The organism is Peribacillus sp. 05N428, assembly GCF_056397085.1.
The window spans coordinates 1-57,671 of sequence record NZ_JBFTMS010000005.1 but is presented as its reverse complement, the minus strand read 5'-3'; the positions used below and the strand labels follow the sequence as shown (position 1 = coordinate 57,671).

The window sequence follows — 57,671 nt, the reverse complement described above, 5'->3', positions numbered from 1 at the left end:
TTGAAATCCCGGCAAACAGGATTCCAATAACCACTATCGCTTCAAATCCATATTTAATGAATGGATTTGCAAAGTAGTCGTGCATGAAAGGTTCAGCTACGATCATTTTAGCAGCTGTCCAGCCTAGTATTCCCGCACCAATTATTATGATGAATGGGAAGCGTTCGATCAGTTTCAGGATCAAAGTGCTTCCATACATCACTACTGGAATTGATACAAGTAAACCGATTACCACTAAAGTGAAGTTACCATGAGAAGCACCTGCAACAGCTAGGACATTGTCCAATCCCATCAATGCATCTGCAATAATGATGGTTTTTATAGCAGCCCACATCGAGTCCGCAGGCTTCACATCATGTTCTTCTTCATCGATAAGGAGCTTATAAGCAATCCATACAAGAAGTAATCCCCCTATTAAATGCAGTCCTGGCACCTCTAATAGCCAAACAACCAACAGCGTTGCGATGATCCTTATCACTATTGCCCCGACCGCTCCCCAAATTATCACCTTTTTTTGCTGTTCTTTCGGAAGCTTTCTTGCAGCCAATCCAATAAGGATTGCATTATCACCGGCTAGAACCAAATCTATCATAATGATCGCTAAAAGTCCTGAAATGAATTCACCTGTTAAAAAATCCAACACAATTTCCTCCTTTTTCACAAAAATAAAGAGACCTCTGCCAAATATGGCAAAGGTCTCGCTAAGCACTAAATGAATTAGGCCAATAAAGCCGGTGGGGTTCCCACGTAATGACGACTTTATTTCAGGTTATCCCTGACGCTACTCCCCTTCACGGGAATATAAGAATATGTAATTCTTTTAATATCTTTTCATTAGGAAACTAACAAGAAAAAATATCACTAATCCAGTATACCAAAAATACAAATAAAATAAAGAAAAAAATAAGAGATAGGGAGAATATTCATGAAATTAATTTTACTAAAATCCTTTCAAAGGCTAATTTCAGTCGATCATCCCTTCTAGATATTGGCATAATTCGTTTCCTAGGTTCGGGATACCGCTCAAATCCTTCCCCCATAGATATTGATTACTTAATGTCGCCTCTATCAATTGTCTAAGCGGGATTTGCCCCCTCTCATAATTAAGCCATTGTTCACTGAAAAATTCAATTGTCTTTATATCGTCTCTAACGACATAATCTTTACCCGCAAAGCTTTTACCAAGATAAGTCCCCTTCATTTCATTAACCCTATAAAATCGGATCAGGCCCGAAAAACCTCTTACGATACAGTCGGGCAGCGTGCCTTTCGACCTTTGATATTCCTCTAAGGTAGGCAGAAGACGAACTTTGAACTTAGAAATGCTATTCAGCGAAATATCGGTCAGGAGGTGATGTACAAAAGGATTCTTAAATCGCTCAAGAACACTTTCCCCATATAGCTTCATCTCATATTGATCAAAGGGTAATGAAGGAATTATTTCCTTTTCGATGGCATTGCTCAGAAATTGGTTGAATTCCGGATGATCGATTGCCTGTTTCACTTCTTCCAATCCAGATAAAATCCCTAAAGGAGCCAACAAGGTATGTGAACCATTAAGTATCCGTACCTTCCTCATTTGATAAGGCGTTAAATCTTTTACCCAACGCACATTCAATCCGGATTTTCGTAAAGGAAGACGTTGATCAATACTAGGGTCACCTTCAATAGCCCATAAATGGTAGGGTTCTGCCGTATTTAGCAGAGTATCCTTATATCCCCATGCCGCAAATAGTTTTTCTGACTCATTGGCCGGGAACCCTGTAACGATTCGGTCTACAAGCGAGTTTAGGAAGAGATTGTCCCGGTCCACCCAATCAATGAATGACTTGGGTAAATCCCAATCCCTGCCATGCTTAAGAACACATTGCTTCAATGAATCACCATTTCTCTCTAAAAGCTCACATGGAAGCATGATCAATCCTTTTTTCGCATCTCCATTGAAATGCAGATAACGGTGATACAAAAAAGCAGTCAGTTTTCCTGGAAAAGATTCCATCGGCTTTCCTTCTTCCAAAGGTATCGGCTGATATTTGATTCCTGCTTCAGTCGTGTTGGAAACTACAAATTCCAATTCAGGATTTTCTGATAGTGCTAAAAATTCGATCCATTCTTCATATGGATCAATTGCCTTCGAAAAAACGGAAATGATCTCTGTACTTTCCACTTTCTCCCCTTGGTGAAAACCACGTAACATTAATGTATACAGTCCATCTTGCCGCTTCACTTCTTCTATTTTCCCTTTCCCGGCACGGCGGGGTTGGGTCACTGCAATGCTTCCCTTGAAATGACCTTGTTTATTACACTCATGAATCATCCAATTAAAGAAGCCCCGAAGAAAATTCCCCTCACCAATCTGCAATACTTTTATGGGGAAATCCATCTTAAGTGAGGATTGGACAGCTTTTGTATCTTTACTCAAAGGCTTTAGTTGACTTTTATTTATGTTCAATGATAAAAGAACTCCTTTCTTATTGAAATATCCAATTCAGAGTGCGAACTAACAGCATACCTAATGCTTATATTTCGACAATCGCCTTGATCACTTTAGCTTCAGGAGTTAACCACCCTTCAAATTGATTGATCATTTCATCCATATGTGTGCGGTGTGTAATATACTGGCTCATATCCAACAAATCATTTTTCAGCGTATTCACGACATAATCAAAGTCATCCCTTGTTGCATTGCGGCTTCCCATTAATGTAAGCTCTTTACTGTGGAATTCAGGATCATTGAAGGTAATATCCGCTTTAACTAAACCTACATAAATCAATCTTCCCCCGTGAGCAGGATATTTAAATGACTCCATCATTGACTTAGCATTACCTGTAGCATCAAATACCACGCTTGGCATATCTCCATTCGTCAATTGGGCCAATTTCTCCATTGGATTCTCCATAACGTTCAAAGTATAATCGGCATTTGCCCATTTGCCAGCAAACGCAAGGCGTTCATCATTTACATCCATTGCGATCACCTTCGCACCCTGTTCTTTAGCGAATGCCATGACTCCCAAACCAATGGGACCAGCACCAATTACTAGTGCAAATTCCCCTTTATGAATAGCGGCGCGCCTGACTGCGTGAGCCCCGATACTTAAAGGCTCTATCATTGCGGATTGATCAAGTGTGAGACCTTCTGTTTTCACCAAATGATTATAAGGAACCGTAATCCACTCACTCATGCCTCCTTCAGCATGTACACCCAACACTTTCATATCCGTACAGCAGTTCGTTTTTCCAGTTCTGCAAGCCAGGCATTCTCCACATTCCATATAGGGGATGATCGATACTTGATCCCCGACATTAAGCCCAGATTCATTTTCCGGTATGGACTCAATATAACCGGATAATTCATGGCCAAGTATTCGGGGATAGCTAAAAAAGGGTTGATTGCCTCCATAGGCATGGATATCCGTACCGCATATACCTATACGTCGCACACGAATCAAAGCTTCCCCTGAGTTTGGAATAGGTTTTTCCGATTCGATCATCTTAAATTCAAAAGGTTGTTCACAAACGATACTTTTCACTGAATAACACTCCTTTTTTTATAGCTTAATAGAAACCGTGTACTATTAGAGAATGACACCTTCTTTAAAGATGCTTATCTCCCTATATCCGAATTTTTCATTATTCGTTTTCTTTTTACCGGATGAAAGCTCAAGAATGTAATGGAATAAATCGTCCTTTAATTCATCGATCTTTTGACCTTCTATCAACCGTCCGGCATTATAATCAATCCAGTGCTTTTTACGATCGGCTAAATCCGAATTCGTGGCTATTTTTACAGTTGGTACCGGTCCGCCGAATGGTGTTCCTCTTCCCGTAGTGAATAGAACGATATGTGCGCCGGCTGCTGCCAAAGCCGTCACCGAAATCAGGTCATTTCCAGGAGAATTGATTAAATTCAAACCATGCTTCTCTACTCGTTGTCCATATGGGCTTACATCCACTACAGTGGCATGGCCCCCTTTTTGTGTACATCCAAGTGATTTTTCCTCCAGTGTACTTATGCCGCCTTCCTTGTTTCCAGGTGAAGGGTTTTCATAAATTTCTTGATCATGGCGAATGAAATACTGTTTGAAATCATTTATAAGGCTAACGATTTTCTTAAAGGTTTCTTCATCCCTCGCCCTGTTCATCAATATCGTTTCCGCTCCAAACATCTCAGGAACCTCTGTCAATATCGTGGTCCCGCCATTTTCCACAATTAAGTCGGAAACCGCACCAACCAATGGATTAGCGGTAATGCCTGAAAAACCATCTGACCCCCCGCACTTCAAGCCTATTTTCAACTTTGAAACTGGTACGGTCTGGCGTATGAACCCTTCCGCATATTCCACTAGTTCACCCAATAAGCGTAAGCCGCTCTCCAATTCATCTTGAACCTCCTGGGCTTTTAAAAATTTAACCCGACTTGGAGGAAATTCGCCTATGACTTCTTTAAATGCTTCGATTTGATTGTTCTCACATCCTAATCCAACTACTAAAACCCCTGCTGCATTTGGATGTTGAACCAAGGCTGCCAATAGTTTCTGTGTATGGGTCAAATCGTCTCCCAATTGAGAACAACCGTAGGGGTGGGAAAAGTGATGAACCCCATCAATTTGTCGATCTTTAAACTGCTCATTTCCCATTTTAGCGAGAAGTTCACATGTTTTATTGATGCAACCAACTGTGTTGATGATCCAGATTTCATTCCGGATACCCACTTCCCCATTTTCACGGATATATCCTTGGAAGGTATGATTTTGACTGGGTTCTTTTGTATTTTGTCTGCTAGGTTGATAGGAATAATCTAATATGCCATGTAAACCGGATGTCAGATTGTGAGTGTGAATCCAATCTCCAATGGAGAGATCTTCTTTAGCTTTTCCAATCGAATAGCCAAATTTGATTACGTCCTCCCCTCGCTTAACCGGATTCACTAACATTTTATGCCCTTTAGGAATGTCATCACGTGCCTTGATATGGATCATTCCCCTATCTTTTGTTTGAATCTGGAGGCTCTGTCCTTTCTGAATCCCCTCCAAGGAAATAACAACATCATCGTTTGAATGCAATTGAACAAATTTATTCATTTTGTTCCCTCCTTATCATGAGTGAAGAAGTTCTAAAGGTAACGTCAATCCATTCCGAAAGCCCTTTCATTTTTCCCTTGAATTTTTTTAATTTTCAAATCTTCTATTAATTTTAACATCAATTTTTGAAATATTAATTGCGTATTTTGCTATAAATATACTCATTTTTGTTGTATTATACTTTCAGGAGATGAACAAATGAAAAAAATCCATAATGCATTAAATCATGATTTACTCTTCCCATTTTCTTTTGTCTATCAAGATACGAAAAGTCCCCAGAATGAATTGTCCGATCATATGCATGACCATTATGAAATTGTTTATGTTTATAACGGTAAAGGGACCTTTTTTATCGGTGATGTGTTTTATGATATGCAGAAAGGGGATGTATTCCTGATCCCGAATAATACCATTCATAGGGCATTACCGAATAAGGACGACCCTGTCACCTCCACCATTATCTTTTTCAGTCCCACATTAATATATAAAGATGTGGTTGATGATTCTTTTTCATATTTACATTTGTTTGATCTGACAAAAAAGAGTAAGAATTATAAAATATCATTGCCGCAAAAGAAACAAGTAAAGATGGAAGAACAGCTAGAACTCATCCTGCAAGAAACGAATAGCCGATCGATGGGCTCGAGGCATGCTTGTTTGCTGATCGTTCATCAAATCATACTTGATTTATACCGTATCCGGATAAATGGCAAACAAGAATTATCCGAGGGCAAGAGCTATAGTTCAGAATGGATGAAAGATATTTTAATCTATATTAATGAACATATGGATGAACCATTGACGCTGACGATACTTGCACAAAAAGCATTGGTCAGTCCCGCTCATTTTAGCAGGGTTTTTAAGGAAACGACTGGAATTGGGTTAGTCGTGTATCTAAACACGAAAAGGATCATCAAGGCAAAGGAACTTTTACTGGAAACGAATCACACCATTGCCCATATTGCCGAAATGTGTGGTTTTGAAAGCATGCCGCAATTTTATCGTACCTTTAAAAAGTACAATGAAAAGACACCAGCTACATTTCGAAAAGAAAATAGGATCCGCTAGGCATGCCTAATAAACAAGAAAAATTATAATTCATTAAAAATGGAAGTGCCCCCCCTTGATATTTCTTTGGGAGACACTTCCATTCTAACAATCTATTACGCAGGCTTTACTATCGGTCGTACAAAACGGATGACCGCTAGCGATGCAACAACTGCCAATCCACCTGCTAGCAAGAATGCAACTGTGTATGTGCCTGAGGTATCGACAATGTATCCTGTTAACGTCGGTCCGATGATTCCTGCTGTATTTGCCAAGAAATGCATAAAACCTCCAACAGAACCAACATTACCAGGGTCGACGACATCGTTGACGATTGCCCAGTAAATGGCACCAGTCAAATATAGGAAGAAGACGGAAAGTGCGACAAGCGTTACTGCACTGACCGTTGTGGATACAAGTCCAGCAAAACCGATACATACCGCCGATAAGAACAAACAAGTTACTAGCACGAGCTTACGTGAGAATAAAACACCTTTTTGTGCGAATTTTTTATAGAAGAAATCCGACACGAATCCACCCAAAGCTAGTCCGATGAATCCAAAAATCCAAGGAATCACTGTAATGATACTCATATTTTCTACACTTAGCCCGCGTGCATCCACCAAATAGCTTGGGAACCAAGTTAAGAAAAAGAAGAGAATGTAGTTGTAAGAAAAAAAGGCTAGAGCTGTAAATAAAACCGTTTTTTGTTTTAAATAGAAGGTGAATTTCAATTTCCCTTCCGATGTTGCCGCTACATAAGATTTTCCTGTATGCTTCTGTTCTTTTGACTCTTCTGGTTTTTCTTTAACGAACTTCCACCAGCAAATCGCCCATATAAGACCAATTACCATTATGGCAATGAAAGATACTCTCCATCCATAAGAGATGGCAATGAATCCAACTATCGGACCTGCAATGGCGCCACCAAGCGGCGTCCCGCTATTCGTCAAACCAACGACAGATGCCCGTTGATTTGCCGGGAACCAGTTATTCACCATTTTATTGATGGTTGCAGAAAGAGGGCCTTCGCCCATACCAAACAGGATGCGGATGACGATCATACTGGCAAAACCGACAGCAAGTACAAGCGCACCACTGAATAAAGACCAAACGATCATCGCCACGAAAAGCGTAAGCTTAGCTCCCCATTTATCGGACGCCATGCCTCCAAGGAAGTTAAATACGGCATAACCAACGGAAAAGCTACTAAAGATAATTCCCATCTGTGTGGCTGTTAAAGATAAATCATCTTGGATGAACGGAGCTGCAATGGACAGTGCAGATCGGTCCAGATAATTTATTACGCCTGCCAAGAACAAGAATACGATAACCATTCCTCTACCATTTGAAAACATAAAGTACCCCCCTATACATTTCTGTAAATGCAGCAGCATTTTTGGAAACGTTTCCATTTAATAACCAAGAGTAAAACCTAAAGATCTTTAACTAAATCGGTTTAGAATTCCTGTAAAAAAGCGCTTTCTTTTTCACAGGAATCTTACATCCGTTTCTAGCAAGAATTCCTTGAAAGCAAAGTCGGTTTCAAGCGATGCACGCTTGTATCCTCTTTTCCTGTTTTATTGATTTGACTAAGCAGTAACTCCGCTGCCAAGTTGGCCATTTCAATGGCAGGCTGATTAACCGTTGTGATGGTCGGTGTATAGAAACTGGCATATGGTACATCATCGATGCCTATGACAGCTATGTCATCAGGTATATGGATTTCATGCTGTTTCATATAACGCAATACTTCATTAAGTACGATATCATTTCCAGCCAATATGGCTTGAGGCGGCTTTTCCAATTCGAAAAATTCTGAAAGTGCAAGCGGAATTTCGTCTGCATTCACGGTTTTTATATAATCAGAATTGACTGGTATCCCATGTGACGCGAGTGAATCCTTATACCCTTGGATCCGTTCGATTCGAGGGCTGATATCACGTATTATTGAAGTGGTTATGATAGCAATGTTTTCAAAACCCTTTTCAATGAACCGATCTACCGCTAACTTGGAAGCAAGGTGATTATCGAGCATGACTGTAGCAATATTCAATTCTTCGATCGTCCTATCCATGAAAACTATCGGGAATTGATCACTCTTCATACGTTGATATAAATCAAGATTGTCCCCTGTGGGGAAAATGATGATCCCATCCACTTGTTTAGCTCTTAGCATTTCAATATAATTCTTTTCCTTTTCAGGATTGTCATCCGCATTGCAAACGATAATATGGAACCCTTGTTCATAAAAGTAGTTTTCTATCGCTCTAATAACTTGCGTTGAAAACGTATGAAGGATATTGGCAACCACTACCCCAACGGTAAAAGTGGACTTTTGTTTTAAACTTCGCGCTATTATATTAGGCTGATAGTTTAACTCTTCGATTGTTTCTTCAATTTTTTTCCTGGTTTTTTCACTCATATATTCATAGCGTTTGTTCAGGTATTGGGAAACTGTGCTTTTTGATACTTTCGCGTGATTGGCGACATCAGTAATTGTAATGGTTTTCATTTCATTCATCCCTGTCGTGTGATTTCAATATATAAGGAATATTCTATTATAATAAGTAAAGCTTTACAATCACCTTCCGATGCAGTAAAAAAGTCAATTTCCCATACCATGGAACTAATTTAATCACGTTAACTTGTTTGCCTTTTTATAGGAGCTGAATTCAGACACCGGAGTATGCCATGAAACCACCATCGACCGGTACCGTAATTCCTGTGACAAAGCCCGAGTAGGATTCATCAACGAGCCAAAGCAACGTTCCAAGTAAGTCTTCAGGCTGCCCAAAACGCTTCATGGGTGTTGAAGAAATGATTTTATTAGACCTTGCTGTCAGACTGCCATCTTCATTAAGCAGAAGATCCCGATTTTGCTTCGTCAAAAAGAATCCTGGAGCAATGGCATTCACCCGTAAACCTGCTTCGGCAAAATGTACAGCCATCCACATCGTAAAATTATTTATCGAAGCTTTGGCCGCACTGTATGCTGGCACTTTAGTCATCGGAGCGTAGGCACTCATGGATGATACATTTACGATAATTGGTGCTTCCACTTGCAATAACTCTTTCCCAAAAACCTGACTGGCCAAAAATGTACCGGTGAAATTACTGGCAAAAACCTGGGAGAAACCATTTTCATCTAAATCAAAAAAGGATTTCCCTTCCGCTTCTTCCCCATATTTCTCTGGTGCTGTAATGGCATCAGGATGATTGCCTCCCGCTCCATTTATTAATAGATCCACTCTTCCGAACGATTCTATTATTTTTCCTCTTGCATTCTCCAATGAGGCTCTATCCAATACGTCTGCTGCTATGGATATCGCAGTGCCCCCTGTTTGTTCAATGAGTTCGACCACTTCTTGCCCTTTTTCGGCCGTTCTGTTCAATATAGCTATCCTGACACCATGACGGGCCAATTCCACAGCCATTTTCGAACATAAAACACCGCTGCCCCCAGTGATCACTGCCACCCTGTTCGATAAGTTTTCATGGATGGGAATCATGATTTCCCACCTGATTTACCAGCTTCATATGCATCCCATAATCCGAGCAAATACATGATGCCCAATGCTCGGTCATATAAACCGTAACCTGGGCGACAATCTTCACCCCAAATATGGCGGCCATGATCTGGTCTGACATAACCAGTATAATTCTGCTTATTCAATTCTTCCACGACGCCCTGTATATTGATGGATCCATCCTGGGTATGATGGGATGTTTCCACAAAGTCACCATTTTCATAAATCTTCACATTTCGAATATGGGAGAAAGGCGAACGATTTGCATACTTTTTAGCCACTTGGACCATATCATTTTCAGGGTTTGCCCCCATCGATCCAGTACACATGGTAAATGCATTCGACGGTGAGTCCGAAATCGAGATCAGTTTTTCATAGCTCGATTCTCCGGTGATGATTCTTGGCAAGCCAAAAATGGACCATGGCGGATCATCCGGATGAATAGCCATTTTAATGCCGCAAGCCTCGGCAACAGGTAATATTTCTTTAAGGAATATTTCAAGATTGGCCCATAGTTGCTCTTCGTCGACAGTTTTGTAAGCTTCGAATAATTCAGAAATCCGATCCATCTTTTCTGGTTCCCAACCTGGTAAAGTTAAATCGGAAGCTTCCGTCACCGTACGAATCAAATCTTGCGGTTCTAACGTATCCACTTTCGCCTTTTCATAAAATAGGGCAGTTGAGCCATCTTCCAAAGGATGGAACATTTCCGTACGAGTCCAATCAAAAATCGGCATGAAGTTATAACAAATGACTTTCACTCCAGCTTCCGAGAGATTTCGGATCGTCTCTTTGTATTTCTCAATATATATCATGCGGTCTTCGTTACCCAATTTAATCGATTCATGGACATTTACACTTTCTACAACATCCGTGTGAAAACCAAATGATTGGATATATTCGATTTCTTCTTTAATTTCTTCCTTTTCCCATACCTCACCAACAGGTTTTTGGTGTAGTGCCCATACAATCCCTTTCACACCAGGAATCTGTTTAATGTGCTCCAATGTAACGGTATCATTGTCTTTCCCATACCATCTAAATGTAATGTTCATCATGCACCTCCGTCATTCCGCAATCTTTTGCATATATTTTCCGCTTAATTCCACTGCTGCTTCATAGCCGCCATTTTGATAGGCTTTGTTCAAGTCACTGCCGATCCCGATTGCTACCGCACCTGCATTCAGCCAGTCCTTCATGTTATCCAAATTAATTCCGCCGGTTGGCATGATTCTTACATTAGGCAGTGGACCATTAACCGACTTGATGAAAGAAGGTTCAAAATGGTTTGCCGGAAATAACTTCAAAACATCACAACCTGCTTCCATTGCCTTAGCCATTTCTTTGATTGTCATGCAACCAGGCATATAGGGAATGCCGTATCGATTACAAAGTTCGGCTACTCCATTGACAAAATAGGGACTGACGATAAAATTGGCACCAGCTAAAATCGCATGTCGAGCCGTTTCAGAATCAAGTACCGATCCTGCTCCTAAGAGTGCATCCGTATTCTGCAGTTCTTTGAAAGCCTCTTCAATTCCCGGTGTTGTATAAGTCAATTCTATTGCCCGAACACCGCCTTCCACAGCTGCTTTAGACAGTTGTGCCGCTTCCTTTGCATCCTGTCCCCGGATAACAGCTACAACTTTCGTTTCCTTTATTCGATGAATGATTGAATGTTTGTCCATACTCCTGCCCCCCTTTAATTAAAAACGATGATCGCTTTTCGAACTTGTTCGGGATGATTTTCCACAAAATTAAATGCTTCCTGGATATCATCCAGCGAAAAGGTATGGGTTATTAAACCTTCTTGTCTGAGTTTTCCTTCATTTAAAAGTTTAACTACTTTTGGGAACTGATTGGTTTGCAACCTAGATCCTTTAACCGATACTTCCTTTTTGGTGATTGGCAGTTGGGAAACCGATGCAGGCCGTTCATCAAAACCGAGTACGACAATCCGGCCCGCCGTTGATACGACATCAAAGGACAATTCAAATGTCATCGGCAAGCATACTGCATCAATGACGACGTTGGCACCTTCTCCATTCGTCCATTCTTCCACTCGTTTTTGAACATCTTCTTTTCCCGCATGGACGGTGATATCGGCGCCGCTTTCTTTAGCGAATTCCAAACGCTCCTCACTTAAATCCGTGATCATCACTGATGCTCCTTGAAGCTTTGCCATCTTTAATATGCAAATCCCAATAGGCCCAGCTCCCTGGATAAGCACTGTTTCCCCTTCCTCCACTTCGCCTCTCCAAACGGCCTGTGCGCCGATTGTATATGGCTCAGCCAATACTATTTCTTCCCAAGCTAACGCGGAATCCACAACATGTAATTGTTTCTCGGGAAGGACGAACCATTCTCTCATACCACCATCTTCATGTACGCCAAAAACGGACAGTTTTTCACAAACATTTTGGCGGCCTTTGCGGCAGGCGTAACACTTCCCGCAGTAACTGATGGGCTCAATAACAACATGGTCCCCAACTTTTATGCCCACGACGCCTTGTCCAATCTCCACAACTTCTCCCGCTACTTCATGCCCGACGACTCGCGGCAGCGTAGCAAGAGGATTCGTACCATGGTAAATATGCATATCCGATCCACAAATCCCGACTCTTTTTACTTTTACAAGGACATCCGTCGAGTTCGAAATCAGTGGTTTTTCCACTTCTTGTATGATAAGTTCATGAGCTTTCCGTACTTGAACCGCTTTCATTTCTCCCACCTACTTTGTAAGAAATTCATAAACACTTGATGCTATCGTAATACCTTGTTTCAGGTTTTTTTCTTCATTGATTTGTTCAATCTCACCCGGTACATATACGCGATCGAACCCTGGAGCAGGTTCAACCTGTTGCAGCTCTTCAATCATTTGATCCATTTGCTCTAAAAATATATCAGTATCTGTAAAGAATGAAGGATTAATTACACAAAAATAATGCCCCAGCTTTCGTTTCTTATCAAGATCGTCATACATTTTCCCAATGTGCGGGCCAAATGCCGCACCGGCCAATAATCCAGAAAACACATCTACAATTACTGATAGACCATAGCCTTTCGGGCCTCCGAAAGTGGAAAGGGAAACGACTTTATTCGGATCCGTGACCGCAGCTCCATTTTCATCGACACCCCATCCTTCAGGGATTTCCTTTCCTTCTTCGCGTGCCTGGAGAATTTTCCCCCATGCAACATTGGATGTTGCCATATCAAGAATATAGGGTTTCTTCGTTTTGGCAGGAACTCCGTAAGCGATTGGGTTGGTACCAAGAAATGATGTTTTTCCCCCGAACGGGACCACAATTTTATCGGTATGTGACATCGCGATGCCAATCAACTTTGCATCAGCGGCTTTTTGAACGAAATAGCTTAGTGCTCCGCAATGGCTGCTATTAAAAACAGTCACCATGCCCACGCCATTTTCTCTCGCCATATCGATTGCATGGTCCATAGCCACGTCGCTGATCACATGCCCAAATCCATCATCTCCATCAACTACACCGGTAACGGGCCCTGTCTTTTGGAAGGAAATCTGGGCTTCGGGATTTATACCCCCTGCCTGTAAACGGTTCACATAATGCTCTGTTCGCAAAACACCATGGGAATTGACATTTCTGAGATCAGCATGAACCAATACTTCCGCAATTTTCCCGGCAGTTTCTTCATTCAAACCCACTTTGGTCAGCTGCTGTATAACTAATCGTTTTGCTTCCTCGGCTTGTATCGTTACTGTTGCCATTTTCTCTCCCCATTTCTTTCAGCCTACTATCTTTCTATTACAATCTCATTCTGTATGAATGGCATTACTTCATCCAAATATGGTAATCCTTCATTGTCCCCTGCAACAGTGGTGACAAGAGCTCCTACAGCATTTGCGAATGCCAAGCTTTCATCAATTGATAAACCATTAAGGTATCCGTAAATATAACCGGCATCATAACCATCTCCCGCACCAACTGTATCTACAGGTATTACAGGGAAAGCTTCTTTTTCATGCCATTCACTTTTGGTATATAGTTTTGAACCTTGTTTCCCGTCCTTAATGACAAGCTGATCAATAGCATTCACCTTCGCGAATTCAGCCAAAGATTCTTTTGAGTCAGTACCGATGATCAATCTTATTTCATCTAAACCTGTAAGCAAAATATCAACATATGGAAAAATATCATAGTAAACTGATCTTGCTTCCTCGATGGACCATAACTTTAAGCGGATATTCGGATCAAAAGAAACAGGTATATTTTTTTGTTTTGCAATTTCCATTACCCTCTTGGCAATGTTGACATTTTTCGGATCTATAGCCAAAAATACTCCAGTAAGGTGGACTATATCAATCCCTTCAAACATCTTCTCTGTTATATCTCCAGGCTTTAAAGTTAAAATGGGAGATTGATAGCGGTAATAAAATGTCTTTCCGGAACCATCTTCCCGAATTTCTTTAAAGTTAAGAGATGTTGGATATCCATTTACATAGGCCACATCACTCATGTCCACGCCTTCCCCACGAGCGAAATTATAAATAACTTTACCGAACTCATCCTTGCCTAAACGGCTTATCCATTTTGACCGCAAGCCTAGCCTTGCACAGCCAATCGCAAAATTCAGTTCAGCGCCTCCTACTTTTCGTTCAAAACGGTTAACGAATCTTAAAGGTCCTGTCTCTTCCGGATTTAGCGTGATCATGGCGTCGCCCAGCGTTAAAACACCATATTTTGATGACAATACAGTACCTCCTTCTTTCAAACATTCACAAATGGAAACAAAAACATTTGATCATATCACTTTCATTATGCTTATTAGCTAAATCGATTTAGTTTTTTACTAAACCGGTTTGGTAAATCATAAGGAAATTGTAAATGAAAACCCTATCAAAAACAATAGAAAAATTTGATAATTTGTAATTTTATTTTTATTGGATACTATTTCATGTGATATTTCTGCTAAATTTACGATAAAAAATCATATTTCGGAAAACGGACATGAACTGTTTCCTCCCTCTTTTTTAATGATTGACAGTTTCAGATTTTTTTCAATCAAATTTACTCTTTGCTATTAATTTGGAGAAAGTTGTATAATATATCAATTGTTAAATAAGTTTGAAAGGTTGTTTGGAATGAGTTTTTTTAAAATATACATCTTACTTACCGGAATAATGATTACATGGGGGTTAAATGTCTCAGTTATTAAAATTTTAGTTGCGCATACGCAGCCCGTAACGATAACTTCTATGAGAATTTTCACTGCTTCGCTTATCGTCATTATTATCCTTTTCTTCTTTGGACTAATACGCCTTCCTAAAAAAAGTGAACTTTTTTACGTTTTTGGAGGAGCACTTTTAAGTGTCGTTTTTCATCATTATTTTTTAGCTGAGGGATTGACGAAGACTTCCGCCTCGAATGCTGGATTGATTTTGGGCATGGGGCCAATATTGACTGTCATTTTGACCATGATTTTCTTTCGAAAAAAACCCACTTTAATCAAGCTGCTTGGCTTTATATGCGGTTCCCTGGGTGTGAGTTTTACCGTTATGGCAGGAAGCGGAGGACTTCATTCTATTAATCTTGGGGATGTGGATATTTTGCTTTCCATTCTTTCACAGGCATTGAGTTTCATCCTCATTAATAAAGCCTCAAAAACAATGGATCCACGATTACTAACCGGCTACATGATGCTGATCGGGTCTTTTATTCTTTTTGCCATCAGCTTATGGAAGGAACCAGAGGGCTTATCTTCCCTGGCAACCGCACCACCATCCATCTGGGGAGCTTTCTTTTTCTCCGCTATTTTTGCCACCGCCCTCGGGCACATGAGCTATAATTATGCCATTGGTAAGGTAGGCGCAGCCGAATCATCCATATTTCTTAACTTAAACACCTTATTCTCTTTGTTAGGTGCAGCATTTTTCCTTAATGAAGCCCTTGTGCCTGCACATTTCATTGGACTTATCTTCATTGTTTCAGGAGTATTGCTTGGCTCCGGTGCAATTGAAATATGGATTCTCCAAAGGAAAAATAAACGTTTATCTGCCTAACGGCCGGAGCAGAACCTAGATTTCTTGACTTGTAACATATTAACAGATCCTACGACACTGCCATTCTTATAAAAATGGCAGTGTCATGGGGTCTTATTTTTATTGTCGATCCCTTCTTCCAACTACAAATTTTTGCAGAATAATAATTGGAGATTCATTTCCGTTACAATATACCCAGGAATTTGCTTGGACATGTCCATTGAAGTGTTCCCATTAAGCCAAGCCTTTTTGTCAGTTGTGGCCCTTTTCTTTCTGAGAAACCTCCTAAAAGACATAATGTCTACTTAGATGAATTAATAAAAATGAAAGAGACTGTCCATGGGTTACAGACAGCCTGAGATTACAGTCATGCTTATAAAGTAAATCAATTAGTCCAGAGCGCAAACAAACCTTCTGTTACACCCAATTTGTATATATAATAAAGTCCGAATGAAAAACTTATAGCTCCCGCCAGCTTGATGAAGATTCGGTTTAAAACGATGTCCTTTCCATTCAAAGCAAACGGTATGCCTAGTAAAGTTGTAAAGCACAGCATGCCAATAATTGTCCCTGTGCCAAATATAATGATATAGATAGATCCCTCGCCTATACCGGTTACGGTCGACATCGTTAGAATGACCATTGCGGCACTGCCCGCGAGACCATGGACGAAACCAATTAAAGCAGACACCAAATAAGGGTGAAATCTATCCTTGTCGTTCGTAATATCAGGGCGCGCTTTAAATAAACTTCTCGCCCCTAGCATAACAAGCATAATACCTACGCCGAATTCCAGCGTCATGCTTAACGACTCTGGAATCTCCCCTTTCATCCAAATGAACATCATACCTATAAGAAATAGCGTACATGTATGACCTATACCCCAATACACCCCCGTTAGAGTGGAACGCGATAATTTTTTCGTATTTCCTGCCGTGGTTGCTACGGCAATAACATGATCCGGCTCTAACGAATGCTTTATCCCCAATAGGAATCCTAATGTAAGAATCGACACCAAACTCATTTCTCTACCACCTCCCCGAGACACTTCCAAACTTCTTCATAGACCCTTGATAGAAGATTTTGCAGGGTTGACAAGGGAAACGGCAGTGGCTTCAAAGCAAGTGGCACAATCAACCGATCAACAAGCGAAATCCATGGAGGACATTTCCTTCTCCACCTCCTCAATGGTAAAGCTCGCTAATGACCTGGAAACATCTGTTGAACGGTTTAACGCTTAAACATCTCTAACCACCACTCTATTACTATATCAAGAAAGGGATTTTGCTATTCATGCAAAATCCCTTTCTTACTATTTTACTTAGTTGATTTTAGTTTCAAATCACCTTCATAAGGTATATGTTCCACTGTTATCGTTATATCTTTTCCCTCTTTATCTTTACCGATTCGTTTATAAGTGAATTTATTTTCATTAAGCTCTGTAAGTTCAAGAACTGCGCCATATTTATTTTCCCCTAGTGAAACATGTGCTCTTATCTTATTTCCGTGAACAACATCGTAATAGCCGTAATCACCATGGCTCTCACCGGTTTTAGCATCAAAAAATTCATACTTATTTGTTTTATCATCATATTTTGCAAGACCTAAATAATTCGAGTTATAGCTTGATACATCATTTCCCTTTTCATCCAATGCCACTGTTCCTTGCCATGGGGTGCTTGATAAAATTTTATCTCCATCAACATCTGTTTCTACGTCCCCTGTGTAAGTTTCCAAATTTTTGTCTGGATCTGTAAAGGAAAGTTCTGTTTCCGTATAAGGAATATGTTCAACAAACACTTCTACGTCATTTCCATTAGCATCTTTACCCATTCTTTTATAAGTAAACATATCCTTATTCAGTTCTGTTATTTCAACAACGGCCTGGTAACCCATCGATTCTGAAATTAACACTCGCATCTTCCCATTGGTAATAAAGAAAGTTCCCTTATCACCACGACTTTCTTTTGTATTTTTATCAAAAAATTCATATCTGGATGTTTCATCGTCATATTTTGCGAGACCAATAAAGTTAGCATTCTCCTTTGTTAAGTCATTATTATTCTTATCATAAACTTTTGTACCTTGCCAATTCGTGCCGCTAAGAATTTTAGTCAATTCCTGGCCTGCTGTTAACTTATTTTCTTGTTTACTTTCTTTGGCAGTTTGTTCCTGCCCCAGTGCACTATGACTGTCTTGTGCGTTTGTGTTACATCCTGTTAGGGCCAATGTTAATCCAAGTAGTAAAGATGATGAAATTTTTGCTTTTTTGTTCATTTTTTCGTCTCCTCATATCTTAATTGTGATTTTAATTTATTAGCGGTGCGATTGACATTACAAATTGAAAGTATCGCAATCTGGTTATTTTGCTCCTGCTGTTAATAAAATTTGTTCAATCTCTTTAAATCCTTTTTCGCGGGCATGTTGTAAAGGGGTAATATTATTATTATCAGGAATGTTGACACCTGCACCATGATCTATTAACAATTGCACTGTTCGCTGCTGTTTTCCATCACCATCATTCAAAATGATAGCTTCTAGCAAAGCTGTCCAACCAAGATCATTTACATGATTCACATTAATATCAGTTTTAGTTAGGAGTTCTTTAATAACCTCTACATATCCATGTTCCGAAGCAGGGATTAAAGCCGTTCCTCCATAACGGTTGGTTATGGACGGGTCGGCACCTGCTTCAATCGCAAGTTTAAGTATTTCTAGATAACCTTCAGCACCGGCATACAAGAAGGGGCTATTTTTCATGTCATCTTGAATGTTGACGTCTGCACCCGCTTCAATAAGGATTTTTGCTGACTCTGCATCGTTGTTATAAGTCGCAATCATAGTGGCGGTTCGCCCTGCCGAGTCCTGTGTATTAATATCTGCACCTTCCTCAATCAAACTCCTTAATCTCTCCGTTTCTTTTCGTTCTACTGCTTGAATCAGTAATTCATTCATTCCCTTTCCTGACTCCTTATGTTGTTTATTTGGCTCTCTTTCGCTATCTAAGGCACACCCTTGAAGGATGAATAGGCATCCGATGACAATCGTTAGCCGTCTCCACATGAAACACACCATCCTTTCATCTGCCCAAATGGATTTTCCGTCATCTTGATGCACCAAAAATGACTTGTGCTATAAATGTGTTTGAGGTAGCATGAGTATTTTTCTCCCTTATATTTTTTAGTTACCGATCCGTCTCCATTATATTAGTGCTTAATCTTAAACTCCCTCTAAAAAATTTCTTAAAAATTGATTAACTTATTCATAAAGTTTCTTAAGGTTTTATAAAAAAATCCCGTCACCTTCGTGACGGGTCATAAAATATACTATTTAAACATTAAAGCGATACCCCGCTCCCCAAACAGTTTCCAAAAATTTTGGATGTGCAGGATTTCTTTCAATTTTTTCACGTAGTTTCCTGATATGGACAGTGACAGTCGAAACATCCGCAGCCGATTCCAATCCCCAAATATTTTCATAGAGCTGCTCTTTACTTAATACTTGATTAGGATGCATGACAAAAAACACTAAAGTATCGAATTCCTTTGTTGTAAACGGGACCACCTCCCCGTTTATGTGAACCCTGCGTGCTGACTTATCTATTGAAATTCCATGGACATAGATTGAATTAGATTTGGGGTGACTTCCTGATAAACGTTCATAACGCGCTAAGTGCGCTTTCACTCTTGCAACTAGTTCACTTGGACTAAAGGGCTTTGTAATATAATCATCCGCTCCTAGTCCAAGCCCCCGAATTTTATCAATATCTTCCTTTTTCGCAGATACAAGCAAAATCGGAATATTTTTGACAGCACGTATTTGTTTGCATATCTCAAAGCCATTTAACCCCGGAAGCATGATGTCCAAAATGATTAAATGATAATTTCCTTGAAGGGCCTGTTGGAGACCTGCATCACCAGTGTGTTGAATATCGACACTAAAATCACTAATTTCCAAATAGTCTCTTTGTAATTCAGCAATACTGACTTCGTCTTCAATAAGTAATATCTTTTTCACATTTCCTCACCTTTCTTTATGGAAAAGAATACACTTGTACCTTTTCCTATCTCACTGGTAGCCCAGATATCTCCTCCATGCTCGTCGATAATTTTTTTTGCGATTGCAAGTCCTAAACCACTTCCACCTGTCAGGGAATTCCTAGATTGCTCAGCCCGATAAAAGCGGTTAAAAATATAAGGCAAAGCGGAAGATTCTATTCCATAGCCATTATCTGTTACTTGTACTACTACATCATATAGTCCTTCATGCAGAGAAATGGAAATGTGTTTTTCATCTTTATTCATATACTTTACACAATTGCTGATCAGGTTGGCCAATACGCGTTTCAGTTTCTCTCTATCCGCAGACACGTATATCGGTTTATTCAGCTGTTGAAGTTCAATTTGGATTCCTTGTTGAAGTAAATCCAGTTGAAGCTCTTCTACGTAGTCTTTCAAATATTTATCCATTCTGACCGTCTCAAAAGTGAATAGTTCCTTTTTTAAATCCAACTTTGAAAATAAAAACAATTCATCAATCAATGAATCCATATCCCTTGCTTTTAGGTATACCGTAGATAAATACTTATCCATTTTCTGTGGGGTGTTTGCTACTCCGTCTTTTATCCCCTCAACATATCCCATAATCGAAGTGATGGGTGTCTTCAAATCATGAGAAATATTGGAAAGAAGTTCTTTGCGATTTTCCTCATACTGAAGCTGAAGGTTTACGGACTCTTTTAACTTTTTTCTCATTTCCTCAAATTCCCTATTCAATTGTCCGATTTCATCATTCGAAGCCGCTTTGATTTCAAAGTTTAAATCTCCTGATTTTATCCGCTCCGCTCCCTCTTTAAGTATTGAGATAGGTTTGATGATGCTTCTTGAAACTAAATAATTTAAAAGTCCAATAATCATTACCAACAGTAATAACAATAGGGCGAATAAAATGGGAAATGACTCCCGAATCAGCTCGGCATAGGAACTTGCCTTTCTCATGACAAAAATGCTTCCTTCACTTTTATCCGAAAAATAAAAATCAAACTTCACATAAGTGAAAAAAGAGTCTTTCATTTTGATTGTGTCCCGTGTATTGATGTTCGTTTCTTCGAACATGGGAAGTGATTGAACCAAGCCTAGCTTATCAAGTGCGGGGGACGCATACTCAATGTCATTAACTTTTCTAACGACAATCTCAATATCTACATGTTCAATATTCTTCAGCTGCTCTTCGTTCAGAAGCTGTTCAGGGTTATTTTTTGCCAAAAGCTTTAAATCGAGAAACACACTTTCTTCTGCTGCAGTCAAAGGTTTTTGGAGATAAGAGTTTTTATATAGATGCTCTATCGATTTTACATCACCTGTTATTGCAAAAATAAGTAAAAATCCAGCTGCTAAAAATAAAGTGATGGAAATAAGAATTACGCCAACATAGGACAACAGAAACCTCATTTTTATTGACAAATATTTTCACCCCGTATCGATCTCCCGTTTTCTCTTTTATAGAAGAGTTCACCGTTTATCTGCTGTTCCTGCATTTCCATGAATAATTTTCTTAGAACTTAAAAAAACATATCACACAAATCTTAAAATTTTCTAAAATACTTGGAAAAAATCCTATTCTATTTTAGATCTATATTTTTTTATTTGAAAAACTAAATGCTAAAATCCGCTTCCTTACCGCCTACTGTCTGTCAAACCTCCTCGCCGCAAACATCTAGCGGGGTATCGAATAGCCAATTATTAGGCAGAGGTGACGCATATTTCTTCAATTTTTTGAGGTTTCATAAAATAATAAGAACCATGAAGAGCGAGAAAACGTTACAACTTGATTTCAGAAATCCGCTCCCATTCCGCCGTCTCGGCTAGCCAGTTTTTCGGCAGGAGTGTCGCATATTTCTTCAATCCCATTGGGTTTTCAGTATTAAACAATTAAAAATCATGCTGTATAACCAAGTCTTTATTTAGTTTACCTGTGGTTTTTTAATTTATGAAAGTTTCAGATGATTTACGAAATTAGCGCCTTTTCGCCGACTGTCTATCAAGCTTCCTCGACGCAAGCATCTAGCGGGGTCCCGTCTAAGCTTGTTTTTTGTTAAAATATTTTTTAAACACCTTTTATAATAATGATATTATTTATAAATTATCCAAGAATTATATATAGCTGCACTTCAGTATTTATCATTAGATACGAAATTAATTAGGCGAAACCTTTATCAAGCACACGGAAAAGATCATGAAGGTTTATTAGTTTACTATTTGTCCCGATTTGTGAGACATAGAAAAAAGCGAACTTCCCCTTAAGGAAAGTCCGCTTTTTACAAATTTCAAGAAAAGTTCACCTGTTCTTCTCATTAATTTGGCGAGACGATCATTTGGTCATCCAATCTAATATCGTCAATCGACCAAAACCAATTATTTTTCGCATTATGCATTCTCCATTGTAATTTCATAGAAGATGCATCTTCAGGAACCTTAATCGATTTAACTTCATACTTATTCAAAACATGTCCATTTTTATTATCCGAAGCTGCTTTATTATCATAAACGAGAACTTGTTGTTTTTCCCCATTATCAAAGACAGCAGTTACTTCAGCTGTTTGTGTTCCTTCTTGTTTATAGTGAGAAGCAAATCCTACGTATAGATCTTTTGCACCCTCAACTTTTACAGAAGGGGAAGTTAATGTACTATCAAAAAAGCCTTTTGATGCTGGTGAACCGTTATCATCCCATTCATCAGGATCCGCTACTGCTATAACACCTTGTCCAAGTTCAAATTTGCTACGATCTTGGTCTTCCGCTTTTGTCCAAAATTCCTTTGTTGTGAAGCTCCACCCTTGCCACTCCTCTGTACCAGCTGGCATATTCGAGCTATTTGTAACCGACCAGCCGTTAGGAGCTGTATGGCTCCAACCGAGAATGGAACTTGGAATGTTTTCATTCACTGCTGGCTTTAATGCAGAGTCCAATTGGTCAAAACTTTCTCCAAGCATCATGTTGACGAATATATTTATATTCTTGGAGCCAATTATTTGGCCTCCCTCGTAAGCAGTAATCGTGAATTGTGAAGAACCGGAACTTTCTTTACTAGGTATAGCTTTTATTGGCAAATTCTTTTCTTCAGATCCTGAGAGCTCATATTCAAGTTCATTGTGCTCCACACTCCACCCTTCAGGTGCATCAACTTTAATTTTTCCTTTTACACTATCATTTCCAAAGTTTTTCATCTTCACTTGGAGTGTAGTCGATTCACCTGTCGTTACTAAAGAAGGAGAAGCTTGTACAGAGACCATTTCCAGTGCTTTTGTCTGACCATCAGCCAGTAACACCTTTTTACTGCTATTGTTAAATGAATCCAGTGCTTGTACCTTAATTTCATAATCTGTACCTGGCTTAAGTCCGGCTACAGGGAACTCTAAATTCTTTGGCACAGGATCATGATAGAATTCAGAAAATGCGGTGAAATCTGCGTCTAGTTCCCCTGTTACCTTGTTTTTGGCCGTTATGTGATAAGAATGTACGAGCAAGTTATCTTTTGCCTGTGGAAATGTCACATTTAAACTTCTTAGTGTCGATTTTTCTTTTACAATCGAAGCCTTGTCTTTACCTGCAAAAGACGGTGGCAACTGATCTCGGTCGTCTGTATATTTAAATTTATTTTTTTTAGAAGGATTTTTTATTACCCATGGTTTTCCTGTCCAATCGTCTTTATGAAAGTCACGTTTTTTAATGATAACTTCATTATTATAAACTTCTACAATCATTCCTTGACTAATATCACGATATCCTTCTGGATGAAACCCTTGAAGTTTGCCCGGTTCCAATTCCAAATAACTTACAGAAGACGTGCCAACAGACGTAAAGTCTTTTTGATGAATCGTTCTGGGGTCTTCAAGTGGATAATGAGAATGGCCTGAAAAAGTAATAACTTGTGGATGTTTCTTTAATGTATCATATAAAAGTTCTTTGTTTTCCTGAGTCCCCCACAAGTCACTTCCATATACAGTGTCTTTAATGTGTTGATGAAGAAAAACAAAGATTGGTTGGTCCGGATTCTCTTTTTCCTGGAGAAGAACTTATCATATTCAGTAGCGTATCCATAGTCCGTTAAATCCCCAACGACAACAAAAGCATCCTGTTTAGGCGCAGCTTTGTTTAATTGATCCATGGCTGTTCTAAACTTGTTCATATCAGCAGTTGATCCATCATCAATATGTACATCACTGATTACAGGAAAAACGAGCTCCGGTTTACGTTTATTTTCTGAATTTGAAGATTCCGAGAATGCTTGTACACTTGATAATGAAGTTGTTAATCCTACCGTTACAACTGTCAACATTGCAGCAAATTTATTTTTCGCTTTCAAAATCAATTCCTCCTACTTATCGTTTAGCCCCATACATTATGTAATCATTTTGCAAAAAGACAAATATCCTCCTCATTTTTAAATTTTTAGGTAATTACCAATTAATACTACCTTTGCATTATTAATAAAATATAAGAACAATGTAATTTATCTATTAATAAATCAAAAAAGGCCTATGGCCCGTATTCGTTCCATTAATGGGAATGGGGTACTATCCTTTCACTGTGTATATACCCATAAAATGGTAAAATTTATACAGATGGTAAATGATTCCAAATCGCATAGAAACACCAATTTTTGTATGTTAAAGTCTAGAAGAAGGAAAGGGGAGAGAATATTATAAAAAAATTATTAAATATTGGGTTGGCAGTAACACTTGTTTTTGGACTGTTTTTGGACTGTTTTTTGCGATTGCACCCATGAATAAAACGTATGCCCTGTCCTATGATAATACAAATCCTTATTCGACAGGCTGTGTGAATAAAAGTCCAATCACCTATGAAACAGAATATATTTATAAAAACGGTGTGAAAATTGGATATGTTCAGCTAAAAGGAAGTGCGTATTGTCATACGGCTTGGGGATACTTAAAGTTTTATTCGGCTGCTCCGTATGATTATTATGCAAATGTTTTGGTGGATAGTTTTAATGGCACGACAAAGAGAGCATTTACAAGTTGTGCCAGTTCCGGTGGTAACGGTTGGATCATGAAAGGTCAGACGTCCTGTTATACTGCACAATTATGGAATTTAGATCCGTATAATGCTTTGGCCAAAGCAGGTATTTATTCATCAAGTGGGACTCTCATTATTTCTGCGAACACCGGTCGTTATTAATAGGTATAAAAGGGGGCCTGACAGAGAAAAAGCGTCTATAACAGTCGATTCCATGCAGTTTATTGACAAAAGGCATTCGGAAAGAATTTATTCCGAATGCCTTTTATGAATTTAATCGCATACCATGCTTTTTTGCATCAGCGAAAATACGATTGCAGGTAACTACTTAGTTTGAACCAAGACAATTTCGTCAATAATCGGAATCTCTCTTTTTAATAAAGATAAGAAAGTGTCTTCGATTATATTGTCGATTTCACAAACCGTTATGGCAGCACCATTGATTTTGGAACGTTCATTGGCCATACGGGCTATATTGAGCCCTTTTTGATAAAGAATATCCGATAATTCGGCAATAACCCCTTTTTGATCGGAATGGCGAATCACAAGTGTTGGCCGTTCTCCTGAAAATTTAAATGGATATTCATCGAATTCCTGAACCTCCACTTTTCCACCGCCTAAAGAGCTGGCCAAAACCTTTACAGTACGTGCGTCCCCTGTCAATTCTACGAGAACGGTATTCGGATGATAGCTTCCGAGCACCCTTTTCGTGAATTCATATTGTAAGCCATTTTCCTCAGCAATTTTTTTTGCATTTGGAATACCATCATCCATGGTAGATAACCCAAGAACACCGGCCAATAAAGCTAGGTCTGTACCATGGCCTTGATAGGTTTCGGCAAAAGAGCCCATCAGCGAGAACTTTACATATATTGGATTTTCATTTAAAAGCTGGCGGGCAATATTCCCGATCCGAACAGCCCCGGCTGTATGGGAACTCGAAGGGCCAACCATTACGGGCCCGATGATTTCATACGCACTTTGGTATTTTGCCGGCCCACTGCCACTAGTTTTTCCGTTTAGAATCTGCTTCTTTAATTTTTGCCCGGTCGGAGTTCCGGCAAGACCGCCTATCCCGGTTTCTCTCAACGATTCTGGCATTTGCTGCCCGACTTCATGCATCACATGGATCACTTCATCCGGTGGGATGACGCTGGCTATCCCGGCTAAAGCCATATCTGCTGCGGCTTGGGCGGTAATTGCATGTAAACCGTTGCGGATGATGCACGGAATTTCCACCAGCCCTGCAACCGGGTCACAAACCAATCCTAATGAATTTTTCAAAGCAATTCCGACGGCGTTACCAACTTGCATTGGTGTTCCACCGGCAAGCTCCACCAGGGTGCCGGCCGCCATCGCGGTTGCTGAACCGATTTCAGCTTGGCACCCGCCGGCTGCCCCTGATATCGAAGCTTTATTTGCAACAACTAAGCCGAGGGCAGAAGCAGTGAATATTGACTGGACAATCTGCTTTCGGGTAAATTTCCCGCTGTCAAGGGCGTGAACAAGAACAGCGGGCAAGATTCCCGCTGACCCAGCTGTTGGCGTCGCCACTATCCGCCCCATTGCAGCATTTACTTCTGATACAGCGAGCGCATTTGCTGCAGCATTCAATGTCCTAGGATTGACAAAGGAATTCCCATTTTGGGCATACTGATGAAGTCGGTTTCCATCTCCGCCCGTTAAACCAGTACGCGACATGACTGGACTTATTGTACCTCTGCGGACAGCTTCCTCCATTACTGTAAATTGTTCCGACATTTTTTCGAAAATCGTCTCCCTGGAACAACTTTTCTGTTGTACCTCTGTTTTGATCATTAATTCCGAAATAGTTGATTTTTCCTTCTTCGCTAGTTCTATTAACTCTTTTAAATTAGTGAAAGACATCCGATCACTCCTTTACAAGAAGGAGGTCCCCACGCCGCAAGCATAAGGACCATCCCCCCCTTTTGTTTACTTCTGTCCAAAATATTCTGCAACGACAGCTGCCATTGCTTTTGCCGCGATGATCAGGCTGTCTTCATTAATGACGAATTTAGGATGATGGTGTGGATAAACCGGACCAACATCCTGCTTTGCGCCAACATAAAACATACTGCCGGGAATCTTCTGCAAATAGTATGCAAAATCCTCCGATCCCGACATTGGCGGCGTTTCCACTAACGCTTTGATTTCAGGAATTCCGGCCTTTTCAATCCCATTTACAACCAGTTCTGTCATGGCTTTATCATTTACTAAAACAGGGTAATCATGTGAGTATATTAAGTCATAGGTAATATCAAATTCTTGAGCAAGCCCCGCTAAAATTCGCTTGAATTCCGTTTCCACTGTAGCACGAACTTCACTGGACATGGTTCTAACGTCTCCTTCAAGTTCCACGCTGTCCTTTATAACATTGAATGATCCCTTTCCATCAAACGAGCCAATCGTTACTGTCGCCATATCAAAAGGATTGATTCGGCGACTGACGATCGTCTGGGCTGCTACAACAAAGTGGCTTGCTGCGACAATACTGTCATTGCTTGTATGGGGCATCGAACCATGTCCGCCTTTTCCTTGGATTTTCACTTTGAAATATGACCGCCCGGCCTGCATTTCTCCAGCACGATAGCAGACTTCCCCGGTCACCGATAGGGACATGAGGTGAATACCGAAAATACTATCCACACCTTCTAAACATCCATCTTCAATCATGGCAATTGCTCCACCTGGAGGCGTTTCTTCCGCAGGCTGATGCAAGATAACGACGTTTCCTCTTAATTGGTCTTTCATTTCGATTAATGCTTCGGCTAAAATCATTAAATAGGCAGTGTGTCCATCATGGCCGCATGCATGCATAACACCTGGATTGCTCGATTTAAATGGTACATCTGCCTCTTCCATAATTGGCAGTCCATCAAAATCGGCACGCAGGGCAACTGTTTTACCAGGGAGTCCGCCCTCGATTGTCACAACCACTCCATATCCGCCAACATTTGTCCGTATTTTTACATTCTTATCTTTATAAAAATCAGCAATGTATTGCGACGTTTTTTCTTCTATAAAAGATAATTCAGGATGTTGATGGAGATATCTGCGAATTTCTATCATTCTTTCTTTTTTCTCTTCAAGCTTTTGCAATAGTTGATCTAACATCTTTTTCCCTCCTATTATTTTTCAGTTTTAACGGTAAGTATCACTAGACCGCATATTACAACGGCTATTGCCAAGGTGATAAATACAATGGAAAACGAGCCACCTGCCATGGAAATTAAAGCACCGAATGCCATTGGGGCAATAAAACCCCCAAGTGTTCCCCCCGTATTGACGATCCCAATGGATGACCCAATTACATTCTCAGGCAAAATTTTGTGCGGCCAAGAGAAAATTCCCACAAAGATCGTCGTTAATAAAAAGGTAAGCACATATAAGAAAGCAATGGAAAGGGCCAAGGAATTTGAGAGTACTAAACCAAGAAACAACAAGGATGAAAGTACTGAACAGCACATTAGCAGTAACTTTTCCTTGCCAGCAAAATATTTTGTTAATAATACTCCCGCAAATATGGAGGCTAACGTTCCTCCAATAGCGTTCACTGCCAGGATTATCCCAACCGTACTAATGGATAGTGCAAATTTTGTCTTTAGGAAAGTTGGCAGCCATGACATATTTCCATAAAAAGCCACATTCGCCAGCAGCATGGCAACGAATAAAATAATTACATTTCGATTAGAAACCACTGACTTAAAACTAACTTGTTTCTTTTCAATCTTCGTTTTGGCAGTTGGTTGGCTATTAGGTACCAATAAAGCAACCATAAGTAAAGCAATGGCAAAAAATGTCCCCAGTGCATAGTAGGCATATTGCCAATTTAAGTCAATCAGCCGTGCCCCGATTACAAAAGCAAAAATTCCGCCAATTCCACTCGTTGACAAAATGAGCGATTGAATAAAAGTCCGTCTTGTTTTCGGGAAATTTTCGGCGATTCCTTTTGAACAGCTTGGAGGATAGCCTGCATGGCCAATACCAGCCAAGAAACGAATCAAAATAAACATCAATAAGCTTCCAGCAAGGCCAAATGCAAATGAAAATATCGTAATGAGCGAAAGCGAAAGCATTAGTACCTTTTTATAGCCAATCCTATCTGCGAGCCATCCCCCGGGTATCTGCATTAACGAATAACCCAAGAAAAATAAACTCATTATCAAACCGGTTTGACTTGTTGTTAAATGGAATTGTTCTGCAATTGGGATAATTGCAGTCGAAATCATGTTTTTGTCCATGTAAATCATGGAATATCCAGCCATTAAAGCTGTAGTCAACAAAACTCCACGTGGATATTTTTCCTTAGATACCGAAAGTTTTGCTTCGCTTTGCTTTTTAATAGCTCCTTGAGAAACAGACATAAAAGGCTACCTCCGAAATAATATTTATGTAATCGCTTTCTTGCCTTTATTATAAATTTTTAAATTATTGAAAACATTCCAATCATTGTCGAAAACATATCCTTCATTTGCCCTTTTTCATTACTTCGCTTAATCAAACAACAAAAAAAGACCATTAAGTTTTAACCTAATGGCCTAATTTCAAAGAGATGAATGGCATTTAACGTCAAGGTGGATTGCAATAAGAGCTCCGATTCAATGTTTTCCTCATAGATTTGCAAATCTGGATAGGCTCGCTGCTTAAGATACGTAATAATCTCTTGATCATAGATATACTGTTGATTGAGATTGAGCCAATTAAAGTAAAAAGCACCGTTATTTCTATCGAGAATGTATTTGCGAATTTGATAAGTGCCAGAAGGCAACCCTGAAATCATGATTTTCTTTTCCTTTGTTAAAGAGCTCAAAAAGAAACTTTCGACAGAATAAGTGGGATTAACATAGGAATTGTTATAAATTGCTAATTGGTACCCTTGTTTCCCCTTCGTCAGTACAAAGTCCTCCCCTTCAGCTAAAATTTCTTGCCCAATTTTTGCGATTAATTGGATGTTAAAAAACGCCGGACGTTTTATTTGATAATAATAAAGGAGAGCAATTCCATTCATAGCAATATTTTCGTTATCCATATTACTTTTTTCTAACGAATGGGTATCAATCCAGAATCCCAAACCGGAAATCTCTTTTACAACATCAAGCATGTCTTTAAAAATGAGAGCTGATCGAAAAAAAGTTCCGCTTAAATTTACTGTATTACCGTATAGTGTATTCCAGTTTGTCAGGTAAATGGGTGTACCAGCCAAGCCAGCTGACGAAAGGTTCGCTTTTAATTCCATACACGATTTCTTTATATGATCTTTTACTCCCTTAAAGGAACTGTTATCCATATCGGTAAAGTCAACTTGTTCATTTGGATTGCAGCTAAAGCACACCAGATCAATTTGGTCCATTTGCTTTAAAAATTCAGTAACAGGGACTGATAATCCTTTTTCTAAGGAAAATGGCACATGAACTCCGACTTTTGCGGTGGAAGCCCTCTTTTTCACAGTTTGAAAGTATTGTTGATAAAAAGTCCGTGCTGTTTGATCCCACTTTGCGAAAACCAATTCAAATTGCCATTTCCCGACAAAGGCATCGCCAAAATAACTGACAGCATGCTGTAAAAATTCATCTAACATCTTTATATAATCCTGACAGCTTACGACTTCCTTTTCAAATTCCACACTAATGAATGGAATTAAACCCAGTCTTTGAAACTCGTTAAATAACGCATCAATCTTATAATATGGCCCCCCTATTTGCAAAAGCGGGTCCATTATCGTAAACGAGGGGGAAAATAGGTTCGTGAAATAGGCATATTCAAAATGCAGCTGCTCCTGAATTAGCTTTAATTCTGCTTGGACCTCTTCATTTAAGGCATATTCCAGCTGTCCCATCACCAGTAATCGCTGGGCTTTATCCCGGACAAGAACAGGTTCTTCCGGGAGGTTGATATGAACCGTCGAACTCCCCGATTCTTTCACTGTAACATTTCGGTCCTTTTGCGAAATATACTTGCTCAATTCAATTAAAAAGTGCGGTGAATTCACCAAGGTATATTGTTCGCTTATATTATTTACTTCCTGGAAAGGTTCTTTTTTATGAAGACCTCGATATTCGGCAGGTGTTTGATTGTACATTTCCTTAAAAGCCTTGTTAAAAGCTTTCACATTAGGAAAACCATTATTTAACGAGACTTTCATGATGTTATGATCGGTATATAATAGCTCATGAACAGCTGATTTCAAACGGGTTTGCTTTACATATTGTGAAAAACTGACACCAACAGCCTGCTTGAAATAACGGGACAAATAGTAAAGTGATAAATATTGCCGTTTAGCAATATCTTCCAAAGACATCTGTTTGCGATAATTTTTTTCAATAAAAGTAAGGATGTCCCTAATTCTATCATCCTTCATTTCAATAAATCGATTGTGACCGAGATGTGTGGTTTTGAAATTCCGGATAAGGAGTGTAACTAGCTTGTATATCAGGCTGTTGATTTCAAGTACACTTCCATCCTGCTCTTGGTAATGTGCGATCAAAATTTCAGCCAAGAGTTGACGGATTTGATCAAAAAGAAGATATAACCCATTATCCTCTTTGGATGAATGGCAGTCGAAATAACACACATGAATATCCTGATAAAGCTGCTCGATGGAATTAAGGGGAATTTGCAGCAATAGAACCACATTGTCTTCATGCCCCTTTACGGAATGGACATCATTGGCATTAATTAGCAGGAGATCATTTTCCGCCAAATGCCAGGAATCTTGATTGACCATGACCTCGACTTCTCCCCGGATTACGAAAAGAATTTCAATTCCTAAATGGATATGCTGAGAGTGATGGCGAATATTTTGCAAACTGATTTGATAAGAATCTTCTATTACTGTTCCAGACATGAACATTCACCTTTTTTACTGGGATTTTACCACTGCCCATCAAGCTTTAGTAAATCATTATCATACGTTATTTTTATGTAATAAGATGGTAAGTAAGGCTTCTAACTCTTATAGTAAGAAAAAGCAGCTCCCCGCTTATTGAAGTAAGGCAGTTAGAACAATAAGGGATGAGCCATACAACAGTCACATTAAAAGCATGTGATATAAATTTTCATAACCAGTGTTTTGGATATTGTCTTGTTTGAAATAAATTATTATAAATCATCGATATAAAAACTAATAATAAAGTACCTATTACAATTGAAGTCAGGAATCCCCAACCAGCTTGAGAATTGATCGAAACAAGGGCACTAGCTGCTGCGGGCGGGTGAACGGTTTTTGTAAAAGTCATTATAATTAATACAATGGCCAATACGAGACCGATAATGAATAAGCTTTTACCAAAGATGCTCCAAATGATAAGAGCTATTGTTGTAGAGATTATATGTCCTCCAATAACATTACGGGGTTGTGACAAGAGACTTTTATGCGCACCAAAAACAATGACACAGCTCGCCCCAAGAGGAGCTAATGCCATCGGATACCCTAAATAGACAGCTATAAAACTAATAATGATTATAGCAATGAGCCCACCTATAGCTGAAACAAAGGAATCGATATAATCAATCCTATCCTTTTCTCTAGCTTCGCCCTTCATTTTCTTTAAATATGCTGTTAAACCTATGTTTTGTTGATTGCTCCAACTTTTTTCAACACTTTTTTCGAATTCCATAATGTCTATTTTCCTCACGTTTTCTAAGTAAGTCGACAGGGTTTTTATATATTGTTATCTTACAGGAAAACAATGAATTTTTAAATACATATCTGAATATTCATTTATTGATTCCCGTAAAACAGTTACCCCCCCCCACTTTTTGTCTGTGAACCTTTCAATATTCCTTGGCATATCATTAAGGATTTACTGTAAAAGAGAGTATAGATTAGTATCAAATGAAACATCATTTTGGTACATATAATTTCTTAATATCCCTTCCTTTTTGAAACCTAAATTAATCAACAATTTGTTGGATGCTTTATTTTCAATAAAAACAATTGCTCCAATACGCGTTAATTCAAGCTCTTTAAAACCATAAGAAATCACCTTACTGACAGCTTCTGTTGCATAACCGTTACCCCAATATTTTGGAAAAAGTGCATAGCTCAGTTCTGCTCTTTTATGTTCATGAGACCATTCTTGAAATCCAATCGTTCCAATAATGCCCTCCTTTCCTTTCCATTCAATTCCCCATTTAATTCCATGTTTTTCTTCGAAACTCTTTGAAAAATTCCTAATGATTTGCTTCACCTGATCTGTATTTGTTAATGGAGTTTGCCCATAATATCTTAATACATCTGGATTGGAAAAACATTTTAATAGATCTGCTGCATCACCTTCAACCAATTCTCTCAAGACCAACCGCTTTGTTTCTAAAATCGGAAACATTTTTCCACTCCCTTTGCTATAATTTCGTACCAGCGGCGCACCTCAATAACACCCGTACCCAATACTTCCATATAAACCGGCTGCCTTATAATTAAGAACACACCCCTTAGCTTTTTAAGGGCTTCGTTGTTTCACCATCAGGATTCCCCATTATGTTCCATAGTTATTACGACATTTCCCTTCTTGTGTCCTTTCTCTACATACCTATGGGCTTGAACTAATTCTTCAAACGCATAACATCTGTCAATGATCACTTTTAACTTTCCTGCTTCAACAAGTTCCTTGAGGAAGTTTAGAGCTTCGGGAGTTTCTGGTGAATTTTGACTCAATATCAGCTTCTTGCCGGTTGTCAATTTAGTCCAGAGCATTCGAACACCAGGTACCGGTACAGTGACATTTAGATAGGTTCCGTCCTTCTTCAGCGATTTCATACAAGCTGAAAACGGACTCTTGTTTACCGCTTCAAAGATAACATCATAGGTCTCACCATCTCTGGAAAAATCCTCTGAAGTGTAATCAATGACCTTATCGGCTCCAAGAGATTTTACCAATTCTACATTCGCGGTACTGCAAACCCCTGTAACTTTTGCTCCGAAATACTTGGCAATTTGTACTGCATAACTTCCTACACTCCCTTAAGCACCATAGACAAGAACCTTTTGACCACTCTGAACGTTAGCTTTTCTAAGATAAAACAATGCTGTACGTGCCCCGATTGGAATGGCTGCGGCTTCCTCAAAAGATATATTATTAGGTTTTATGCAAACCGGCCCGTCTTCACGCAAACACTTATACTCGGCATAAGCACCATAGCCCACTTGGGAAGCTGCAAAAATCTGGTCACCTGCTTTAAACAGCTTGACATCTTTGCCCACTGACTCAACTTCTCCAGATAACTCCAAGCCCAATATGGTTTTCTTGGGACGTCTTAATCCCATAATAATCCGAGCTGGCAGCCAAACAGAGAGGGGAACTGTAAAGCTCCGTGACCGAATATCCCCCATTGTTACCGTTGCCGCTTTTACTTTTATCAGTATTTCATTCTCCTTAGGATCCGGTTTTTCTACCTCTTTAAAATGAAGAACGTCAGGGGGACCGTACTTGGTGTACAAGATTGCTTTCATTAATCCTCCTCCAATTCGTTATATTCACTTAAAATCCACTAACCTTCAATAACTGTACTTGAACTATCCGCTCCATTCGTTGAATAAAGAATACCGAATTGTCGAAATGGAAAATTGATTATTCCGGATACATACTCTCCAAAAGCTATCAACTTTTATAACGTTTACATTAGCTTACTCGCCTTCATTTATCTTCATGCCTCTAATAAGAACCCAGCCACCTTAGGACGAGTAAACTCAAGTCGCGATAAGTACCTCCCTGAGCATTTCCTGGCTTAATCCCATACATATTAATCTATCTTCATCTTTTGTATGGGGAGTTCTAACATTTTTTGCAGGAGAAACTGTGTTCTAAGAATAGGGTTTTATTCCTATTTTCAGCGGATCGAACTAGCTAAAGATTTCTTCGGCGTCATATGACATAATAATCGGATCACCCGTAAACTATTGTTAATGAAGTTTTACTCCAAATTTATATTTCCATATCAATTCCTATTATTATAAGAAAAAATCCATTCGTATCTGAATGGATTTTAATCAATCGCTTGCTCCCTGATGCTTAAAATTAAAATGTAATGCCCCTCGTACTTGCTATCAATCTACAACAGTTTTGGATTGATTTTGATCTAAAACCCAAAAATATATAAGCCTCTCTGTCCATTAAGCATTTATATGATGTTCAGCATATACTATTAGTCTGAATATCGATACATAAAGTTCATTATGCTTTTAATTGTCTTACCCTACACGATTATACTTTCATGATTTAGATTCAATAAAAGCAGCAGCTCCCGCAACAGCAAAGACCAATAGGAGTGGAAAAGCGGCAGGTAAATAATAATAAATAAGTACAGTAATGACGGAACACCAAAACCCTACACACCAATAGCAACTTAAAAGCGAACCTATGAAATAACGAAGTCCCGATCCTTTTATTTCAATGATTTCCTCCAGTTGTCCAGAGGCATTTTCTTGGATGGTGGCAGTCAAAAAAGGTTTTCTGATGAATGAAGTGATATCGTCAAATACAATTAAATGAGTTAACCGGAAGGTAGCCAATATTAAAATAAAAAAATCAAGCCATTCAATAGCCAACACCTATTCACCTCCTAATCTTTCTTTTAAGATTTTATGATTAGAATTTTGATTATATAAATATACATTTATACATTCATAATATTTTATTAGCCCATTTTCTAAGAAAAATGTACCCATAAAAAGATATCCCCATAGTATGTTAATGTGTTCAAAACCTGATACTGAAGGGAAAGATGTTTGAATGAAAAAAAGGAACGTCAAATCTATTCAGGGCCGACAAGTGGTACCGAACCCCATCGGACCTGAATGTATTCGAGTTACTAAAGTATATGACTGGGTTGTTCTAACAAATCGTGACCGCAATAAAGTTCAAATACCTGAGGAATGCTTTGCGGCAATCGAAGATGCACGTCATGATGGTAACACAATAACAGCTACTTGTTCGGAAGTAGTTGGTACACGAAGCTGTGATTTTATCGGAGCCATTCCAGCTAACATTCCTAGTGTTCCAGGGGCCCAAATTGTTTCCCTTGCCTTCCATGTCCATATCCGCGTTCAATTCTTTTGCAATGGAGAACCACTACCAGGTTGTAATTTCGTAGTACCTGTTAGTTTCATGGATGAAGTAATCCTATGTTTCCCAGAGGGAACAGAAATCAACTGTAATATTTTCGATGTTCAATGTACAGTTGTTTTAAATCAAATGCTTGGTGATATGGTTGTACTTGATGTGACCATGTGTAAAGATGTTCAAGTCGAGGCTGAGGTTAAGCTAGAGGTCGAGGCTAAGTTCTGTGGACCACGTCCTGTCATTCCAATTGAAGAAGACGGCTTCGTGTGCCCAACACCACGATTCCCTCAACAATGCCCGACCTTCTTCCCGACATTGAACTGCGACTGCCAAGGTGCAGCAGAATTCGATGGCGAAGCATCCATCCTTGTATTTGAGGACGGTCTAGGTGGTCCAACAACAGGAAACTTAGATTTGATTGCCCTGGTTTGCGACCAATGTACCCTTGCTGGTAGCAGGATTCAAGTTACCTTCATCGATACATTAGGACCTACCCCTACTCCAACTGGAACACCTGATGCTGATATTGACCAAAGCTTCACGTTTACAGCCAAAGACTTTAACCAGCCTACATGTGCTACAAATGCTGCTGGAGTAGTTACTGGGCTTACTGTAACTGGTACCGGTATTATAACACCAGCCGGAGGTGTACCAGAAAACGCAACATTCACACTAACTCTTGGTGATATTGATCCTCTAGGAGATACTGCTACACTTGTAATAACTGGTGCAACTACAAGTGTCACTATTGCTCTGACAGAAGTAGCTAACCCAGGTTTAGAGGTTGAAGTAGGAGATTGCGATCGTTTCCCTGTATAATACTAAAAAACCCGAGGGATATTAATCTCTCGGTTTTTTTTTGTAAAGAAACTTAGATAAGTCTAATTCCATCATTTACTTCAACACTTAATAAATGTATCCCGCATTTTAGGCCACCCATTTATTAATTATTAGGTTACATATAGATTCATGTTTTCATATTTATAGAGCATACCTATAAAAGGAGAGAAAAAAATGGCATCTGATAAGCTAAGACGTAAAGTAAGAAGAAAATTAGGAATGCCTAACCCGCAGCCCGCTCAACAACATCAACAATTCACTCCCTCAGCCCTCCAGGTTCGGCCAGTACGGGCAAAAGGTTGTTGTGGAAAAAACAAATGATCAAGGTGTAATATCCGGTACTTTTTACATGACCAATCATGTTAGGCAAAAATTGATTTCTCATTGTAAACGAGAACTTCCTTATGAAGCCTGTGGACTGCTTTCAGGGGGAAATGGGATTGCAGAAACAATTTGGCCAATGGAAAATGTAAATAGGAGCTCCTTTTCCTTCTCGATGGATTTAGATCAAATTCGTCATGTATTTGAACTTATCGATAGGAGGAATGAAGATTTTATCGGTATCTACCATTCCCACCCAACAGATAGTGCTTATCCGTCAGAAGGAGATATTACTTTAAATAACTACCCAGAGGTAGGTCACCTTATTATTTCGTTTGCAAACTCGACCCCTGAATTAAAATGTTTCCAACTAACAGGAAAAAAAGTCTTTCCGATACAATTAAAATTCGTAAACTGAATTTAGTGAATAAGATACTCGCACCTCTTCCTTTATGAATTCAAGGTTGAATTTGCGAGTATTATTTTTTCTTTATTTCCCTACAATGTTAAATTAATTTTTGTTTTCCAATTTAGGAAAACTGATCATTCCACTTTTTTACTAAGTCGGAAAGTTTATATTCTTCTCCATCAAGAATCATATCAAGGGCATGCCCGAAATCAATGGCAACCTTCTGGGTCAATTTTGCAATTCTTGGAGCTAAAATGGTTGCCGGGATCCCAGCGGAAATTAATGCTATTTCCCACTCCTGATTAGACTGGAGCTCATTTTGTACTCTAATTAACTCGTCATATCCATTTAAACCTATACTGCCAGTAATTTGTACGCCTTGTTCTTTAAAGACGTTTTCTGCTTCTTTTGAACGGCGTCCAACAAGAAATACCTTCTTATTACTCAGCCATGACCATAATATCCCCTCTTCCAAGAGGCTCTGCATGATCCAAGCACAACATACTTTTGAAGGCATGAACTTCAGTTGTTCAAGTACAGTTCTAGTTTGTTTTGCCCAAGGATCCAGTCGCCAAGGAGCTATCAACCCAGCAATATCGGCATCCCGCAATGACCTGACCAACTCCCTCCTGATTATCTCTGGTACATTGGATACGCCCGCATAAGATTCATACCGTTTAAATTCCTGTACAAGTAATCCATTGGCTGGATAGCTTAAATAGCTTATTTCACCGATTCCAAAACGAGCAAGGGAAAAGCTCTATTCTGTTTTATCGCTTGGTCCAATAATTTTATCACTTTCCTATTATCTAATAAGTATTTCTCAAAGTGATAATTTCCTTCAACCACCTCACTCCCACCCCCGGTTTTCTATGCCATTAAATCTTTAACCTTATCGTTTCTTCGTTAATAATAAGGAAATTTGATTGCTTGAACTGATTTCCAAATCTTGTTCTTTAAAAAATACAAAAGCCTCTACACGAATATTGCTGTTTTCTTCAGGTTGAAGGACGCTTATTTGTAAGTTAGTTAAAGATTCTGTTTGCCTAGGGTTTATATTTTTAGATTGAATTGGACATATCCAGGTTTCACCCTTCTCCATTTCTTCAAACCATTCCTCATTCATATATTGCCACCCTTTTGTTTCTTCATTTTTCATGACCCCCAAAGTTTCGGCAACATTGGGCGGCAATATTTGCCCAGATATTTTTATACTTTCTGAAGGGCTGGAACGCAGACAGATAACTGGATTCCGCAAAACCTCCGTACCTATATTTTTAATATGAAGATTTCCAATAAGCTTGATTTTGTTACGTTCTTCAAGTTCTTCAATAAAAATATGATAATCTAAAAACACTTCTGCTTCTTTTCTTTTAGTAATAGTTGGTTTCTTTAATAAAAACTTTTTCTTTTCTGGTAAACTTTTTTCTTTTTGCATGGCAGGCTCTAAATTTATCCCAGTATTTTCAGAATGAATAAACATGTTTGAGAAAATTTCAATTGGAACTAATGACAAAACAGATAAAGGTGAGCTTTCGTGAAATCTAGCCAATATTCCTATAGTTATGGACATCGCATATTTCTCACCAAGTTTTCCCCAAAAATCTTCATCCGTAAAAACAGGATACATAATCTGTATATTAATAAAAGGGTTATTTGCGTTTCTGACTACCTCATTAGATTTAAATTTTGTTCCAGTCCTTTTACATTCATATTGAAAAATATCCAATAACTTTTTATTAGCAGATTTTGAATTGTAAACTAATTCAAGAATGGGCTCTTTTATTCCTGGAATTTCAAAGAGTGAAAAGTATACATGAAAATCAGCCCTTTCTGATTCATTCTTTTCATCCATGAGAATCACCTTTGCCCCGCATGCAGATAGGAATGTTTGAATATACTCCAACACCTTCCTTTCTAGAAGGTGCTTTCTAAAGGTGTTATATTTAACATCATAGTCGGAAGAAATGACAATTCTTTTACCATGCAATGCAGAACATAATTGTACTTTTTGATTTTCAGTATCTGGCTGCACCTCAAAACCCAATTCCCTAAAAAGATAAGTAAATGCCGGGAGAGACTCATAGGGGATGGTTCCTGCCCCCTTATCTCCAACTTCTACTTTAATGTCCATTTATGTATCCCCCTTTTTGTTAATCCTGGTAGCAGCTTTACTATTTAATAGGATAAATTAATACCGTACGGCTCTTTTCCCACAACCCTTATATCACCCAATATTTATAATATGTAAGAGGAATGAAGAAATGATAAAGAATACACTCGGCAAACTCTAATTCCTTGTGTAAGTTTGTGTATACAATATTAAAAGGAAATGTAGTGCCTCCATCCATGTAAATGAATTTTATGAGGGGAATCAAAAGGTGATAAATATAATCACCTTTTTGAAATACGGTACATATAACTATTATGGAATCATTTATAAAGGGATCAGTATTTGATTAAAACCAGTCACATGAATATTGAAAAATTGAAATCAAAGATTTTTCGGTCAAGATGATCATTTTATGAGGAGGAATTTTCTTTTGTTTACCATTACCCCTACAATGATTTGGATGTCGCAGTGTTCCTAATCATGAAGCAACACCAACACTCTGACGAACGGTACTCCACACCCATAAAAATCTTGATAAACATCTCCGCATAGGAACTTCTTGGTCATTTACAGTCGCTCAATCTCAACCTGTCTAATTGATTCCTTATTAGTAATGGCTGGAGATTGCGCCTGTTCACACGTGATCAAAAATAAGGAGTGGTTATTTTGTACACAGATGATGAAAAAGCCAATGAAATTCAAAAAAGTAAATTGAATAAAATAACTCCAGTTCAACTTCAGCAAATGATCATTCATCTTAGATCTGAACTTTCCCTATACAAATCAAAAGTTAATGAATACGAAGTCGATTATAGTAAAAAGAAAATAAGAAAACTAATAAAACACAATGAAGAAATGATAAATGAACAAAGAACATATCAAGATCTAATCAATCGGAAGGAACATGAAAGGAAGAATGCAGAAACCAAGGTTCAGAAGTTGGAAGAAGAAATTAAGAAATATAAGGCTGAACTACAGTACTTTAAAGAAACCAAAACAAACGACGAAAAGAAAAATAACGACGTAAAAACTCTTGGAGATAAGAATAAATTATTACAAAGTGAAATTGCTTCTCTTCAAAAGAAAGTTAAAGATTATGAGTCTGCTCAAAAACAGTATGTTAAAAATGAGGAATTTAAAAGCCATGATGGTTTTCAAAAAATGGCGGATGGTCTTACAGAGGTGAAATCCCTTCTTGCTCCAGTCAATAAAAAAATATCTAACTTAGATGTACAAAGCATAAATTTAGAGATTGAGAAATTAGTTGAAAAAGTTATGTTTTATTTTCACGAGCAAAATATTTTCAAAAATGAAATTCAAGAGTTAAAAGGAACCATTCAATCTCTCAACGAAAAAGAAATGAATTATAAAAATGAAATGAATCAGCTTACTAAAACCATTGATCTTTTATACGATCAAGAAAAGCAATATAAAGTGGAGATGAATCATTTAGAAAAAGCACTTTCAGATAAGGAAGAGCATCATAAAAAAGATATAAAAAAATATAAGAAAGAAATTGATCATTACATTTCAAAGATTAGCCAACTATCCGAACAGGAAAGTCAATTTAAGGTGGACATTACTAATTTAGAACAGATGATTTCCGATCTAAAGGAAAAAGAGTCCTACCAACAACAAGAAATCCATCAGTTAAATCAAACGATTAGCGATGCATCCCAACAAGAAATTAAATATAAAACGGAGATTGAAAATTTAGAGAAATCGATGATTGAGCTTACTGAAAAGGAAGCGCAGCAGAAACAAGTTATCGAAAACTTTAAACTTGAAATTGAAAATTTAGAGAAATCGATGATTGAACTTACTGAAAAGGAAGCGCAGCAGAAACAAGTTATCGAAAACTTTAAACTTGAAATTGAAAATTATACCCAAATGATTGGCCACCTAGCCGAACAGGAAAGTCAATTTAAGGTGGACATTGCWAATTTAGAACAGATGATTTCCGATCTAAAGGAAAAAGAGTCCTACCATCAACAAGAAATCGCGCAGTTGAATGAAACGATTAGCGTTGTAACCCAACAAGAAAATAAATATAAAGMKGAGATTGAAAATTTAGAGACATCCATGATCGAACTTTCCGAAAAGGAAGAGCAGCAGAAACAAGTTATCGAAAACTTTAAACATGAAAATGAAAATTATACTCAAATGATCGATCAACTATCGGAACAGCAAAATATATATAAGGTGGACATTGCAAATTTAGAACAGATGATTTCCGATCTAAAGGAAAAAGAGTCCTACCATCAACAAGAAATCGCGCAGTTAAATCAAACGATTGCTCTTGTTTCAAAGCAAGAAAATAAATATAAAGCGGAGATTGAAAATTTAGAGACATCCATGATCGAACTTTCCGAAAAGGAAAATCATCATATACAAGTTATCGAAAACTTTAAACATAAAATTGAAAATTATACTCAAATAATCGGCCACCTATCCGAACAGGAAAGACAATATAAAGTGAACATTGAGAATTTGGAACAGATGATTACCGATCTAAGGGAAAAAGAGAACGACCATCAACAAGAAATCAAGCAGTTAAATGAAACGATTAGCATTGTAACCCAACAAGAAAATAAATATAAAGCCGAAATTGAAAATTTAGAGAAATCTATGATCGAACTTTCCGAAAAGGAAGAGCAGCAGAAAAAAGTTATCGGCAACTTTAAACAGGAAAATGAAAATTATTCTCAAATGATCGGCCAACTATCTGAACAGCAAAGTCAATATAAGGTGGAAATTGCAAATTTAGAACAGATAATTATAGATTTAAAGGAAAAAGAGAACCACCATCAACAAGAAATCGATCAGTTAAATCAAACGATTATCGTTGTACCCCAACAAGAAAATCAATATAAAGTGGAGATTGAAAGCTTAGAAAAAGCCATGATCGAACTTTCCGAAAAGGAAAATCATCATATACAAGTTATCGAAAACTTTAAACAGGAAATGGAAAAATATAATCAAACGATCGACCACCTATCCGAACAGGAAAGTCATTACAAAGTGAACATTGAGAATTTGGAACAGATGATTTCCGACCTAAAGGATAAAGAGAACTACCATCAACAAGAAATCGAGCAGTTAAATCAAACGATTGCCGTTGTATCCCAACAAGAAAATAAATATAAAGCCGAGATTGAAAGTTTAGAAAAAGCCATGATCGAACTTTCCGAAAAGGAAGAAAAGCAAAAACAAGTTATTGACAACTTTAAACAGGAAATTGAAAATTATACTCAAATGATCGGCCAACTATCGGAACAGGAAAGTCAATATAAGGTGGAAATTGCAAGTCTAGAACAGATGATTATAGATTTAAAGGAAAAAGAGAACTACCATCAACAAGAAATCGAGCAGTTACATCAAACGATTAGCGCTGTATCCCAACAAGAAAATAAATATAAAGCGGAGATTGAAAGTTTAGAAAAAGCCCTGATTGAACTTTCCGAAAAGGAATATCATCATATACAAGTTATCGACAACTTTAAACATGACATTAAAAATTATACTCAAACGATCGACCGCCTATCCGAACAGGAAAATAAATATACAACCGAGATTGAAAACCTAGGGCAAATGATTATTGATTTTAAGGAAAATGAAGATAACCATCAACAAGAAATCGAGCAGTTAAATCAATCGATTGCTCTTTTTTCAGGGCAAGAAAATAAGTATAAAGCGGAGATTGATAACCTGGAGCAAATGCTTATTAATTTTAAGAAAAATGAAGATAACCATCAACAAGAAATCGAGCAGTTAAATCAAACGATTGCTCGTGTTTCAGAGCAAGAAAATAAATATAAAGCCGAGATTGATAATTTAGAACAGACGATTATCAATTTAAAGGAAAATGATAATCAACATCAACAAGAAATCGAGCAGTTAAATCAAACGATTGCTCGTGTTTCGGAGCAAGATAATAAATATAAAGCCGAGATTGATAATTTAGAACAGACGATTTACAACCTAAAGGAAAATGAAAATCATCGTCAACAGGAAATCGAGCAGTTAAATCAAACGATCGCTTTTGTTTCGGAGCAAGAAAATAAATATAAAGCCGAGATTGAAAACCTAGAGCAAATGATTAAAAATTTTAAGGAAAATGAAAATCAACATCAACAAGAAATCGATCATTTGAATCAAACGATTGCTCGTGTTTCAGAGCAAGAAAATAAATATAAAGCCGAGATTGATAATCTAGAACAGACGATTATCAATTTAAAGGAAAATGAAAGCCAACATCAACAGGAAATTAAGAACTTAACCGGTTCCATAATAGATTTAAAAGATAAAGAAATTAATTATTTACAAAAAATAGGAACTATAAGTAAAACGGTAAATGATCAAAAAGCAAAAGAAATACATGATAAAGATGAACGAACAAAATATATTAAACAACGAGAAAAAAATCAATTGCAAGCAACAGGAAAAATGGAAAAACCTTTTAATAATAATGGAAAACAACAGCAAGTTGGAAATACTCGTGTTAATATGGTAAATTTCAATTCGCCAAATAACAAAGAAGTAATTAATCAACCAAGTGCGTTTCGATTCTCGAATGAAACAAACCAACAAAAAAATACAACCCAAAATTTTAATATGCAAACATCACATAGTCAAATATCCTCTCCCTTAAATAACCCGAGTTACACAGAAATTGATCGAACTCAACAAAATTATAATTCCGGAATCTTGTCATCGTATCAGAAAAAAGATTACCAAGATACTAAATTTAAAAACTCTAAGTCAGATTCATTTTCATTAGATATGTTTTATAAAAATCATCCTTTATATAATTTACATTCTGGAGCGCAAAAAACAGCGATAGATCCCTTTAAGAATTTTAGAAAGCTTTAATAATAACCATTATTTTGAGTATATGTACCCTCACTTTAACCCATTGAACTACAAACAGAAACTTAAATACCACTTTCAACGGAAGATCAAGGATTGTGATAATCTCCCTATTAAATTCAATATCACAGTCCTTGAATTTTTCATACTAATGAAAAATCGTACAAAAGGAGAGATATATGAAGTGAAAAATCATCCTTTAATTTCAATAATTTTTCCTGCCAAAAATGAAGGGGAAAATGTGAAAAACACTCTCGATTCATTATTTTCAGTTGATACAAATTATTCCTTCGAAGTGATTATTATAAACGATGGATCATCAGATGATTGCTGCGATTTTCTTACTACCTATAATCACGCAAACCAGGTTAAGCTTTTTGAAACAGATGGCATTGGAGCTGCCAGCGCACGAAATTTAGGAGCAGCAAAAGCTTCTGGAGAATTCCTGATTTTTTGCGATGCACATTTACAGTTTGAAGATTTGTGGATCGATCATATTGTAGAACCCCTGCTTACAGGAAAATCAGATGCAGTAACCCCAGCAATTGCTTCGTTTGGCAATTCCGATTTCATTGGCTATGGTATGACCTTAAAGTCAAACCTTAGAATTAAATGGAATTCTAAACAAAATGGCCTCTTTGAAACTGCCGTATTACCCGGAGGATGCTTTATTATCTCAAAAAAAGTGTTTGAAGATGTGGGCGGATTTGAAACGGGATTTAAAATTTGGGGACATGAAGATGTAGAGCTTTCTATTAAGCTATGGCTGTTTGGATTTCGCTGTCACGTTTTGCCTAATATAAAAATAATCCATCTATTCAGAAAAACTCACCCGTATGAAGTTAGCTATGATGAAGTTTATTATAATTTATTAAGGATGGCCTACTCTCATTTTAATACTCATCGCATACAGAAGTGCAAAAAACTTATGATCCATGTAAAAGCAAACCCGATTGAATCTCAAGTTCTCCTTGATGGAGTCAAAAAGCAGCGACGGGCCTACTTTCAAAAACGAAAATATGATGATGATTGGTACTTTGCCAAATTCAATATAGATTTCTAGATTTTACAGATCACCCTTTCGAGTCATGTCGTTTTATTAATTCCTTTATAAATTAACAAAATGATGAAAGGTGAGAATGTAAATGAAAGAGCTATTTACTAATATTTATAAGAAAAACAGGTGGAGAAATTCTGAGTCTGTATCTGGTTCGGGTTCATCACTTACTCAAACCAAAACACACATTTCAAGAATTACCAAGCATAATAAAACAACTGCAGCTAAAAAAGGATAGAAGCACCATCTGGTGATTTTAATTGGATGAAGGAAATATACAAAAATACAGAATTATATATTGGGATTGATATCGTCGACAAAAGTTCATCTGCCACAATCACAACTATACTGATAAACCACTAGCTTTATGGAATTAGGATATCATCAATTTTTAAAATATATCTACTTCCACTTGCGCATGATATTTTCCCCTTAGTTAGACTGTATAATAAACCCATGAAATAACTTGGATGTTAAACTACTTCTTGTATAGATTTTATTATGCCTAAATAAGGGGATACATATCAATTTCCAAGGAATTAAAGATACAGGTTGTACAAAGTCATTTGTATAATGAGGTTAGCCGGGATGGTGTGGATATTTTAAATAACGTCGGCTTTTCAGACTTAAAGCTGGATAAGCACTGTAACAAAGGCTTAATAACCCCCTTGTAGGGGCTTCCACTTATGATACCCGTTAGGATAGTAGTTGTGCCTTTTGGTTAACCCTCCCTTTTAGCTTCATGCCCTTAATTAATAAATACTTCTGCCACCTCAGGGCGAGTAAATTCCGGTGGTGGAGTAAAACCCCCATGCAGCATTTCCTTGACTTTCGGTCCACTTAAAATGAACCTTTCGTCAGCAGAATGTAGGCATGTCTTCAAAGAAGCCATATAAGCTATGTTAAAAAAACAATGGTTTAATACCTATATCTTTAGGGTCAAACTGGTTGAATATTTTTTACGCATCATACGTTCCATAATATTTCCCTACCCCAGCATGATCACGGCCGACAATAAAGTGTGTACAACCATAATTCTTTCGAACAAGCGCATTAAATACCGCTTCCCTTGGACCTGCATAACGCATAGCGGCAGTGAGATTAAGCAAGACATAATCAGGGGTTCGTACCTTTAGCTGTTGGAAGAATATTTCACTTAAGGATGCGGTGAAATTTTGTCCAGTGTGCACTAGAATATGTGAATTGGCATATTGATCCAGTTTCTTTATGATTAGACTTAATCTAATAATTTCAGGTCGAGTCCCTAAAATAGTCATTACTTTCACGATTTACACTCCTTAATCTTTTCTGTTTTATGGCCTCACCGTCTACCCTTATTGTATGCACAGCCAATTCTATTGTTATAGGCTAACCTATTAGATTTCGCCTCAATTTGAACGAATAACCGATTAATAAGCCGCCATTCCCCCTCAACCCGGATTTAATTAAAAGACTTTTATTCCTTATTGAAATATTAATCAGTCATGATGTTATATCGAACTTAATATTGATTGAACTCCTTTCCATGCTATTAAAAAAGCTATTTGTCCTTGTAAGGACATATAGCTCAGACTGTAGACAAACTAGACAAGTTTGTCTCAGTTTTTTAAGTGGGTTTATAAAACCTCAAACGTCGATTTCCACTTCAGGCACTCGCTTTCCACGGGCGGTCCTCCCTCGGCTCCTTGCGCCTGCGGGGTCTCCCCTTGACGCGCTTTTCCCGCAGGAGTCTCGCACACCCGCTACAATCAACATTGTTTTGAAATTTTAGGTAAAACCCCTTTAGTCAACAAACTCAGCTTTCCTTGTTAGGACAAATAGCTTTTTATCATTTTTGGAATTGTAATTGATGCAGATTGGCAAAAATGCCCCCCTGCTTAAGTAAGTCATCGTGACCGCCTTCTTCAGCAATTCCTTCTTCCGTAACAACCACGATCTTGTCAGCGTTACGAATGGTTGCCAATCGGTGTGCGATGATTAACGTAGTTCTGTTTTCAGCTAGTTCCGTAAGAGCCTGCTGGATTATTCTTTCCGTCTCCGTATCGAGTGCAGAGGTTGCCTCATCGAGAATTAATATTGGCGGATTCTTCAAAAACATCCTCGCTATTGCAATTCGTTGTTTCTGTCCACCCGATAATTTCAAGCCTCGTTCACCTATTTGAGTTTCATAGCCTTCTGGAAGTCCTTCAATGAAAGTCTCCAAATGGGCTTTCCTTGCGGCTTCTTGAATTTGTTCATCCGATGCTCCAAGCATTCCGTACGCAATGTTCTCTTTTACAGTTCCTGTGAAAAGGAATACATCTTGCTGGACTATGCCAATTTGTGAGCGCAATGACTTTTTCGTCATTTCACGAATATCAATTCCATCAATGGATATTGAACCGGCCTTAACATCATAAAAACGCGGGATCAAAGAACATATGGTCGTTTTCCCAGCTCCTGAAGGCCCGACAAAAGCGATGGTTTCACCAGCTTTAATTGTTAGATCAATTCCTTTTAAAACTGGCTTTTTGTCTTCATAGTTAAAAGAAACATCTTTAAAGGAAATATCCCCTAATAGGGTGGTCATCTCAATTGCATCCTTTTTATCCACTACATCAGGCGTGACATCCAGTAGTTCCGTAAAACGCTTAAAGCCGGCCATCCCTTTTGGATAGAGTTCCATCAACGCACTGATTTTGTCGATCGGCTTAAATAATACGTTAACATATAAGACGAATGCAACCAGTTCCCCATAAGAGAGCTGCCCATGAAAAGTTAGCCAAGCTCCAATCACCAACACGGCAAGGGTCATGAACCTCGTCATCATGTAAATGCCTGATAAGCTAAAGGACATAACCTTATAACCTAGTAGTTTCGCTTTACGGAATCTGCGATTATTAGTAGCAAATCTTTTCATTTCATATGTTTCATTCGTAAAGGATTGTACAACCCTCACTCCTGAGACGCTATCTTCCACACGGGCATTTACATCCGCAACCTCTGTATACATTTTCTTCCAAGCTTTATTCATCTTTAAATTACTTATGACAATCAATAACACGAGAAACGGTAAAATACAAACCGATACGAGTGCCAGTTTCACATTGATTGTCAACATAATCCAAAATGCACCTATAAAAGTCATGAAGGCAATGAATAAATCTTCGGGACCATGGTGAGCAAGTTCACCAATATCGAACAGATCATTGGTTATGCGGCTCATGACATGGCCGGTTTTCGTGTTATCAAAAAAACGAAAAGATTGTTTCTGCACATGCTCAAATAATTCCTCACGCATATCAGTCTCGATATTTATACCCAATTTGTGGCCCCAGTACCCTACTATGAACTGTAAGAAGGTACTAATGATATAAAGCAGGAACAAACCGGCACTTACCGAAACTATGGCAGACCAATCGTCGCCAGGCAGCAGTGTATCAATAAACCACTGAACAGCTAGCGGAAATGCAAGTTCAAGTACAGCCACGACCACTGCACTGAAGAAATCAATAATGAATAACCGCTTATGCGGCAGGTAATATGAAGCAAAACGTCGAATCATCAAATTTTTCTCCTTTTTTACATATATTAAGGAGTATAATTCCATATTCCATATTGAGCAAGCATTTCAGAACGCCCACGTTCATAAAAAAAGCCAACCCGGCTCATACAATCTATTGAATTTAAGGAGTGAATCCAGTGTAAAAAAATAACCATTCTAAATATCCATGAACTTTATTTTAGTAAAGGATGGTATTCATGAAAAACACATCGTTTCGATGCCTTTGGATTGGTCAGGCATTTGCAAATCTAGGGGATATTTTTTATGTAGTCGGGTTGATTTCACTATTATATAATTTGACGGGGTCTGCCTTCTATTTGAGTTTGCTCCCGTTCAAATTACAACGATTTTTCGGTTCATCAGCAGTTTACTTGCCCCCCTTGTCATCGACAGGTTTCCTTTAAAAAGAATCATCGTTCAATCTCAATGGTGGAAAACGATCTTACTCGTTTGCCTAGGAATCTTTATAATAAGTTTCGATCATGGTTTTTCTGTTGCCGTCATTTTCTTCATTGCCTTTATTTCATTATTGGACGGAGTCGCTGCCCCGGTTAGCGCAGCTTTGGTTCCTCAATTAGTTCCAAAAGAAGAGCGGATGAAAGCGAATGGTTTCTTGAATGTGATCACCCAGACCATCTTTGTAGCAGGATGGCCACTAGGTTCCGTCTTATTGATAAGTACCAACAGCAGTTTCATCATTTGGCTTACGGTCATGCTTTATGCCGTTTCAACGATCTATACAGGGAGAATCAAAGTCCCTGAACATGCGACGGACCCTGTTGCTCCTTCAAACTGGGATTCGATTAAATCCGGATGGGTTGCGATTCGTCAAATCCCAACTATCCGTACCCTCATTTCCATTGATTTCATAACCACTTTAGCTTCAAGCGTGTGGGTGGCTGCCGTTATCTATATATATGTAGAACAGAACCTGCAACTGGGTGAGGAATGGTGGGGGTACATTAACACAAGCTACTTTGTCGGCATGATTTTCAGTGGATTGATCGTCATCCGTTTTGCCAAGTTACTAGAAAAATATATTGGATTCTTCATCACTTTCGGGCTATTTCTCAGTTCACTGCTGATCCTGCTTTTTGGAACTACCAGTATTCCTGCATTAGCTTTGCTGCTGGCATGCCTGTACGGGCTCCCAGAACAAATCCGGGAAGTGATCTATACCAAGCTATTCCAAGACCATGCTACGGAAAAGACTCTTGCAAAAATTCATGCAGTTTGGGGAGCAGTCATCAATCTTACATTTGCCGGCTCTGTCTTACTATTAGGCTTTATAACGGAAACATACAGTGTCAAAACAACGTTCCAATTTTCCTCCACCCTGATATTCCTTGCCTTTCTTTATGCAACTTTTAAAAGGAACGACTTAATAGGGAAGCAATGTGATCAATCGCTGTCAAGTAAGTCATCTAATCTTCCTAGATGATTTCGTTTCACGAAAAAAAGGAGCCTTGGTTTTCCATGGCACCTTTTTTATCGTTTCAAGACCCGTCTAACAATATTGCCTCTCTTTAAAGTCTTTCTCGGTATGATTGGCTTGCTTCTGTTAAAAGCCGTACAACCAAACAAGGGAAGTAAATATATAAACCGCCTGCACCCATTCATTCTATTTGATAATCCAGATATTATTATTTATAAACTCCCAATTCTGCGGGAATTCCAAACCAATCTGCCAATAAGTTGCTCCTATCAGTTCATATGCATCAATCATTTCATATTTTGCACTTATCGATCTTATATCTTCAAACCAAACGACATGATTCGAATTCTCTCTTCGGTAGGAATAGGAAGGTGAAGCCGCTGAGGTGTCAAAAGTTATTTCAGCACCAGTTGCAATGGCAAGGTTTTGGGCATTTTGAGCTGATAAAGCTTTCGTCTCGTGGCTCGGTACTATCCAATCGTATCCATACATAGGAAATGCCGACTGCAGTTTATATTCAGGAATATTCAACAAAGCATAACGAAGAACCTCTCCCATCCACCAAAGTGGGGATATGGGTTCAGGCGGTCCAGTCGGATACCCATAGTCAATGGTCATCACGGCAACAAGGTCAGCTGCCTCTCCGATCCCCCGATAATCATGCCCGCCTACAATTCGATTATCAGGATTATCCGCTGTTTTTGCATGTACGTTCACATGCAGGATCAGTTCGTTCAACCCCTCCTTTAATTCTTTTAAAAAAAGCACATAATCGGAACGCCTGGCAGGTGGGATGAATTCGATGTCCATGCTGACACCCCCATAGCCTTTCTGCCTAACGAAAGTCAGCATACTATTGATTAAATTCGCTCTGTATACTGAACTGGCAAGGACATCACCAGCCAAATCAGCATCGAAATCACCATCTTGAAAGTTTCGGATCATCAGTAGCGGCTTCACCCCTATCTGTTCGCATTTCGCGATAAGCGGGAGATCATCTCCATCAACGTACGCATTCCCTTCCCTTGTAAACGAATAAGCGACAATGGCTAAATAGGATAATTTATCACCATTCTGCTCAAGTGTTTCAAATACGACTCCACCTGAAGTCGGGAAGGCAAAACCCAGCGTAATCAATTGATTTTTGTAAGGAGACGGTATCAAAATTTCCATACCGACTTTTAGCGAGTTTTCAGAGATTCCTGGGTTTGCCTCCTTGATTGCCGCTGCACTCGTACCAAAACGACTGCCGATTTTAGTAAGGGTATCCTGACTTTTAATTAGATACCTTCGATTCACCGCTTTTTCATTAGGTATATACAATGCCAGACCAGGAACCAAAGTTGTTGATTCCAATCCGTTGACTTCAATTATCCTCGATGGGGCAACTTTATTTTTCGAGGCAATTTCCCAAAGGCTGTCACCTTTTTTCACAATAATGATCGTCATTCAAAACCCTCCAAACTCCCTAAAAAAAGTTTATGTTATTCAGGTAATTGGATAGAACGAATTATCACATTTCCTAATGAAGATATTCTGGTTTTTCAGTCGTTTTTTATTGGAATAAAAGATCACAAAAAAAAGAGGCTGTCCAAAGGGACACCCCCACGCTATAAGCCATATTCTCCTATACATCAAAGTAAATTCTTAATGTCGTAGAACTTCCCATTCTCCAAATCTTCTGCTTCAAGCAGCTGCAAAAGTTTATCTGCCACAAATTCGGGGCTTCTTAATATGCCCTTCTCTTTATATTCATGAAATTTGTCTCGATCGGCAAAGTCCCGTTCGTCTGCTGATCGGATTGTCCCTTGCATCTCCGTATCCATTACACCTGGTGAAAAAGAAATGAGAGACGTAGGAAAAGACGTTTTATCCTGTTCCAACCCTGCAACCCGTGTAAACATTTCCAACCCCGCCTTAGTACTGCAATAGGCTGCCCAGCCATGATAAGGATTTTTTGCTGCTCCTGAAGATATGTTGACCAATACCTTCTTTCTGTTCCAGTCCTTTGTCTGTTTAACGAATTCATCAGCCAATACGATAGGTGCCATGAAATTCACCCGCATGCTCGTTTCCAAATTTACTATACCAAGGTTTCCTACCGGCTTAATAGGTTCAATGACACCTGCATTATTAATGAAATAAATGTCACTTGTATCATCGACGGCAGTAAGAATCTCATTGACTAAGGAAGGTAACTTTACAGTTTCATTCAAGTCCAGCGAAATAAATGTAAGTTTCGTCCCGGAACGGTCAGCCATCCGCTGCATTTCAGGATGGGCCGTACGGGAAACTAAAATGCAATGATCACTCGTCTGCAAACACCCTTTGGCGATGGCAGCACCTAAACCTTTTGAAGCTCCTGTTATTATATACGTTTTCACGGCTTTTCCCCCTTTTCTGGATATAAACTATTGTATCAAAATCGAGTTCGGAATGGTCTCACCACATACCGTGATTTTAAGATAAGACTACTGTTTTATGAAATCAAGCTCCGTACTTGTTTTAAACATGCAGGAAGCCTCAATTGAAACAAAAGAAATTCCATCTAAAATAAAGCAAAGTTGATTGGAGTGGGTGTGCGGGACTCCTGCGGGAAAAGCGCGCCCTAGGGAGACCCCGCGGCGGAAAGCGAGTGCCTGGAGAGGAAGTCAACGATTTTGCAAACTCAATGAATAACAATGGTCTACAACTGAAAGGGAATGGATTTCTGAAATCAAGCTCCGTACTATTTTTCAAGGAAAAAAACTGCAGGCAAACTCGATTTTTCGAATTTGTCTACAGTCTGAACAGACCATGTAGTAATGGTTCGTTTATTTTAAATATTATAATATCGGTGACACCAGCCTTGCAATGGACTCTTTAAAACGAATCCACTTTGATCGCTTTTCAAACTCTTCAATTGTAAGCTGCCTGCATACTTCGACATCCTTATAAAAAATCCTGGTCAGCGTTTCGGCCATTCCTTCATCATAAATGAAGGCATTGACTTCAAAGTTCAATTTAAAACTACGGACATCAATGTTAGCTGTCCCTACCGAGGAGACCTCTTCGTCTACTACGATCATCTTCGCATGAATAAAGCCGTTATCATAGATGTATACCTTAGCACCCGCTCTTAATAACTGCCCTGCATTGAAAGTCGTTGCCCAATAAACAAAAAGATGATCAGGTTTATTCGGAATCATGATTTTTACATCTACCCCTGATAAGCTGGCAATCCTGAGTGCATCCAATAAACTGGCATCCGGTATGAAGTAAGGTGTTTGAATGAGAATCGATTTCTTTGCTGATGAAACTAATTTAATATAGCCATTTTTAATTTGTTCCCATTCAGAATCCGGCCCACTTGTCACTATTTGCAAATCTATATTCCCTTGGGTCTCTACAATAGGGAAATAATGAGGCTGATAAGTTATATCATGATGCTTTGATGCCTGATTCCAATCCAGGATAAACCGAGTTTGAATGGCTTTGACAGCCGAACCCTCTATACGAAGGTGTGTATCACGCCAATAACCGAATTTTGGATTAAGCCCTAAATATTCATCACCAACATTAAAGCCTCCAACATACCCTACTTTTCCATCTATGATCACGAGCTTTCGATGGTTACGGAAATTCAGTCGTAAATTTATAAATTTTAATTTGGATGGAAAGAATGCCTCAACTCGTCCTCCAGCCTGCCTAAATTCCCTGAAGAAACGTTTAGTCATCCCTCTAGATCCCAGTTCGTCATAAAGCAGCCGAACTTTGACGCCTTCATTCGCTTTTTTAGTCAAAGCTTCAATGAATCGTTTACCCAGGCCGTCCCTTTGAATGATGTAATATTGTATATGTATATGGTTTTCGGCCGCTTCGATATCTTTAAAAAGCTGGTCAAACTTATTTTTCCCTTCCGTAAAAATATCGACTTGATTATCTTCAGTAAGTACGGCATCATTGTTTCGGAGATGCATATAAATCAAATCACGATAATTACTCGAAGAAGCATTTCGAAAAGGAAAATGATTCGTTGAAAGCTCTTCCATCTGTTTATCAATGATTTCTTCGATCCCGATCTTCTTCTTATCCTCCCATTGGAATAAGTGTGCGTGCCTTAGACTTGTTCCAAAAAGCAGGTATAAAATAAAACCGACTACAGGCAAAAAATATAAAACCAATAACCAAGCCCAGGTCGTGCTCGCTTCCCTTCTTTCAAAAAATATGACAATCGTTGCAAATAAAATATTTAGAATGATGACGAGGCCGAGCAAAACCGATGTAACATGCGTAAATTCCATAGCATACCCTCACTAAATTTTTATCCCTTTAAGGATACCATGCAAATTCTTTATATCAAAGGATTTGCTTATCAGAAATGAAAACAGAGAATTCACAAAAATGGACCTCTTCTTGTAGAGGCCCATTTTAAAAATCCATCCACCCCGGACACTAAAATTTCTCAGATTGTCCAGGCAGTCTAATAATATTTGTCTTAAAAATTCCTATTTAACAATAATATAATTGCTTACCGGCTTTTCACTAATAAATTCACAGCTTCTTTCACTAGCTCTTCGGGATTCTTTTCTCCGGATTCATTAGCCTCCCGGACGCATTCAACAAGATTGGAACTTACTATTACCCCAATTGTCCGATCGATTGCAGATCTGGTTGCAGATAACTGAGTTACTACATCCCTGCAATCTTTATTATCCTCCATCATTTTCAAAATCCCACGAAGCTGTCCTTCAATTCGCTTCACTCTATTTTTAACCTGCTTATCGTATTCCATGTGAGGCCTCCTACCCTGCCTATTACTTATGAATCCTATCCAGACATCCATCATAAAACCCTTTCAGTCGAAATGAAGGTTTGATAAAAATCTTACAATTTATAATACATACCACTTAGGTATAATTGTCAAGTGCAACTATTCAATGAAACTCCAATATGTAATTTCTATTTTTGTACAAGAAGACTTTGTGCAACTGCCTCAGAAAACTCGATCGTCATTTGGGGAACGTAGGTTTTTAACAAAGCATTGACGATAGGTGCTTTAGCGCCTTTTGCCGTAATCGCCAGGCAGCCAGTCATTTTAGTCTGTCCAATTCCGCACTCTTCCGCTAAAAAATAGCCATGCCCATCAAATTTTTCATTTAATCCCTTAAGCTTAAATGTTACCTTATCGGGTTCAATCCATTCCAATATATTCACTTCCAGTTTAATTTTCTTCTTCATTAATCCCAAATCGCTTTTAAACTCCCAAATAAGTGTCCGCTCATTTATCATCTCATGATTGATATATCCTGGGACTAGAGGTGCCCAACGATCTATGCTACTTACAAAACCCCATACCGTTTTTTTGGAAACAGGTAATATGATACTATGCACACCTTCTGACAAAGCAGTTCCCCCCTTAATCATTCTATTTACATCCTTGTAATGTATGGCTGAACAATATTGAATAGAACGGTAAGATTAGATTCTTAAACAAAATTCTCCCGGTGTAAGAAACCATTTAAAGATAATAACAGCAAAGAATCGCCCCAGTAAAAAAGGGACGATCCAGTATGTAGACAAAAGGGGCTCGGAATTATAAAATTCCGAACCCCTTTTGAAATTCCCTTTGATTTTTCGCCTAAAGTTAAGAGATGGGGGCTCCACGAGCCCACCATGTTAGGCCATTTTCGGACCTTGCCATGTCCAATTTGCCATCTTCTTTACATTCATGGCAGCGAAAGTAAGCATCGCCTGCATCTACAATTTTTTAAGTCCCTTTAAAGTAGTCCAACGCATACCATACTTTTCTTTTGCATCTGCGAATACACGCTCAATCGCTTCTTTACGCTTCGCATATATAGGTTTTACATCTTGATGATGACGCAGATGATCTGCTTCTTACACATGTGTTTGCCAGATATGACGTGTTACCACTTTTTGACACCCAGACTTTCTGTACACTGAGATAAAAATGAGCAAGTTGTACAAATGTGTTTGGGCGATTTGTACTCTCGATATCCCTCTTTATTTGTTGTTGAGTACTTTAATAGCTAACCCGTTGGGCAAAGGTAACAATCAAAATGTTCATCGTATACATAGTCCTGTTTGCGGAAGAATCCTTCTTTTGTGCGAGGGCGTGTATAAGGTAAAACCGGTTTAATTTCTTTGTATAGAATGTTTTTTTGAATGAACATTTCCTCATTAGTAAACGAATTGAAGCTTATGGACATTTGGATATCTTCCTTATAAATACATTGAACGTCGAGTACAGCAAGGTAACATTGTTTACGTCAGGTAAGAGAAACTGAAAAGGGTCTATACAATCTAAACACCAATAGAGCAAGGCAAGCACACTAGAGGTTGAATCCCTGAGTCAACCTCTGAGAAGTCTAAGCCGTCTAACGATTCATCTCTTATAAAAAATACGGTCTCTAGGGTCAACACATGCTAGGTAGGTGCTAATTAGGGTCAGCAATTCTTTTTTTGGCTTTGTTAATATTGATGTTGACTTTTGAACAAATAAAAGAGACCACTTATTATGTTCTTCTTTAGTGTTTCTTAATGAAGTAGCTTACCCGTTATTTAGTGTTAAAAAAATTTTAGAAGTTAATTTTCCCTTTTTGTTAACAACCAACCTTCTTAAAAACGGTTTATAAACCTATAGATTTTTGCTGTTTGAGTTAGATTTATTTTCACTTTTGTACCATATTGTACAAACATCTTTTCTTTTAATGAATAAAATAACCCGAAAATAAAAAAAGAAAAAGGTGATTATGATTAAAAATCGTTATCTTATTTCACATTGTAATTCCTTTGTAGACACCACATATCTTTATAAGAAATGTGATCAAAAGAAACCGGATGATTGTCATTGTTGTCATAAGAAACACAGTGACTGTATTTGTAATCAAAAGAAACCGGATGATTGTCATTGTTGTCATAAGAAACACAATGACTGTATTTGTGATCAAAAGAAACCGGATGATTGTCATTGTTGTCATAAGAAACACAGTGACTGTATTTGTAACCAAAAGAAACCGGATGATTGCCATTCTTGTCATAAGAAACACAATGACTGTATTTGTGATCAAAAGAAAACCGATGACTGTCATTTGTGCCATAAGAAACATAATGACTGTCACTGTGACGATAAGAAACATAATCTAGTAAGAGCATCTGCGTTCAGGGCTAATAAGAACACACCACAACTTTACGAAGCAGCGTTAACTCCCTCTGTAAAAGTTTTATTCCAAACTGAACAGTTTGATTTAGCAGATGAATATAATCCGCACATATCAACATTTATTT

Annotated in this window: 46 protein-coding genes and 3 pseudogenes (1 of these 49 running past the window's edge); 11 read left to right on the top strand and 38 right to left on the bottom strand. The window is 38.3% G+C overall.

The genetic code is table 11. From position 1 onward, the window contains the following. The 4 genes from AC1DIV_RS06785 to AC1DIV_RS06770 all read right to left on the bottom strand — a co-directional run. A protein-coding gene (locus tag AC1DIV_RS06785; RefSeq protein ID WP_053535188.1) for a TerC family protein crosses the window boundary here: on the bottom strand, positions 1–640 show its 5' portion. 65 nt of this gene lie to the left of the window's left edge; only the first 640 of its 705 coding nucleotides appear in the window; its start codon is at positions 638–640; the stop codon falls past the left edge of the window. 324 nt (positions 641–964) lie between these two features. After that, a complete protein-coding gene (locus AC1DIV_RS06780; protein ID WP_340876568.1) occupies positions 965–2,452 on the bottom strand; it encodes a tagaturonate reductase in 1,488 nt (495 codons plus the stop codon). Positions 2,453–2,519: 67 nt separating this feature from the next. Then, positions 2,520–3,533: a zinc-binding alcohol dehydrogenase family protein gene (locus AC1DIV_RS06775; RefSeq protein ID WP_340876569.1), complete on the bottom strand. Its 1,014-nt coding sequence runs from the start codon at positions 3,531–3,533 to the stop codon at positions 2,520–2,522. Between the two features lie 45 nt (positions 3,534–3,578). Continuing rightward, positions 3,579–5,084 (bottom strand): UxaA family hydrolase, encoded by a 1,506-nt coding sequence (locus AC1DIV_RS06770; RefSeq protein WP_340876570.1) that lies wholly within the window; start codon positions 5,082–5,084, stop codon positions 3,579–3,581. 198 nt (positions 5,085–5,282) lie between these two features. Between AC1DIV_RS06770 and AC1DIV_RS06765 the strand changes: the two genes are divergently transcribed. Beyond that, a complete protein-coding gene (locus tag AC1DIV_RS06765; RefSeq protein WP_340876571.1) occupies positions 5,283–6,152 on the top strand; it encodes an AraC family transcriptional regulator in 870 nt (289 codons plus the stop codon). A gap of 95 nt (positions 6,153–6,247) precedes the next feature. On the opposite strand, the gene AC1DIV_RS06760 is transcribed toward AC1DIV_RS06765, so the two are convergent. The 8 genes from AC1DIV_RS06760 to AC1DIV_RS06725 form a co-directional block, all read right to left on the bottom strand. Next, the gene (locus tag AC1DIV_RS06760; RefSeq protein ID WP_340876572.1) at positions 6,248–7,489 is read right to left on the bottom strand and encodes an MFS transporter; all 1,242 of its coding nucleotides are present in this window, start codon (positions 7,487–7,489) and stop codon (positions 6,248–6,250) included. 155 nt (positions 7,490–7,644) lie between these two features. Then, complete coding sequence (locus tag AC1DIV_RS06755; RefSeq protein ID WP_336865903.1) at positions 7,645–8,646, bottom strand: LacI family DNA-binding transcriptional regulator; 1,002 nt, start codon at positions 8,644–8,646, stop codon at positions 7,645–7,647. Positions 8,647–8,806: 160 nt separating this feature from the next. Next, the gene (locus AC1DIV_RS06750) at positions 8,807–9,643 is read right to left on the bottom strand and encodes an SDR family oxidoreductase (RefSeq protein ID WP_340876573.1); all 837 of its coding nucleotides are present in this window, start codon (positions 9,641–9,643) and stop codon (positions 8,807–8,809) included. Then, complete coding sequence (gene uxuA / locus AC1DIV_RS06745) at positions 9,640–10,716, bottom strand: mannonate dehydratase (protein WP_054395679.1); 1,077 nt, start codon at positions 10,714–10,716, stop codon at positions 9,640–9,642. Before uxuA ends, AC1DIV_RS06750 begins: the two co-directional genes overlap by 4 nt. Positions 10,717–10,728: 12 nt before the next feature. Beyond that, on the bottom strand, positions 10,729–11,349 hold the full coding sequence (locus tag AC1DIV_RS06740; RefSeq protein ID WP_048679678.1) for a bifunctional 2-keto-4-hydroxyglutarate aldolase/2-keto-3-deoxy-6-phosphogluconate aldolase: 621 nt from the start codon (positions 11,347–11,349) through the stop codon (positions 10,729–10,731). 14 nt (positions 11,350–11,363) lie between these two features. Further along, positions 11,364–12,383, bottom strand: coding sequence for a zinc-binding alcohol dehydrogenase family protein (locus tag AC1DIV_RS06735; RefSeq protein ID WP_340876574.1), 1,020 nt, complete (start codon positions 12,381–12,383; stop codon positions 11,364–11,366). Positions 12,384–12,392: 9 nt separating this feature from the next. After that, positions 12,393–13,403: an ureidoglycolate dehydrogenase gene (gene allD, locus AC1DIV_RS06730; RefSeq protein ID WP_048679687.1), complete on the bottom strand. Its 1,011-nt coding sequence runs from the start codon at positions 13,401–13,403 to the stop codon at positions 12,393–12,395. A 26-nt stretch (positions 13,404–13,429) separates the two neighbouring features. Beyond that, positions 13,430–14,386, bottom strand: coding sequence for a sugar kinase (locus tag AC1DIV_RS06725; protein ID WP_323597165.1), 957 nt, complete (start codon positions 14,384–14,386; stop codon positions 13,430–13,432). Positions 14,387–14,777: 391 nt separating this feature from the next. Between AC1DIV_RS06725 and AC1DIV_RS06720 the strand changes: the two genes are divergently transcribed. Continuing rightward, the gene (locus tag AC1DIV_RS06720; protein ID WP_477576046.1) at positions 14,778–15,695 is read left to right on the top strand and encodes a DMT family transporter; all 918 of its coding nucleotides are present in this window, start codon (positions 14,778–14,780) and stop codon (positions 15,693–15,695) included. Positions 15,696–16,059: 364 nt separating this feature from the next. On the opposite strand, the gene AC1DIV_RS06715 is transcribed toward AC1DIV_RS06720, so the two are convergent. Continuing rightward, positions 16,060–16,698: an urease accessory protein UreH gene (locus AC1DIV_RS06715; protein ID WP_340876576.1), complete on the bottom strand. Its 639-nt coding sequence runs from the start codon at positions 16,696–16,698 to the stop codon at positions 16,060–16,062. 85 nt (positions 16,699–16,783) lie between these two features. Between AC1DIV_RS06715 and AC1DIV_RS06710 the strand changes: the two genes are divergently transcribed. Further along, entirely contained in the window at positions 16,784–16,915 is a 132-nt protein-coding gene (locus AC1DIV_RS06710; protein ID WP_328138344.1) for a hypothetical protein, read from the top strand. A 76-nt stretch (positions 16,916–16,991) separates the two neighbouring features. On the opposite strand, the gene AC1DIV_RS06705 is transcribed toward AC1DIV_RS06710, so the two are convergent. The 6 genes from AC1DIV_RS06705 to AC1DIV_RS06680 all read right to left on the bottom strand — a co-directional run bounded on the left by AC1DIV_RS06705 (position 16,992) and on the right by AC1DIV_RS06680 (position 24,038). Further along, positions 16,992–17,951, bottom strand: a complete 960-nt coding sequence (locus tag AC1DIV_RS06705) for a DUF4822 domain-containing protein (protein ID WP_477576044.1) — start codon at positions 17,949–17,951, stop codon at positions 16,992–16,994. Between the two features lie 84 nt (positions 17,952–18,035). Then, complete coding sequence (locus AC1DIV_RS06700; RefSeq protein ID WP_323597198.1) at positions 18,036–18,737, bottom strand: ankyrin repeat domain-containing protein; 702 nt, start codon at positions 18,735–18,737, stop codon at positions 18,036–18,038. Positions 18,738–19,004: 267 nt separating this feature from the next. Continuing rightward, entirely contained in the window at positions 19,005–19,691 is a 687-nt protein-coding gene (locus AC1DIV_RS06695) for a response regulator transcription factor (RefSeq protein ID WP_034307161.1), read from the bottom strand. Then, positions 19,688–21,136, bottom strand: a complete 1,449-nt coding sequence (locus AC1DIV_RS06690; protein ID WP_340876578.1) for a sensor histidine kinase — start codon at positions 21,134–21,136, stop codon at positions 19,688–19,690. Before AC1DIV_RS06690 ends, AC1DIV_RS06695 begins: the two co-directional genes overlap by 4 nt. Before the next feature lie 890 nt (positions 21,137–22,026). Further along, entirely contained in the window at positions 22,027–23,661 is a 1,635-nt protein-coding gene (locus AC1DIV_RS06685) for a hypothetical protein (protein WP_477576042.1), read from the bottom strand. After that, positions 23,616–24,038 (bottom strand): metallophosphoesterase, encoded by a 423-nt coding sequence (locus tag AC1DIV_RS06680; RefSeq protein WP_477576040.1) that lies wholly within the window; start codon positions 24,036–24,038, stop codon positions 23,616–23,618. The genes AC1DIV_RS06685 and AC1DIV_RS06680 overlap by 46 nt, the downstream gene beginning before the upstream one ends. Before the next feature lie 419 nt (positions 24,039–24,457). On the opposite strand from AC1DIV_RS06680, the gene AC1DIV_RS06675 reads away from it, so the two are divergent. Next, positions 24,458–24,874 (top strand): DUF2690 domain-containing protein, encoded by a 417-nt coding sequence (locus AC1DIV_RS06675; RefSeq protein ID WP_340876580.1) that lies wholly within the window; start codon positions 24,458–24,460, stop codon positions 24,872–24,874. A 162-nt stretch (positions 24,875–25,036) separates the two neighbouring features. Here AC1DIV_RS06675 and sdaAA read toward each other — a convergent pair whose 3' ends face one another. The 8 genes and pseudogenes from sdaAA to AC1DIV_RS06635 form a co-directional block, all read right to left on the bottom strand. After that, positions 25,037–26,599: an L-serine ammonia-lyase, iron-sulfur-dependent, subunit alpha gene (sdaAA, locus tag AC1DIV_RS06670; RefSeq protein WP_445670123.1), complete on the bottom strand. Its 1,563-nt coding sequence runs from the start codon at positions 26,597–26,599 to the stop codon at positions 25,037–25,039. Between the two features lie 66 nt (positions 26,600–26,665). Continuing rightward, positions 26,666–27,847, bottom strand: coding sequence for an amidohydrolase (locus AC1DIV_RS06665; protein WP_477576038.1), 1,182 nt, complete (start codon positions 27,845–27,847; stop codon positions 26,666–26,668). Between the two features lie 14 nt (positions 27,848–27,861). After that, entirely contained in the window at positions 27,862–29,097 is a 1,236-nt protein-coding gene (locus tag AC1DIV_RS06660; protein ID WP_340876582.1) for an MFS transporter, read from the bottom strand. A gap of 161 nt (positions 29,098–29,258) precedes the next feature. Beyond that, complete coding sequence (locus AC1DIV_RS06655) at positions 29,259–31,577, bottom strand: helix-turn-helix domain-containing protein (protein ID WP_340876583.1); 2,319 nt, start codon at positions 31,575–31,577, stop codon at positions 29,259–29,261. Positions 31,578–31,788: 211 nt separating this feature from the next. Further along, a complete protein-coding gene (locus AC1DIV_RS06650; RefSeq protein ID WP_034307163.1) occupies positions 31,789–32,349 on the bottom strand; it encodes an HPP family protein in 561 nt (186 codons plus the stop codon). Positions 32,350–32,535: 186 nt separating this feature from the next. After that, positions 32,536–33,060 carry a GNAT family N-acetyltransferase gene (locus AC1DIV_RS06645; RefSeq protein ID WP_095395816.1) on the bottom strand — a complete coding sequence of 175 codons (525 nt, stop codon included), beginning with the start codon at positions 33,058–33,060 and terminating at the stop codon, positions 32,536–32,538. 137 nt (positions 33,061–33,197) lie between these two features. Next, positions 33,198–34,184: pseudogene (locus AC1DIV_RS06640) on the bottom strand (NAD(P)-dependent alcohol dehydrogenase). A gap of 759 nt (positions 34,185–34,943) precedes the next feature. Then, on the bottom strand, positions 34,944–35,282 hold the full coding sequence (locus AC1DIV_RS06635; protein WP_063576068.1) for a DUF1360 domain-containing protein: 339 nt from the start codon (positions 35,280–35,282) through the stop codon (positions 34,944–34,946). Positions 35,283–35,502: 220 nt separating this feature from the next. Here AC1DIV_RS06635 and AC1DIV_RS06630 point away from each other — a divergent pair, with 220 nt between their 5' ends. After that, positions 35,503–36,612 (top strand): BMQ_0737 family morphogenetic spore coat protein, encoded by a 1,110-nt coding sequence (locus AC1DIV_RS06630; protein WP_477576036.1) that lies wholly within the window; start codon positions 35,503–35,505, stop codon positions 36,610–36,612. Positions 36,613–36,937: 325 nt separating this feature from the next. Then, on the top strand, positions 36,938–37,372 hold the full coding sequence (locus AC1DIV_RS06625; protein ID WP_222619843.1) for a M67 family metallopeptidase: 435 nt from the start codon (positions 36,938–36,940) through the stop codon (positions 37,370–37,372). Between the two features lie 112 nt (positions 37,373–37,484). Here AC1DIV_RS06625 and AC1DIV_RS06620 read toward each other — a convergent pair. Beyond that, positions 37,485–38,108 (bottom strand): annotated as a pseudogene (locus tag AC1DIV_RS06620) (GT-D fold domain-containing protein); the annotation flags it as partial. 147 nt (positions 38,109–38,255) lie between these two features. Next, positions 38,256–39,497 carry a hypothetical protein gene (locus AC1DIV_RS06615; protein WP_340876586.1) on the bottom strand — a complete coding sequence of 414 codons (1,242 nt, stop codon included), beginning with the start codon at positions 39,495–39,497 and terminating at the stop codon, positions 38,256–38,258. A gap of 645 nt (positions 39,498–40,142) precedes the next feature. Here AC1DIV_RS06615 and AC1DIV_RS06610 point away from each other — a divergent pair. The 3 genes from AC1DIV_RS06610 to AC1DIV_RS06600 all read left to right on the top strand — a co-directional run bounded on the left by AC1DIV_RS06610 (position 40,143) and on the right by AC1DIV_RS06600 (position 45,640). Then, positions 40,143–44,348, top strand: a complete 4,206-nt coding sequence (locus AC1DIV_RS06610) for a coiled-coil domain-containing protein (protein WP_477576034.1) — start codon at positions 40,143–40,145, stop codon at positions 44,346–44,348. Positions 44,349–44,496: 148 nt separating this feature from the next. After that, on the top strand, positions 44,497–45,408 hold the full coding sequence (locus AC1DIV_RS06605) for a glycosyltransferase family 2 protein (protein ID WP_340876588.1): 912 nt from the start codon (positions 44,497–44,499) through the stop codon (positions 45,406–45,408). A gap of 82 nt (positions 45,409–45,490) precedes the next feature. Beyond that, positions 45,491–45,640, top strand: a complete 150-nt coding sequence (locus AC1DIV_RS06600; RefSeq protein ID WP_340876589.1) for a hypothetical protein — start codon at positions 45,491–45,493, stop codon at positions 45,638–45,640. A 510-nt stretch (positions 45,641–46,150) separates the two neighbouring features. Here the strand turns inward: AC1DIV_RS06600 and AC1DIV_RS06595 are convergent. The 3 genes from AC1DIV_RS06595 to AC1DIV_RS06585 all read right to left on the bottom strand — a co-directional run bounded on the left by AC1DIV_RS06595 (position 46,151) and on the right by AC1DIV_RS06585 (position 48,946). Then, positions 46,151–46,294 (bottom strand): hypothetical protein, encoded by a 144-nt coding sequence (locus AC1DIV_RS06595; RefSeq protein WP_445670124.1) that lies wholly within the window; start codon positions 46,292–46,294, stop codon positions 46,151–46,153. A gap of 67 nt (positions 46,295–46,361) precedes the next feature. Next, on the bottom strand, positions 46,362–46,688 hold the full coding sequence (locus AC1DIV_RS06590) for a hypothetical protein (RefSeq protein WP_445670125.1): 327 nt from the start codon (positions 46,686–46,688) through the stop codon (positions 46,362–46,364). A gap of 542 nt (positions 46,689–47,230) precedes the next feature. Further along, positions 47,231–48,946 (bottom strand): ABC transporter ATP-binding protein, encoded by a 1,716-nt coding sequence (locus AC1DIV_RS06585; RefSeq protein ID WP_340876590.1) that lies wholly within the window; start codon positions 48,944–48,946, stop codon positions 47,231–47,233. 337 nt (positions 48,947–49,283) lie between these two features. Here AC1DIV_RS06585 and AC1DIV_RS06580 point away from each other — a divergent pair, with 337 nt between their 5' ends. Next, on the top strand, positions 49,284–50,387 hold the full coding sequence (locus tag AC1DIV_RS06580; RefSeq protein ID WP_477576123.1) for an MFS transporter: 1,104 nt from the start codon (positions 49,284–49,286) through the stop codon (positions 50,385–50,387). A 180-nt stretch (positions 50,388–50,567) separates the two neighbouring features. Here AC1DIV_RS06580 and AC1DIV_RS06575 read toward each other — a convergent pair whose 3' ends face one another. The 6 genes and pseudogenes from AC1DIV_RS06575 to AC1DIV_RS06550 form a co-directional block, all read right to left on the bottom strand. After that, positions 50,568–51,830, bottom strand: a complete 1,263-nt coding sequence (locus AC1DIV_RS06575; protein ID WP_340876591.1) for a LysM peptidoglycan-binding domain-containing protein — start codon at positions 51,828–51,830, stop codon at positions 50,568–50,570. A gap of 185 nt (positions 51,831–52,015) precedes the next feature. After that, a complete protein-coding gene (locus tag AC1DIV_RS06570; protein ID WP_340876592.1) occupies positions 52,016–52,765 on the bottom strand; it encodes a (S)-benzoin forming benzil reductase in 750 nt (249 codons plus the stop codon). Between the two features lie 441 nt (positions 52,766–53,206). Next, positions 53,207–54,664, bottom strand: coding sequence for a cardiolipin synthase (gene cls / locus AC1DIV_RS06565; protein ID WP_340876593.1), 1,458 nt, complete (start codon positions 54,662–54,664; stop codon positions 53,207–53,209). A gap of 227 nt (positions 54,665–54,891) precedes the next feature. After that, positions 54,892–55,155: a metal-sensitive transcriptional regulator gene (locus AC1DIV_RS06560; RefSeq protein ID WP_034307218.1), complete on the bottom strand. Its 264-nt coding sequence runs from the start codon at positions 55,153–55,155 to the stop codon at positions 54,892–54,894. A 167-nt stretch (positions 55,156–55,322) separates the two neighbouring features. Beyond that, complete coding sequence (locus AC1DIV_RS06555; RefSeq protein WP_054395643.1) at positions 55,323–55,766, bottom strand: SRPBCC family protein; 444 nt, start codon at positions 55,764–55,766, stop codon at positions 55,323–55,325. A gap of 273 nt (positions 55,767–56,039) precedes the next feature. After that, a pseudogene (locus AC1DIV_RS06550) lies at positions 56,040–56,521 on the bottom strand (transposase); the annotation flags it as partial. Positions 56,522–57,224: 703 nt separating this feature from the next. On the opposite strand from AC1DIV_RS06550, the gene AC1DIV_RS06545 reads away from it, so the two are divergent. Next, positions 57,225–57,530, top strand: coding sequence for a hypothetical protein (locus AC1DIV_RS06545; RefSeq protein ID WP_477576032.1), 306 nt, complete (start codon positions 57,225–57,227; stop codon positions 57,528–57,530). Positions 57,531–57,671 lie beyond the last annotated feature (141 nt).

What these genes read in the sequence shown, in the direction of transcription:
- AC1DIV_RS06615 (WP_340876586.1), bottom strand. Translation starts at nt 39,497, where the DNA reads ATGGACATTAAAGTAGAAGTTGGAGATAAGGGGGCAGGAACCATCCCC.
- AC1DIV_RS06600 (WP_340876589.1), top strand. Translation starts at nt 45,491, where the DNA reads ATGAAAGAGCTATTTACTAATATTTATAAGAAAAACAGGTGGAGAAAT.
- AC1DIV_RS06735 (WP_340876574.1), bottom strand. Translation starts at nt 12,383, where the DNA reads ATGAAAGCGGTTCAAGTACGGAAAGCTCATGAACTTATCATACAAGAA.
- AC1DIV_RS06665 (WP_477576038.1), bottom strand. Translation starts at nt 27,847, where the DNA reads ATGTTAGATCAACTATTGCAAAAGCTTGAAGAGAAAAAAGAAAGAATG.
- AC1DIV_RS06715 (WP_340876576.1), bottom strand. Translation starts at nt 16,698, where the DNA reads ATGAGTTTGGTGTCGATTCTTACATTAGGATTCCTATTGGGGATAAAG.
- allD (WP_048679687.1), bottom strand. Translation starts at nt 13,403, where the DNA reads ATGGCAACAGTAACGATACAAGCCGAGGAAGCAAAACGATTAGTTATA.
- AC1DIV_RS06655 (WP_340876583.1), bottom strand. Translation starts at nt 31,577, where the DNA reads ATGTCTGGAACAGTAATAGAAGATTCTTATCAAATCAGTTTGCAAAAT.
- AC1DIV_RS06645 (WP_095395816.1), bottom strand. Translation starts at nt 33,060, where the DNA reads ATGTTTCCGATTTTAGAAACAAAGCGGTTGGTCTTGAGAGAATTGGTT.
- AC1DIV_RS06605 (WP_340876588.1), top strand. Translation starts at nt 44,497, where the DNA reads ATGAAAAATCGTACAAAAGGAGAGATATATGAAGTGAAAAATCATCCT.
- AC1DIV_RS06595 (WP_445670124.1), bottom strand. Translation starts at nt 46,294, where the DNA reads ATGGCTTCTTTGAAGACATGCCTACATTCTGCTGACGAAAGGTTCATT.
- AC1DIV_RS06705 (WP_477576044.1), bottom strand. Translation starts at nt 17,951, where the DNA reads ATGAACAAAAAAGCAAAAATTTCATCATCTTTACTACTTGGATTAACA.
- AC1DIV_RS06560 (WP_034307218.1), bottom strand. Translation starts at nt 55,155, where the DNA reads ATGGAATACGATAAGCAGGTTAAAAATAGAGTGAAGCGAATTGAAGGA.
- AC1DIV_RS06650 (WP_034307163.1), bottom strand. Translation starts at nt 32,349, where the DNA reads ATGGAATTCGAAAAAAGTGTTGAAAAAAGTTGGAGCAATCAACAAAAC.
- AC1DIV_RS06585 (WP_340876590.1), bottom strand. Translation starts at nt 48,946, where the DNA reads ATGATTCGACGTTTTGCTTCATATTACCTGCCGCATAAGCGGTTATTC.
- AC1DIV_RS06575 (WP_340876591.1), bottom strand. Translation starts at nt 51,830, where the DNA reads ATGACGATCATTATTGTGAAAAAAGGTGACAGCCTTTGGGAAATTGCC.
- AC1DIV_RS06755 (WP_336865903.1), bottom strand. Translation starts at nt 8,646, where the DNA reads ATGAAAACCATTACAATTACTGATGTCGCCAATCACGCGAAAGTATCA.
- AC1DIV_RS06760 (WP_340876572.1), bottom strand. Translation starts at nt 7,489, where the DNA reads ATGTTTTCAAATGGTAGAGGAATGGTTATCGTATTCTTGTTCTTGGCA.
- cls (WP_340876593.1), bottom strand. Translation starts at nt 54,664, where the DNA reads ATGGAATTTACGCATGTTACATCGGTTTTGCTCGGCCTCGTCATCATT.
- AC1DIV_RS06770 (WP_340876570.1), bottom strand. Translation starts at nt 5,084, where the DNA reads ATGAATAAATTTGTTCAATTGCATTCAAACGATGATGTTGTTATTTCC.
- AC1DIV_RS06660 (WP_340876582.1), bottom strand. Translation starts at nt 29,097, where the DNA reads ATGTCTGTTTCTCAAGGAGCTATTAAAAAGCAAAGCGAAGCAAAACTT.
- AC1DIV_RS06700 (WP_323597198.1), bottom strand. Translation starts at nt 18,737, where the DNA reads ATGTGGAGACGGCTAACGATTGTCATCGGATGCCTATTCATCCTTCAA.
- sdaAA (WP_445670123.1), bottom strand. Translation starts at nt 26,599, where the DNA reads ATGTCTTTCACTAATTTAAAAGAGTTAATAGAACTAGCGAAGAAGGAA.
- AC1DIV_RS06720 (WP_477576046.1), top strand. Translation starts at nt 14,778, where the DNA reads ATGAGTTTTTTTAAAATATACATCTTACTTACCGGAATAATGATTACA.
- AC1DIV_RS06765 (WP_340876571.1), top strand. Translation starts at nt 5,283, where the DNA reads ATGAAAAAAATCCATAATGCATTAAATCATGATTTACTCTTCCCATTT.
- uxuA (WP_054395679.1), bottom strand. Translation starts at nt 10,716, where the DNA reads ATGAACATTACATTTAGATGGTATGGGAAAGACAATGATACCGTTACA.
- AC1DIV_RS06750 (WP_340876573.1), bottom strand. Translation starts at nt 9,643, where the DNA reads ATGATTCCCATCCATGAAAACTTATCGAACAGGGTGGCAGTGATCACT.
- AC1DIV_RS06675 (WP_340876580.1), top strand. Translation starts at nt 24,458, where the DNA reads ATGAATAAAACGTATGCCCTGTCCTATGATAATACAAATCCTTATTCG.
- AC1DIV_RS06740 (WP_048679678.1), bottom strand. Translation starts at nt 11,349, where the DNA reads ATGGACAAACATTCAATCATTCATCGAATAAAGGAAACGAAAGTTGTA.
- AC1DIV_RS06545 (WP_477576032.1), top strand. Translation starts at nt 57,225, where the DNA reads ATGATTGTCATTGTTGTCATAAGAAACACAGTGACTGTATTTGTAATC.